Here is a 57,671-nt window from a genome sequence, read left to right as displayed (position 1 = left end):
AAACACCAGACAATCAAAAAATTATTGTACCAAATGGAGCTATTACAAGTGAAAAGATTAAAAATGTAAATGCTCATGATACAAGAAGGGTTGATTTAGTAGTTGGCATTGGATATGAAGATGATATCAAGAAAGCTAAAGAGGTTTTAAACTCAATTGTTGAAGCAGATGTAAGAGTTTTAAAAGAAAAAGGTATTACTGTTGCAGTTTCTGAACTAGCAGATTCTTCTGTAAATTTTGTAGTTAGAGCTTGGGTTAATACACCTGATTATTGGAATGTAAAATTTGATTTAACAGAACAAGTTAAATTAACTTTTGATAAAGAAGGTATTTCAATTCCTTTCCCTCAAAGAGATGTTCATATCTACAACGAAAAAAATTAATATTCCTAATATATTAGAAAAAATTCTAATTAGCCTTAATAAAGCCAAGATAAAACCTATCTTGGTAGGAGGCTGTGTTAGGGACTCCTTATTAAATATACCTAATAAAGATTTTGATATTGAACTATTTAATTGTAATAATTTAGATACTGTTCAAAAAATTTTAGAAAAATTTGGTAGTGTAAAACAAGTTGGTAAATCTTTTGGTGTACTAATCTTAGATACTGGAACTTATCATTTTGATTTTGCTCTTGCAAGAGTAGAAAAGAAAACAGGCAATGGACATAAAGATTTTGAAGTTACAGTTGATTCTAATCTTACTTTTGAAGAGGCCAGTTTAAGAAGAGATTTTACAATTAATTCTATTGGATATGACTATTTTGAAGATAACTATTTAGATCCTAATGAGGGCTTAAAAGATTTAGAAAATAGAACTTTAAGACATATAAAAGATGAAACTTTTATTGAAGACCCTTTAAGAGTTTACCGAGCTGTTCAATTTATTTCAAGATTTAATTTAACTATAGATAAAAAAACTTTCTCTTTATGTAAACAATTAGTAGAAGATGATGAATTAAAATATTTGCCTAAAGAAAGAGTTTATGAAGAGTTTAAAAAATTATTTTTAAAATCAAAAAAACCTTCTATGGGATTTAATCTTTTAAAAGATTTAGGAGTTTTAGAGTATTTCCCTGAATTAAAAGTATTAGTTGGATGTATACAAGATAAAGAGTATCATCCAGAAGGAGACGTTTGGGTTCATACTTTGATGACACTTGATGAAATGGCAAAGTATAAGACAGGCAATGAATATAGAGATCTATATTTATTTTACGCTCTTCTTTGTCATGATTTAGGAAAACCCTTTTGTACAGAAGTTACTAATGAAGGTAGAGTTACTTCTCATAAACATGAAGCTCTAGGCGTTGAGCCTACAATTAATTTTTTAAGTAGATTAACTGATGAAAAAAAGTTTATCGAAAAAGTTGTTCCACTTGTAAAAAACCATCTTACACCTTTTCAACTTTACAAAGCTGAATCAAGTTTAAAAGCAGTAAAAAGACTCTCTTTAAAATGTTCTATTGAAGACCTTTGTATAGTTTGTCTTGCTGATTGCAAAGGAAGAACAATTCCTGATAAAGATAAATGCGATAAAGCCATCTCTTGGGTTTTAGAAAAAGCAAGAGAACTAAATATCTCAGATGAAGGCTTAAAACCATTAGTACAAGGAAGAGATTTAATATCCCTTGGAATGAAACCATCAAAAGAGTTTAAAGATATTTTAGATTATGCTCTAAACCTTCAAATAGATGAAAGCTTAGAGAAAGAAGAGATTTTAAAAAGAATTAAATTAAAATTCCTTTAGGATAACCTTTACATTTATTTAATTATATTATCAAAAAAAATGAGGGCAAATGTATGTTTAAAATAATTATATTTTTAGGTATTAGCATGAATCTTCTTTTTGCTTCAATAGAAAGTGAAGTTGAACAAGAAAGATTTATAAGAAAAAATAGTATTTTAGTTGATACTTTTACAAATCTAGTTTGGGAAGATTATAAGAATTGGCAAGATTATAAAAAAAGTAAGAAAAATACTGTATATGACCCTGGTGAAGATTGGTATAATTCAAAAAGGTATTGTAATGATTTAAAATTACATGGAAAAAATAATTGGCGCTTACCTTCTACACAAGAGGCTTTATATCTTGATAAGTATGTAAAAAATAAATTTAGTTATATTACTTTTGGTTACCCAGGTTATTGGAGTTCTGAACAAGTAGATAAAAGTACAGCAAAAGTATATTACTTGTTCTCAAAACCATTAAAAAAGTTAGAAATTAATATTAGAGATAAAGAGATTGTAAGAAGAATACGATGTGTAAGTGGTCCTAGTTATACTTCATATGATGAAATTAAAAAAGTAATTGATAAAAATAGAGAAGAAGCAATAAATAAAAAACTTAATGATTATTATACTAAGCTTCAAAAAGAAGATTCAATAAAAGAGTATGAAAGCTTTTTAAAGAAGTATCCAAAAACAAGTATAAATGAAAAAATAGAAAAGAGACTTAAAGAACTATATTCAAATGAAATAAAAAAACTTAAAAAAGAAAATACGATAATAGTTTATGAAGATTTTTTAAAAAATAATCCTAATTCATTTATAAAAGATGATATTACAAAAGAGATTTATAAGCTTGTAAAAGAAGAAGATAATATTGCAGGATATGAATGGTATGTAAATAAATATTCAAAATCATCAAATGCAAAACAAGCCATAGAACAAATACATAAACTAGCTTTTGAAGAAGCTAAAGATATTGATACAATATCTTCTTATAATACTTTTATATTTAGTTACCCTCTATCAAAAGAAGTTAAACAAGCAAATAAAAAAGCAAATGAATTAGAAAGAGAAGAGTATACAAGTCTAGGACTTTTGAGTTTTATAGGAACTAATGAAAAACTAGATAGAAAAGCAAGAGCTTTATTAATCAAAGCAAAACAGATAGAAAGATATCCCCTTGATAATAATATTAACCATTCTTCTTCAATGGGTTATAAAATAGTCGCAAATAGAATGTATGAACTTTTACAAGAAGAGTTTACAGAAAGTGAAGCTACTTTAAGACACCTTGAATCACAGGAGTTTAAAGATTTTGTAAAAGACTTTAGATATGTTATGAAAAATATACAAAGAACACTTAACCAAACAAATAACTATATTAAAAAAGTAGTTAGTATTTCTAAAAGAGGTTTTGAAGATGCGAAGGCTGATAGAAAAATGGCAGCTTATTATACAAAACAACATAGAGACTGGGAAAAGTTTATGCACTTTAGAGATAAAGGGTATAACTAATTTTCAAAAAGAATAAAGATTTATTCTTTATTCTTAAGGTCTAATCACATAGTTTGAACTTCCATTAACTGAATGGAAAATAGTTATATCATATTTCTTTGCATAATATTTTAATAATAACTTTTGTAAAGTAGGTTCAATTGAAGGTGTAAACCAAGCATTATTAGAAGTTACTATCATATATTTTATATCATTTAAGTTTTCAAATATTTTATCTGTTGTTGCTTCATAACAAATTGCATTTCTAAATTTAGTATTATTTATTATAAAATCAGTGGGCTCTTTAGCTGTAACATAATCTTGTGCTCCATTATAAAATTTTTCATTAATGAAATCTACTAAAAATTTAGGTAAAGGTATTTTTTCTCCAAAAGGAACCAAGACAACTTTTTTTGCTACTTTTATATTTCCATTTTTAAAGTGATAAGTTGCATTGTAATAGTTCCCTTCCTCATAATAAAGTGCTCCTAGAATAATGTTGATTTTGTGTGATTTTTTTAAAAGCTTATCTAAAAGAAAATTTTCTTTATTTAAAACTACTGGAAAAATAGTTTCTGGTAATATAATTAAATCGTTTTCTTCTAAAATAGCTTTATCTATCAAATTAAAATTATTATCAATAATCAAAGCAAGATTTTCTTCATGCCATTTTTGATTTTGAGAAACATTCATTTGTGGCATAGAAATAGTCAAATTTGTATTATCTATATAAATTCCTTTATTTGAAAAAATAAATAATAAAGGTATAAAAGCTAAAAGCTTTTGAAATCTTTGAAGTTTTATAAACATATAGATTAAAGCTAAAATTAGTGCAAAATAAGGTTTTGAAAAAGGTAAATAACTATTTACGAAACTTAACTCAGGAATAAACCAGTTAAAACCTAATGGATGAATAAAAGAGACAATAAAAATTGTAAAGACTCTAAATATAGTTTTGTCAATAATTGTCATAAAATAAAATATTAAAGAGTATCCTAATGCAATTAGTAAGATCATTGGATATTTTAAATAAGCTAAATTATAATATTGAAAACTATTTCCTATCCAATAAAACCAAAGAATTCCTACGAAAAAACCTGTATATACAAAGCTTTTTTTATCAATTGTAAGTAATAGATAAAAAGAAAAAAGAGCTAAAAAAGTATTTAAAAGCTTTTGTTCAATTGCATAATGTTCTAAGTAGATAAAAGAGCTTAAAAAAATGGCTGTTAACAAGCCTTTTATTATATTAGTTTTGTTAAAATGTTCACGTTTTACTAAAAACATAGAAAAATACTTTTTAAAAGGAAATTTGATGGAAGGTCAAGGTGCAGATTTAATAAGCTCATTGTTACCCTTAGTTGCATTATTTGCGATTTTTTACTTTTTAATTATTAGACCACAACAAAAACAAGCTAAACAGCATAAAGAAATGATTGCGGAATTAAAAAAAGGCGATAAAATTGTAACAAATGGTGGCTTAATGGTAGAAATTATTAAAGTTGAAGAAACTTTTTTAATTGTTAAAAACCACGATAATAGTGAAATGAAATTAGCAAAAGAGTTTGTTGCAAAACTTTCAGAATAATTATTTTAAAACATGTAAATTTTACATGTTTTAAATTCTATGTTTACTTCTTATTTTAAGGGATTAACTTGAAAATCTTTAATTACCGATTAGTTATATTTATATTAAGTATAATCTTTGGAGTTGTTTTCTCAATACCATCTTTTTTACAAACTGAAACAGGTAAAAAAATATCTCTAGGTCTTGACTTACAAGGTGGACTTCATATGCTTTTAGGTGTAAAAACTGACGAAGCAGTAACTTCAAAAATTAAATCAATAGCTACAGCAGTAAAATATTTTTCAGACGATGAAGATATTTTAATTGATGGCTTAAGTATTAAAAGCAATGATAGTGTTGTTTTTTCAGTATTAGATAAAGACGAATTTCCAAAAGTAGATAAAATGCTTGAAGAAATAAAAGGTCTAGATATCTCTAAACAAGAACTTGAATATACTCTTACTTTAAGTGCAGAAGAAGAAATTCAAACAAAAGATCAAGCAGTATCACAAGTAGTAGAAACTATAAGAAATAGACTTGATCAATTTGGGCTTGCAGAACCAACTGTTGTGAGACAGGGAGAAACAGATATAGTTGTTCAACTTCCAGGTATAAAAACAGCAGAAGATGAAAGAGCAGCTAGAGAACTTATTTCAAAACCTGCAAACTTAGAGTTAATGGCAGTAGATGAAGAAAGAGCTGACCAAGTATATAATATGAGTAAAGCTCAAGCAGCACAATATGGAGATATTATATTAGAAGCAACTGATAATCCAAATGTAAAATATCTAGTAAAAGAAATACCAATTTTAAATGGTTCTCAAGTAGTAGATGCACAAGTTGCTTTTGACCAATCAAATCAACCAATAATTAATTTTACATTAAATTCAGCAGGTGCAAGAATCTTTGGAGATTTTACAGGTAAGAATGTAGGGAAAAGACTTGCAGTAGTACTTGATGGAAAAGTATATTCTGCACCAAATATTAGAGAAAGAATTGGTGGAGGAAGTGGTCAAATTTCTGGCGGTTTTACAGTTATTGAGGCTGGAAATGTTGCAATTGCATTAAGATCAGGAGCTTTACCTGCTTCAGTTGAATTATTAGAGAAAAGAAGTGTTGGACCATCACTTGGTGCTGACTCAATTAAAGCTTCTACTATTGCACTTGTATCTGGATTTTTAATAGTATTTATCTTTATGATAATTTATTATAGAAGAGCAGGAATTATTGCAAATGTTGCCTTGATTACAAATATTTTTATTATTATTGCGATAATGGCAATGTTTGGAGCTACTTTAACTTTACCAGGAATGGCAGGTATTGTATTAACAGTTGGTATGGCAGTAGATGCAAATGTTATTATTGGAGAAAGAATTAGAGAACTTCTAAGACAAGGAGTTTCTATACCAAAGGCAATTGAAGATGGTTATTCTAATGCCATGAGAGCTATTTTAGATGCAAATATAACAACACTTTTAGTAGCAGTTATTTTATATGCATATGGTACAGGACCAATAAAAGGTTTTGCAATAACTATTTCTATTGGTATTTTAGCATCAATGCTAACAGCTATTTTAGGTACACATGGTATTTATGAGGCTTTATTACCAAAAATATCAAAAGATAAAAACTTAAATAAATGGTTTGGGATTAAATAATGGAAATATTCAAAGGCAATAGAATTTATAATTTTATGGGAAAAAGAATCCCATTTTTAGGTTTTTCAGCTATTTTAGTTATAGCTTCAATAGTATTACTTTTTACAAAAGGTCTTAATCTTGGTATTGACTTTGCGGGTGGTACGTTAGTTCAAGTACAATATGAACAAAAAGCACCTATTGATAAGATTAGAGAAGTTTTAAGTAATACAAAATATAAAGGTTCTTCTATCACAGAATTTGGTAGCCCTACTGAAGTAGTTATTAGGGTTACTGGAGTATCATCGAATTTAACAAATGATATTGGTGATGAGATGCATAAACTACTTGATTCAACAGGTAAATTTGAAATTAGAAGAGTTGATATGGTTGGTGCAAAAGTTGGTGGAGAACTTAGAGAAAAAGGTATTATGGCTTTATCTTTATCTCTTATTATAATTTTGATTTATGTATCGTATAGATTTGAATGGAGATTTGCCATTGCTTCAATCTTAGCCCTTGCACATGATATTATTATTGCATTAGGAGCGATTTCTCTTTTTCAAGTGGAAGTAAATCTTGATATCTTAGCAGCAATTCTTACTATTTTAGGATACTCTTTAAATGATACGATTATTGTATTTGATAGGATTAGAGAGGGAATTCAAACTTCTAAAGAATCTGAATTAAATGAAGTTGTAAATGAATCTGTTTCTAGAACACTTTCTAGAACTACTCTTACTTCATTAACTACTTTTTTTGTTGTTGCTACTTTATATCTATTTGGTGGAGAGATTATTAACGGATTTGCCTTTACATTGCTTGTAGGTGTTGTTGTTGGTACTTATTCATCTATTTTTATTGCTGCTTCTTTCTTAGTTCAATTAAAGTTTTCTATTGAAAGTTTTAGAGCTAAAGAGGCTGAAAAAGTTAAAAGACAGAAAGAAAAAGAAAAAATCAGAGCTATGTATGAAAAAGGAACTGTATAAACAGTTTCTTTTTTTCAAATTTTTATTTATTTTTATACTTATTAAATATCTTCAAAATGAATTATTTAAAAAACTATTATTATTAATCTAATCTACCAATTTATAGTGTCTATAAGACAAAATACAAGAAGAAAATAGGTAGGGACTCGACGGTATCTACACAAAAAATTTATGTAAATAATAGTAAAATAATTTGAAAAATCAATTATGTTTACAAATAGTAATAGTTTTTTAATAATATTTAAAAATAGATATTACTATTTGGAAAATGGAGAAAAAATGAATAATAATACGTCAGTTGTTGAATCTAAAGGTTTTTTATATTACTTTGATAGAGTTACTTCTAATAATGGGAAAGATTGGTTCTTAGCACTTACTTGGATTTTTGTTTTTGAGATTATATCTTCTATTATAGAGTATGAATATTTAAGTGTTGCAAGAACATATATAGTAGATATTCCAGAAGGAGTATTAAAAGAGTTTATAATTGCAATTTTTGTAAGTTTTTTTGTATGGCACTTTGTATTTAGTATTGTCAATATGCGAAGAAATCAGTTTTACTTTTTAATTCTTTATGGATTATTGGGTTTATACTTTTATATAACAAAAGATGTAACTTTTAATCTATTGTTTCATAATATAATAAACCCTTTTGAATTGCAATTTAATGGTTTTGGTCCTTATACATTAGTTCAACTTTTCATTAAACTTATTATCCTTTATCTAATTTTCAAAATGTTACAAGGTATAAAGAATAGAAAAGAAAGAGTATAGATAAAAAGCCTTTTTTTATCCTTTTTTAGATAATATATTTACTTAAAAATTTAAAGTAAAATCTATAAAAGGATAATAATCATGGATTGGGGTAAGGTTACTTATATATTCTTTTCACTTATGTCTCTAACAACTACAGCAGGTTTCCTATATGAACCAAATGCAGTTGCTCTTTTTTTAGCTGCAGGTGTTAATGTTATTTCTACAATTTTAAAAATAGGTGTAAAAAATCTTTTAGCAGCAGAGTTACTAGCAAGTTCACTAGTGGCAGATTTACACCTTATTCCTGCATTTATGGTATTAACTTTTATTGGAGATGTAACAATGGCAATATCTTTAGCAATTGGAGCTGTTGTTGCAAATATCTTCTCAATAGCATTAGCATTAATTGAGAGTGCAAAAAGTCAAGATAAGGAAGAGTATTAATGGAATATAGTCCAAAAAGCATTGAGTCAAAGTGGCAAAATTACTGGGTTGAAAATAAAAGTTTTGAACCAGAAGATGATTATAAAAAAGATAAAAAATATATTTTAAGTATGTTTCCATATCCAAGTGGAAGAATCCATATGGGACATGTAAGAAACTATTGTTTAGGTGATGCTTTTGCTAGATATTTTAGAAAAGCAGATTTTAATGTATTACATCCAATTGGGTGGGATAGTTTTGGTATGCCAGCAGAAAATGCAGCTATAAAACACAAACTTCATCCTAAAAAATGGACTTATGAAAATATTGATTATATGAGAGATGAGCTAAAAGCTTTAGGTTTATCTTTTTCTTCAGAAAGGGAATTTGCTACTTCTGATGAATTATATACAAGATGGGAACAAGAGTTTATTATAAAAATGTATGAAGAGGGGCTATTATATAGAAAATCTACAACAGTAAATTGGTGTCCACATGATTTAACAGTATTGGCAAATGAACAACTTGAAGAAGGATGCTGTTGGAGATGTGGAACTGCTGTAGAGCAAAAAGAAATGCCTGGATACTATATCGCAATTACTAAATATGCTCAAGAGTTATTAGATGATTTAAAAACTTTAGAAGGACAATGGCCATCACAAGTTTTAACTATGCAAGAAAACTGGATAGGAAGAAGTGAAGGTTTAGAGTTTGATTTATTCTTATCAAAAGAATCAAAGTTTAAGCTTGATAAACAGTTTGAATTCTATACAGTATTTACTACAAGACCAGATACAATTTATGGGATTTCTTATTCAGCACTTGCTCCTGAACATCCTATTGTAAAATATATAGTTGATAATAATTTATTACCAGAAAATAAAATCAATTCAATTAAAGCAATGCAAAAAATAAGTGAAAGAGATAGAGCAACTATGCCTAAAGAAGGTGTTTCTTTAGAAATAGAAGTAATTCATCCTTTAACTGGTGAATCAATTCCTGTATGGGTTGCGAATTTTGTTCTTGCTTCTTATGGTGGTGGTGCAGTAATGGCTGTTCCAGCCCATGACCAAAGAGATTTTGAGTTTGCAAAACAATATGATTTACCAATAAAACAAGTAATTATTGGAAAAGATGGTATTTTAGAAAATCAAAGTGAAGCATATACTGATGAGGGTGAATTAATTAACTCTGAAAGTTTTACAGGTCTTAAAAATAATAAAGCCAAAAAAGCTATTATTTATCATTTTGAACAAAATTCAATAGGAAAAAAACAAATCAATTTTAAATTAAGAGATTGGGGAGTTTCTAGACAAAGATATTGGGGAGCACCTGTTCCTTTTATTCATTGTGATGATTGTGGTTTAGTTCCTGAAAAACTAGAAAATCTTCCTATTGCTCTTCCTGATGATGTAGAAATTACAGGAGAAGGTAATCCTTTAGATACTCATCCTACCTGGAAAAAAACAACTTGTCCTAAATGTGGGAAAGAAGCAACAAGAGAAACTGATACTCTAGATACCTTTGTTCAATCTTCTTGGTATTTTTTAAGATATGCAACTGATAATAAAGTATGGGAAAAAGAAGGTGTTTCTAAAAAAGACTCTGATTATTGGATGGATGTTGATCAATATATTGGTGGAATTGAACATGCAATTTTACACTTACTTTATGCAAGGTTTTTTACAAAAGTATTAAATGATTTAGGATATACAGATTCAAGGGAACCATTCAAAAAATTACTTACACAGGGTATGGTTCTTAAAGATGGTGCAAAAATGTCTAAATCAAAAGGAAATGTAGTTGACCCTGACTCTATTGTTGAAAAGTATGGTGCTGATACAGCAAGAATGTTTATTTTATTTGCTGCTCCTCCAACTAAAGAGTTAGAATGGAATGACTCAGCTGTTGAAGGTTCATTTAAATTTATTAAAAAGTTTTATGAAAGATCTGACAATGTTACAAGTAAAGGGATTGAAAACTTTAGAAATATAGAACATTCAACTTTAACAAAAGAAGAAAAAGAAGCAAGAAAAAAAGTATATGAAGCATTACAAAAAGCAGATGATGTATTTAATAAAACATATGCTTTTAATACATTAATTGCTGCTTCAATGGAAGCTATGAATGCTTTACAAGCTCAAAAGAATGAATTAGTATGGGCAGAAGGTTATTATATTTTAACAAATATTTTAGAGCCGGTTATTCCTCATACTTGTTGGGATTTGGCAGATAAATTATTTGAAAGAAAAAATTTCTCTTCAAAAATTGAAGTAAAAGAAGAAGTATTTGCTTTAGATTCTATTATTTTAGCAATTACAATTAATGGTAAAAAAAGAACTGAAGTAGAAGTAAGCCCTAGTGCTACAAAAGATGAAATCTTAGCTCAAGCAAAAGAAGTTGCTTCTAAATGGATTGATGGTAAAGAATTAATTAAAGAAATTGTTGTACCTAATAAATTAGTTAATTTGGTTGTTAAGGGATAAGATGAAAAAGAGTTTAGTATTATTATTGATTGTTCCTTTTCTTTTTGTTGCTTGTGGATATAAACCTTCAAGTTATTATGCAAAACAACAATTAAAGGGTTCTATTTTTGTGAATTTAATTATAAATTTACAAGATCCAAGAAATGCAGTTATCATAAAAGATAAAATGCATGAAATAATAGTACATAGACTTGATTCTAATATTGTATTTGATAGAAAACTTGCAGATACAGTTTTAGATTTAAAATTAGCTTCAGTAAGAATGCAAGAGTTACAATATGATGAAAGTGGTTATAATAAATTATATAGAGCAATTGTAAAAATAGAAGTAAAATATAAAAAAGATAATCAAACTAAATCTTTTGATGTAAGTGGAGATTATGAATTTTCTATTGGAGATGGTTCAACAATTACAGATACAAAAAGATTTGAAGCTATTAAAAGTGCGGCAAGTAAGGCTTTAGAAGAGGTTATTTCTAAGTTAGCAGTTCAGTCTTTTAATAAAAAAGAAGTAAATGAAAATTAATTTTTCACTTGCTTCTTTACAAGAAGTATTAAGATACAAAACTATGTATTATGAAAAAATTGATTTTTCTATTGTAGAAAAATCTTGGGAAATTTTGTCTTCTAAAATAAAAGTTCCTTATGTAATTCATATTGTTGGTACAAATGGTAAAGGAAGTACAGGAAGGTTTTTATCTTATTATTTATATAAAAAAGGTTTCAAAACTTTACATTACTCCTCTCCTCATATTTTAAAATTTAATGAAAGAATATGGATAAATGGAAAAGATTCTAGTGATGAAGAACTAGAGTTTGCAAATAAAAAAATACAAGAATTCATACCTTTAAATCTTCTAGAAAAACTTACTTATTTTGAATATACAACTCTTTTAGCTTTAGTTTTAAGTTCTGATTTTGATTATTTAGTTTTAGAAGCTGGACTTGGAGGGGAATTTGATGCAACAAATGTTGTAGAAAATAATTTATCTCTTATTACAACAATAGGATTAGACCATCAAAACTTTTTAGGTAATACCATTGAAGAAATAGCTAGAACTAAAATGCGTTCTGCTGACAATAAAATGTTAATTGGTTATCAACAGTCAGAAGAAGTTTACAAAACAGCATTAAAAGTAAAAAATGAAATTAAAGAAGAATTTCATAAAGATATTTCTATAAAAAAACTTGATGATTTTTTAAAATATAATTTAAGTGATAAGTTTGCTTCATATTTAAAATATAATTTGCATCTTGTAATTGCTTGTTTAGAAGAATTAAAAATACATATTGATGAAAAGATTTTTGAAGAAGTTAAACTTTTTGGAAGGTGTCAAAAAATTGCTTCAAATATTACAATAGATGTGGGACATAATCCTTTAGCTGCATCTTTTTTAGTAAAAGAGTTTGAAAATAAAAAAATCCATTTGATTTATAATTCTTATAAAGATAAAGATTATAAAAAAGTTTTAGAAATTTTGAAGCCCATTATTAAAAAGATAACATTACTAGAGCTTGAAGATGAAAGAATAGTAAATAAAAATAATTTATTAGAAATTTGCCAAAATTTAAATATAATAGTCGATTCTATAAAAAAAATTAATCCAGATGAATATTATTTAGTATTTGGATCTTTTTTAGTGGTTGAAAAATTTTTAAAGAATATGGGGTTCGATGAAAAATAGGTTAATAATTACTGTTTCTGATGTACATGGTACAAAAGCTTATAATGTTCATCAAATTATAAAAAAACTTCTTGTTTTTATTATTCTTTTTGTTGTAATAGTTATAGGTGGTGGGTCTTGGTTTATAAATAATTTAAGTGATAGATTAGAAACTTTAAAAACCCAAAAAGAAATAGAAATAAATAGTAGAGAAAAACAGATAAATGTTCTTACACAGAAAGAAGAAAAATTACAAGCTCAAAATCAGTTCTATTCATTACAGATAAAAAGTAAAGTTGAAGATATTGATGCTCTTAGTTCTAAATTAGATGATATAGAAGCAATGATTGGATTAAAAGATGAAAAAATAGAGCAACTTACTAGAGAAACTTTAGATTCTATAAGTGATAATACAAAATATTTCACTTTATTAACTATTCCAAATGGAAGTCCTTTAAAAAATACTAGAGTAACTTCTCCTTATGGATATAGAATACATCCAATTACAAAAAAGAAAAAATTTCATAGGGGAATTGACTTAAGAGCTAAAATGAGAACACCTGTAAAAGCTACTGCAAACGGAGTTGTTGTTTATGTTCGTTCAAGAGATATTGGAGGTTTTGGTAGAGTTATAAAAGTTCAACACAGTTTTGGCTTTATGACAATATATGCTCACTTAAATAAAACAGAAGTAAAACTTGGTGATGTAATTAGAAAAGGTCAAGTAATAGGTTTGAGTGGAAATAGTGGAACAAGTAGTGGGGCACATCTACACTATGAAGTAAGATATGGTGGGAAAATATTAGACCCAAAAGATTTTATAAAGTGGAATTTTAAAAATTATGATAAAATCTTTAGTAAACAAAGGAGAGTTAAGTGGGAATCTTTGGTAAAGCTAATAAGCGAGCAACACAAAATGGTGCTACAGTAATTGCTCAAGGCACTTGTATTATTGGTGGAATTTCTACAGAAGGCACAGTTCATATTGATGGTAAGTTTGAAGGTGTTATTTTAGAAGCAGATGTTATTTCAATTGGAAAAACAGGTGAAGTAATAGGTGATATAAAAGCGAATAATCTAATTGTTAGTGGACTATTAGATGGTAAAATTGATTGCAATGAAGTACAGATTCTTGCTACTGGTAAAGTAATAGGAAATATGAAATACAATGAACTTAGTATTGAAGAAGATGGAAAATTTGAAGGTCAAGGAGTAAGAAAAGGCTCTAAACTAAAAAGTAGATACGATGAAATTGAAAATAAACTTAACAATATTATAATAACACCTTCTCATCAAATTGAGCATGAAGCATAAAAATATAGAAGAAAGATTACAAGAACTTTATGCTCAAAAAAAATCTATAGAAGAAGAAATAAAACAATTAGAATCTATAGTAAAACAAAATAAAAATAAACCTTTATCAAAAAATGAAAAGATTGAACTTTTTAAATCTTTATTTTTTGTAAGAACTGATGTTTTTGCAAAAAAATGGACTAGTAAAGATGGTTCTAAACAAGCTTTTTATCCCTTAACTCAAACATTCAAAGGAAATGATTATTTACCCCTTACAAATAAAGATGTAGAATTGCATTTAAGAGGGAAAGTTCAACTTGCTTCATATTTAATCACTTCTTTAAATCAGAGTAAATATATTGTTTTAGAAGTTTTAGATAAAGATATTTCAATTTTATTAAAAACTTTTTCCCAATTAAATATTGAAGCTTTATTTGAATATAGTTCTTATAATTCAATTTTAGTTTGGATATTTTTTGAAGAATATATTGAAACTAAGTCTTCAAAAATTTTTGCTCAATATATTTTAAAAAAATCAAATATCTCTGCGAAAATATTTCCTACAAAAGATTTTGTAACAAGTGGAAATTTTGATGAAGCTTTAGAATTGCCTTTACATTTGGAGTTTAGAAATTCTAATAAAACTGTTTTTTTTGAACCTAACACAAAAGAACCCTTTAAAGATCAATGGAAACTTTTACAAAATATAAAAAAAGTTTCTAAAAGCATAGTTTTAAAATATAATGATTTTGAAAAATTTAATAAAACAGATTTGATGTTTGAAGATGTAGACTTTCCTTTATTTACTTTAGAAATTAAACTTTATGATTATTTATATATCCCTACAAAAGATTTATCAAGAAGTTTAATTAACAAGTTAAAAGCTTTTGCCTCTTTTGATAATCCTCAAATAAAAGTTCTTTTAAGCCTTAGAAAACCACTTTATAATACTCCAAAAGTAATTAAAAATTTTGAAGAAGATGAAAGCTACTTAAAACTTCCACGAGGTTTAATATATAGACTATCTAAATATTTAGATGAAAATAAAGTAGACTTTAAAATTGATGATAAAACTTTTTATGAAAAAATACAAACAAAAAAAGTTTTATTTGAATTAAGAGATGAACAAAAAGAAGCAATCAATAAAATAGTTAAAAAAAGATTTTCTATTTGTGTTGCTCCTCCTGGTTTTGGAAAAACATTAATTGGTGCAAAAATGTTTGAAGAAAGAGAATGTAGCACATTAATAATTGTAAATAAAAATATGTTGCTTGATCAATGGAGAGATAGATTTGTAGATTATTTTAAATATAATAAAAAGGATATAGGATTTTTAGGAAAAGGAAAAAATACTTTAAATGGACAAATAGATGTTGCTACAATGCAAAGTTTAAAAAATTATCCTGAAATTATTAATAACTACTCTTTTGTAGTAGTTGATGAATGTCATCATATTCCAGCAGTTACCTTTGAGCAGATTGTAAAACAGTTCTTTGGAAAATATATTTTAGGTCTTAGTGCAACACCAAAAAGAAAAGATGGCTTAGATCCTATTTTATTTCAACAACTAGGTGATATTTCCTATGAGTATAAAAAGAAGAAAACTTTTAATAATAAATTAGAGATAATTAGAACTAATTTTACAAGTGAAGCAGATAATTATGCAACACTAATAAATGAACTTTGTGTAGATGAAGAAAGAAATAATTTACTTATAGAACAAATTCTTTTACATAAAGAAAGAAAAATATTAGTTTTAACTGACAGAATAGAGCATATAAATACTTTAGAAAAACTTTTCGAAAAAGAAGAACTTGATTATGTATCTATTCATGGAAGTATGAGTAAAAAAGAACAAAGTGAAAAAATTAAATTAGTAGAACATAAAAGTTTAATTTTAGCCACAACATCATATTTTGGAGAAGGAATAGACTTTCCTCATTTAAATACAATTATTTTTGCTACGCCTATTTCTTACTATGGAAGATTAATTCAGTATTTAGGAAGAATTGGACGAGGAAATCAAGAGTGTTTAGCAATAGATTTTTTAGATAATAAAAATGCTATGCTAAATTCAGCCTACAAAAAAAGACTTGAAGGCTATAAACAAATGCACTATTTATAAAAGAAGGATAAGATGCTAGGAATTATTGTTTGGACACTACTTATAGCAATAGTAGTTAATTTATTATTAAAAAAATTTCATTTACCTACAATAATTGGGTATATTTTAACAGGTACTATAATTGCTTATGTTTTTGATTTACATAATGCTGTAAATAATCATGATTTAAAAGAAATTGCAGAGTTTGGTGTTGTCTTTTTAATGTTTACAATTGGTTTGGAATTTTCTCTTGAACATCTAAAAAGAATGAGAAAAGAAGTTTTTTTTACAGGAAGTTTACAAATTATAGTAACTACCATTTTTGTAATTACTATTTGTATGTTAGTTTTTAATTTTGATTTTAGAACATCTTTGATTATCGGTGCTGCATTATCTTTATCTTCTACAGCCATTGTTTTAAAGACTTATAATGAAACTAATGAGATAAAAAAAAGACATGGACAAAGAATTCTTGGAATCTTAATTATGCAAGATATTGCTGTAATTCCAATTCTTTTAATGATATCACTTTTTGCTGCAGATGGTGACCAAAGTGTAAGCTTCTTAATCTTTAAAACAACTATTTCAGCATTGATTTTATTAAGTTTATTATATGTTGTAGGAAAGTTTTTATTGGAACCATTTTTTGAACATGTTTCAAAATCTAAATCCGATGAACTTTTTGTAGCTTCTGTTTTACTGATTGCAATTGGGGCTTCATATTTAGCCCATTATTTTGGTTTTACTTATTCTCTTGGTGCTTTCGTTGCAGGAATGATGATTAGTGAAACTAAATTTAAGCATCAAGTTGAAGCAGACCTTACACCCTTTAGAAATCTTTTATTAGGTGTATTTTTTATAACAGTTGGAATGCAAATTAACTTTCAAGTAATAGCAAATAATATTCTAATAATTTTGATTTTACTTCCAGTATTAGTATCTTTAAAATATTTAATTATTTATTTCTTAGTAAGAATTGATGATACTAAAAGAATTGCTTTTAAAACAGCACTTTCTTTAGTTCAAATAGGAGAATTTTCCCTTGCAATTTTAGAACTTGCAAGAAGCAGAAATCTTGTAGACCCAACTCATGCTCAAATTTTAATTGTAACAATTGTAATTTCAATGATATTAACACCAATTATTTTAAAAAATCTATCTTCAATTGCTTCAAAACTTTTAGCAGAGGATACCTTGGTTTTACCAGATACTTATAATATTGATAAAGATACAAAGGGACATATAGTATTACTTGGCTATGGACACTTAGGTCAAGAAATTGCAAGTAATTTAAGAATTGATGGACATAACTATGTAATTATAGAAAGTAATTTTAAGTATTTTCAAATGGGATATGATGATAATGAACCAATAATTTATGGAAATGCCGCTCATAAACATCTTTTAGAATCTGTTAATATAAAAGATGCTTGTGCTGTAATTGTTGCTATTAATAATCCAGAAAAACTTCATTTAGTATGTGAAGTTATTAATGATTTAACTCACAATACAAAAACAATAGTCAAAGTAACAAGATTTAGTGAAAAATTAGAATTAGAATCATTGCATTTAGAACATATTATTGTTGAAGATGATGTTGTTGCTCGTGCTTTAGTAGAAGAGACTAAAGTTTGTAAAGTAGATTTTATCAAAGAACAAAATGATTAAAAAAAGTCTCATAAAAAGAGACTTTTTTTATAGCCTATTTATAGTAGTAATTATTAATATTACTCTTGTTAAGAAATCATTAAACTAATATTTATAAATGGTTTAAAAGATATTTTTATAATTTCTTTTATAAAAGGAGAAAAGTTTGAAAAAAATATTGCTTGTTGGGGTTTTATATACTTCCCTTTTTGCAGATAACTTAGATATTTTAAACAAAGACAAAAAAGAGTTAAGAGAACTTGAAAAGAAAATTTTAAAAGAGGAACATGAAAGTTCAAAAAATGAATGGATATCTCCTATAAATATAAATTCAAGTTTAAATAGAAATCATTCTTTTAGTGAAGAAACAAATAGTCTAAGTAAAGGTGTATCTTTGGGATTTTCTCAAAGTATATATGAATCAGGTGGAATAGAATTTACTATAAAGTATGCTAATGAAAAATATAAATCAGATTTTCTAGCTTGGGAAAATCAAAATAAACAGATTCTTCAAACAGTTTATGAAACTTTATTGGAAATAAATAAGATAAATATAGAATTAAAGCAAAGTGAGTATGAATTAAAAAATAAAGAAATAGAACTTACTTTAAAAAGAATTCAATATGAAAATGGTGATACTGATATTACAGAATTAAATAATGCAATTATGGCAAAAAATAGCCAATTTCAGCAAAATGTAAATCTAAAGAATTCTTTAAAGCAACAAGAATTAATCTTAGCTAAATATACAAATCTTAAATATGATGAAATATCATTAATAAATTTTGATAATATTGAAAAAGAAAAATATTTAAAGAAAAATATTGATTTATTATATGAAAACTCTTTAGTTAATTTAGCAGATACTTCTTATAAAAAGCAAAAAACAAATTATTTACCAAAAGTTAGTGTTTCCACTTCTATTTCTTATTCCCATAATGAAAACTTAGTAAGTGATGAAAAAAGTGATAATACTTCTGGGGCAATAGGGCTTAGTTTATCTATGCCTTTATATGATATCAATAAAAAACCAACTTTGGAAAAAGCAAAGCTAGAAGTTATTAAACAAAAACTTAGTCTAATAGATTTGAAAAATGAAATTTCAAAAGACTTTGATGAAACTTTAACAAAGATTGATACTTATAGAGAATATAACAAAATTATAGAAGATAATATAAAACTTTATAATGATTTAATAGAAGTAAATCAGGCATCAAATGCTGTAGGAATGTCATCTGATTATGATTTAGAGATATTAAAAAATACAAAAAAAATAAATGAGTATGATTTAGTAATAAATGATATAAATATGCAATTGGAATATGCAAAATTGTACTTTAAAATAAAGGTAAATAATTAATGGATTCAACTTTACAAGAGCAATTATATGCACATAATAAAAAAAGCTCGAAGAAAAAATATATATGGATATTAGCTGTTTTAATTTTAACTTTCTTTTTTATTTATTTATTTCTTATAAAACAAGATAATACTAATGAAGAAATCTCTTATAATACTCAAAAGTTAAAAAAAGGTGATTTACAAGTAACAGTTATGGCTACAGGAAACTTAAATCCTACAAATAGTGTTGATATTGGTATTGAAGTTTCTGGAACAATAAATGAAATTTATGTTGACTTTAATGATAATGTTGAAGTAGGGCAAGTTTTAGCAAAACTAGATACTACTAAACTTAAATCACAAGTTGATAGTTCTAAAGCTTCTTTATCTATTTCAAAGGCAAATTTAAAAGAAAGTGAAGTTAATGTAAAAAATAAAAAGTTAATTTATACAAGAACTTCTAATATGTTTAAACAGTCAAAAGGAAAATATCCTTCAATAAATGATGTTGATGATGCAAGATTTTCTTATGAAAGCGCTCAAGCTTCTTATGAAGCAGCAAAAGCCAGAGTTTTACAAGCTGAATATAATCTAAAAACAGATGAAGAAAATTTAGGAAAAGCAGTTGTAAAGTCTTCGATTAAAGGAATTGTTTTAAATAGGGCAGTAGAAGTTGGGCAAACAGTTGCAGCTTCAATGTCAACACCAACTTTATTTACTTTAGCAAAAGACTTATCTAAAATGGATTTAATAGTAAGTATTGATGAAGCAGATGTTGCAGATATTAAAGAAGGACTTAATGTTACTTTTACAGTTGATGCTTACCCTAAAGAGACTTTTAAAGGTAAAATAAAACAAGTAAGATTTAATCCTGTAGAAGAAGGTGGAGTAGTTACTTATGAAACTATAGTTTTGGTTGAAAATGAAAAGTTACTTCTAAGACCTGGAATGACTGCTAGTGCTAAAATTATTACTAAAGAGTTAAAAAATAAATTATTGGTACCAAATAGTGCTTTGAGATTTAAACCTACGGCAAAATTAGAAAAAAAAGAAAGAGGTGTGAGTCTTGTAGGTCCTCCAAGAAGAAAAAGAGCTGAAAGAAAACCAAAAGAATTAGGTAAAGCTACTTTTAAAGCTGTTTATATTTTAGAAAATAATCAAATAAAAAGAGTAATGGTTAAAGTTTTAGAAACAGATGGAAAATTTACAAGTATTGAATCAAAAAAACTTAAGGTAGATGATGAAATTATTGTTTCACAAAAGAGTAATTGATGAGTGAAAAAAAGACGATAATTGAATTTAAAGACTTAGTAAAAACCTATGGAAAAGGTGAAGCTAAAACTTATGCTTTAAATAAGGTTAGTTTTTCAATCAAAAAAGGCGAATTTGTAGCTATTATGGGGGCAAGTGGTAGTGGTAAATCTACTTCTATGAATATGATAGGTTGTTTAGATTCTCCTACTAGTGGTCAATATCTATTTGATGGAATAAATGTAGAAAAATTGAATAGAAATCAAATGGCACTAATAAGAAGAAATTATTTAGGGTTTGTTTTTCAAGGTTTTAATTTGCTTGGAAGAACAAGTGCTTTAGAAAATGTTGAGTTACCTTTAATTTATAGAAAAGTTCCTGTAAAACAAAGAAAAATGATGGCCTTTGAAGCTTTAAAAAAAGTAGGTTTAGAAAGTGTAGTTCATCATACTCCAGCAGAGCTTTCAGGAGGACAACAACAACGGGTGGCAATTGCAAGAGCAATAGTTACAAATCCTTTAGTTCTCTTAGCAGATGAACCAACAGGAAATCTTGATAGTATTAAGAGTATAGAAACAATGGATTTATTAAGAAAGTTAAATGAAGAATCAGGGATTACAATTATTATGGTAACCCATGAAGATGAAATGGCAAAATATGCAAGTAGAATAATATATTTTAGAGATGGTCATATTGAAGATAGTTTGAAAAAAGGATATAAATAATGTTAATAAATGCCTTTTTAATAGCTTTAAAAGAGATAAAAAGAAATATTTTAAGATCAATACTTACAATATTAGGGATTGTAATAGGGGTAGCTTCTGTTATTGCAATGGTTATGATAGGAGATGGTACTACTGCAAAAGTTCAAGAAGATATTTCTAAACTTGGAACAAATATGCTTACTTTAAGAGTAGGGCAGGAAAGAAGAGGGCGTGTAAGAAGTGATAATAGTGCTAGACCTTTTAAACAAGAAGATATAAATGCTATAAAAAGTGAAATCCAAAATGTAAAAGCAGTAGCCGCAGAAAATAGTAGTAGTGTAAATACTATATATTTAAATAAAAGTTATACTACTAGCATTGTAGGAACAAGTAATGATTATTTTGTAATAAAAGATTGGCCTTTAAAAAGTGGAAGAGAGTTTGATGAAAGTGAATTAAGTTTTGGACAAACTTCTTGTATTTTAGGTACAACAATAGTAAAACAACTTTTTGAAGAAGAAGATCCTTTAGGAAGTAAAATTAGACTTAAAAATTTTGGTTGCACAGTTATTGGAGTTTTAGAATCAAAAGGAGCTGCTGCTTTTGGTAGAGATCAAGATGAAATAATAGTTGTACCTCTTAAAATGTTTCAAAGAAAAATACAAGGAAACAAAGATATTAAGTCAATTCTGATTTCAATAAATGAGAGTAAAAATATACAAAGAGCTAAGAACAATATTAATTCACTTATGCAAGAAAGAAGAGCTATTAAAGTTGGTGAAGATAATAATTTTTATATAAGAGATATGGAAGATTTACTTTCAACAATGACTTCTACAACAAAAATGCTAACTTATCTTTTAGGTTCAATTGCTGCCATTTCTTTACTTGTAGGGGGAATAGGAATAATGAATATTATGCTTGTTTCAGTTACTGAAAGAACAAGAGAAATTGGTACAAGACTTGCTATTGGTGCAATGGAAAGTGAGGTCTTATTACAGTTTTTAGTTGAATCAGTTGTTTTATCAACTCTTGGTGGTATTATTGGTATTGTTTTTGGACTTTCAATAGGGTTTTCTGTTGTTCATTTTATGAGTTTACCTTTTATAATAAATACACAAATAATTTTAATAGCTTTTGTTTTTTCAACATTAATTGGTGTAGTATTTGGCTATTTCCCAGCTAGAAAGGCTGCGAGATTAAATCCAATTGATGCATTAAGGTATGAATAAAAATCACGATTAAATTCGTGATTTTTATTTAAATAGTTATTGAATATTAATAGTTGCAGATGCCGTATCTGAAATAGTAACTTCATCTTGATCTTTTTTATTATTCACTGTAAACATCCATTGTCCAAAGTTTGTTAAAACAAATTTTGCTTTACCTTTTCTAACATTAGAAAATAGAGCATTATCTCCTTTATTTAATGCACTTTTTGCAGTTACATAACCACTCTCAAGAGGTTTACCTTTATAAAGTACGTTAAAAGTAATTGTATCTCCAATATATAACTTTGAAATATCATTTGTAGGGATTAATTCCAGCTCGTGACCTACAGCTTTAGGTTGAGTCCAAGATTTATTTACAAAATAAGTTTTTGCATATACTGTATTTTTAATAGTAGATAATATCTTTTTTAAATTTCTAATTTCATCTTTACTTTTTGTTGTAAATCTTGTTTTATCATTTTTATCAAGATATTTTATAAAAGTACCTGTTTGTGTTGCTAAACTTGCAGTATATGTTCCTTTTTCTGATTCTTTACCAAAAGATATTTTTTGCATTGCAAGATTACTATCTACGATTTTTAAACTATCTTTATCATAAATATCTTTAAGACCTTTTAGGGGTTTTTTTAGAGCAATTGCTTTACCCTCAGGAGTAATTAAATCAAATGATTTAAGTTTAACTCTATCTGAAACAGAGTCCTCTATTGTCGGATTGTGACCTGTTCCTATACCTACTGTTACAAGTTTACTTCCATGTGAAGTTGCCTCAAAAGAGTTTAACCAAAAACCATGAGCTAATAATGTACTTGTTGTTATAGCTCCTGCTAGTATTAATTTTGAAATTTTCATTTTTTTCCTTTTTTATAAGATTGAAATTAATAGTGAGATTATAAATAACACTATCGTTAACTTGATAATAATTTTAGGTTTATAGGTATAAATAAAAGCAATTAATAAAGTTAAAACTGCCAATATACCTACTAAATATGTTAAGCCTAAAGAAATACCTAAATCATTTATCAAAATGATTAGTGAACAAATTAAAAATATATATCCTAAGATTTTTGCAATATTTTTAAAAACTTTGTTTACATCTTTTTTTATTACCTCCTTAAAGTGTTTTTCTAATGAAAAAGAGAATAATATTAAACTAAGATATGCTAAATATGTACCTATTATCATTTTTGTTCTCCTTTTCTTTTATCTTTTCTTATTAGAATAAATCGTACAAGTAAAAATACTAATGCAATAAAGATAGAAAAAATATCAAAATATATAAAAATATTATCTCTATTGATAATTTGAGTGAAACTATCAAATACAACTATTGCATTTAAAATAGGTATTATAAAAAATAATACAGTTGCAAAAAGTAGTTGTTCCTTCCATGCTTTTGAAGTATTTCTAAGGAAAGCATGAATGTATGAAAGTAACCAAGCAATAAAGAATATAGATATTTCTAAAGACCTTCTTTCATTTTCTTCAATTACAATAACTCTATTGGCAATAAAGAAAATAGCAATAGCAATAAATAATCCCATAATAGTACCAAGGTTTAATTTTTCAACAAGCCAAAAACCAAAACTTTTATCCTTAAGATTCTTTTTCTTTCTTTTTTCTATCCATAATACAAGTCCTGTTCCTGCTATAACAGTACCCATAATCCCTGCAAGGAAGAAAACAAATCTTAAAGTAGAATCAGCAAATTTTGCTTCATGTAAAGACCTAAATGCTGTATTGGTATTTAAAACCACACTATCTATTACAGGTGGATTTACTTCTTTTATCAACTCTGTTGTTCTGGCATTATATGTAATAGATTCTCTAGCCATGCGGTTACTAAACAGAGTACTTGGGTCTTTTGGAGTAATCTCGACAAAAGTATTATTTCCTTTTTTTACAATAGAAAAACCACCTATATTTTCAGGCCAAATCTTTTCTGCTTTATTTAAGATTGTCAATAGTTTTTCTTTTGAAATATTATTAGAAAAGGTATTCTTTTTTGAAAGAGCAATTTGTCTACTTGCATTTGTACTTATTAATCTTTGTGCATTTTTATTATTTTGATATCTATTTATATCTCTTAACGCATAAGCATTTACAATTCTGTTAATATTTTTATTTTCTTGTTCCTCGAATGTTTTTACTACTTTTACTCTATTCTCTTTTTGAGATTTAGCCTTCTCTTTATTTATATCTTTATTAGAATCTGTACTATATGCACGCATAATATCTTGCCTATAGGCCATAAAGTCATTTCCATAATAAGCTTTCATCCCATAAGGAAACATTAGATTTCCAAAGAGTAAAAGTCCAGAATAAGTAATCATTATTAAAAAAGGTAAAGCAGCAACGGCAGGAAGAATATGAGCATCCATCCAACCTCTTGTATTGTTTTTTGGTCTAAATGTAAAAATATCCTTGAAAATTCTTTTGTGAATAAGTATTCCTGTGATGATTGCAACAAGCATAGCCATTGTAGCAATTCCTACAATCCATCTACCTATAAGTTTAGGAATACCATAAAGTTCAAAGTGAAATCTATATAAAAAGTTACCACCTGCTGTTTTTGTTGTATCTTCTATCAACTCTCCAGTAGTTGCATCATAATATATAGATGGAGTTCTTCTTTTTTTTACTCTTTTTTTATTTTCATTACTATTTTTAGCTTGACTATTTGTTTTTTCTGATTTTTGTGTTCTTTGTTTTTTTTGTGTTTCTGTATTAGATTTTTTTTCAGCTCTAATGGCTATTAAGTTATTTCTACTATCTGGTAAAGTAACACTTACATTATCTGATTTATTAGTATTTTCAATAGCTTTATCTACAGCTATTTGTATAGTTTTTTCAGAAACTTGTGATTTATGAAATTCAGGTTTCATCCAAAGATTTATTTCTTCTCTGTAATAAGCACTTGTTCCTGTTACAAAAATAGCAAATAAAAGCCAACCTACAATTAAACCACTCCAGGTGTGTAACCACCTCATTGATTCTCTAAAACCTTTTTCCATTGTTAACCTTTTATTCCGACTAAACAAGTATTAATTAAAAAAAGATTTATACATATAAATGTAAGTTGAATCAGTAAACTTTTTAATTGTACACTACTAAAAGAGTATAGGATAAAACCTAACCACACTAAAAATGACATCATTGTCGCAAATGAAATTGCTTCTACTTTATTCGAAAAGGGCAGGGCAAAGGTCAAAGTCACTGTTACCAGAGAAGCTAATAAATAGCCCCCAAATCCTGCTGTTAAAATTCTGAGTATTCCCATTTTATTTCCCATGTTTATTTTATTACAATATTAACAATTGTTATCAAATTGAAATAATACTAATAAAATATTAATTCAAAATTAACAAATATTAACGGAATATTAATAACTTTTTCTATATTAAAATATTTAATTTTATAGAGTTAATAAATTATTTTAGTATGAAAAAATGATTAAAAAATGATAGTTCATATGCCCAAGTCAAAAATTCGCAAAAGACTTGGGCAAAGATATTTATCTAGATATTAAAATTTAATATTTTAGAATGTATAATTTAGACTAATCCAAAAGTTTCTACCAGCCGAAATATTACTATATTGCTCATAATAGTAAGGTGTTCTACCTGAACCTTTTGCAATGGCATTGTATTCCATAAAGTTTTTATCAAATAGATTATTAACTCTACCATTAAAAGTTAGATTTTTATTGACTTTATACGAAGCACCTAGATTCCAAATAGAGTAATCTTTATAATATAAATCTTTGTATTCTGTACCAGATTTATATCTTGAATTAAACCTGTCTTTTTCTCCTCTATATTGTAAATAAGTATTTAAATCAGGTATTATTTGATAGTCTAAAGTAGCACTATACATATGTTTAGGACTACTTGTAAGAGGTCGTCCATTTGTAGAAGGATCATCTGATTGAATTTCTGAATCCATATATGTCCAGTTCATTTTAATAGATAAATTATCTAAAATAAAGTATTTTCCAGCAATTTCAAGTCCTAAGATTTCTGCTTCCCCAACATTTTGTTTCATTTTTGGATCATAACCTAAATCAAGCCATTCTTGTGCTATACCACCAATAGCATCATCACTTTCAATTTTATCTTCAAAATCATTTTGAAATACAGTTATATTAAAATTGTGTTTATCTGGATGTTCATAATAAACTGCAATTTCTTTACTTAAACTTTCTTCTGGTTGTAAGTCAGGGTTTCCTATCCAAGGAGAAGTTCCTTGTCCTCCAAATCCTGTAACTCCTTCTTGTAAGTCAGAAGTTTTTGGAGTTTTATACCCTGTAGCAACACCACCTTTAATTGTCCAGCTATCATTTAATACATATGTTAAGTATGCTCTAGGACTAACATGACTTCCAAAGTCTTCATGTTTATCATACCTTGCCCCAATTGTAAAAGTTAGAGGATCTGTAATATTCCAGCTATCTTCTATAAAAGCAGAGTATTGATAATACTCTTTTTCTCCATCTGTTTTCCCTTCATTCATACCAAAAACACCATCTTTCATTGAAGCTTCCAAATATTCTGCACCCATTACAATATAATGGTTTTCTAATGGAAGTTCATATTTTGCACTAAATGTTGTATTTTTTGATTCTAAAGCTCTTATTGGTCTAGGCATAAGTCCTGCAAAAACTGGGTCTTGTAAAGCTTCATCTACATCTGCCCAGTTAGATTTATTTTCTTCAATATATTGTCTTTGTTCTGCAGTTAAAGGTAGACTTCTTCCTAAATTCTTTGATTCTATGTGATGAATACCTACTGTACTTCTACCTAAGCTCCAATCTGCTTCCCAAGATAAAGAGTATTGTTCTCTTTCCATTCTTTGATATTCTGCATATCCAACTCTTTGAGTATCATAGATTGTATCATAGCTATCTATTGTTCCTACACTACCTGTTGTGTTATCATATTTTTGTTTTGCAATATCAAAATCAGCTCTAATAGTATGATTATCATTTGGAGTAAATGTTAAACCTGTACCAAATGTCCAATTCTGGTTATCCATTGTTTTCCCATTACCACCAAAACGACTATTTGATTTACTAGAATCTTCAATTACACCATTATTGTTAAATGAGTCTTTATCCCATTGGGGTTTTGATTCTTCTTTATCATAATAGCTTCCTCTAATGCTAATTCCAAGTTTATCTTTAATAATTGGCCCTATAATAGCAACATCTGTAGTTGCTTGATTTCCCCAATAACTTTCTGTTTGGAAAGTTTGACCTTTTGTTATTGAACCAGACCATTCATTTGCAATTTTTTTAGTAATTATATTAATTACACCACCCATTGCATCTGCACCATAAAGTGTACTCATAGGTCCTCTTACAACTTCTATTCTTTCAATCATTGATAAAGGTGGAATATTTGCAAATTGTAATCCACCAAAGCTATTAGGATAGATATCGCCGTTATTATTTTGTTTTCGTCCGTCAATTAATACAAGTGTATAATCAGAACCCATACCTCTTACGCTAATAGTACCTTGTCCAGATTTATCTGTAGTTTCTCCAATATCTACACCTTCAATATCTTTTACTGCATCTAAAAGATTTGTATAGGCTTTTTTATTAAGATCTTCTTGTGTGATTACTGAAATACTTGCAGGTGCATATACGAGTTTTTGTTCATATCCTGCTGCACTAGTTACTGTTATGTCACCTAGGTTTGAAGTTGATTCATTTGCATTTAATATACTTAATGAAGCAATTGCTGCTAATGAAAGTAGACTTTTTCTATTATTCATTGTGTCATCCCTTGTTTAAAATTGTAATTAATTTTACTAATTAAAAATGACAGAATAATGATTTTTTTGATAATTATTATTATAATCATAGAAGAGCAAGCTAAAATTCGTTAAAGGCTTGCTCTTTTATGAAAAGATATAGTTTAATTAAACTATATCTTTATCTTAGAGATATGCTAGAATTTGATATTCATAGCAAAACTATATCTTCTTCCATCCAAAATATAGTCATAGCCATCTTCTGTTGTTACTTCTTTATTGGTTAGGTTATAAATACCTGCTTTTAAAGAGATATTTTTTGCAATTTCATAAACTAACCCTACATCAGCAAAAGTATAAGATGGTTGTCTATTTAACTCTCCGCTACGTGAAACACTTCCTGCTGTCTTACTTCTATAATTCACTTGTGTCCATAAGTTAAGTTTTCCTGTTGCATCCCAATCTAAACCTGCATTAAACATATGTTCAGAAACATTATTTAAAGGTTTACCTTCATTTGAACCTGATTTTTGTTCAGAATCAGTATATGTATATGAATGTCTGTATAATAATTTGTCTGTAATATTATAGTCAGTTGTTAATTCAATACCTTGAATTTCTGCTTCATCTACATTTTCATAAGCAGTATAACCATATTGATGAGGTTCGTAAACTGTACCTTTGTATGAGCAAGCTTCATCTGGATCACATATTCTTCCTGTTCTTTGAATTTTATCTTCAAAATCTGTATGGAAGGCAACTATACTTCCTTTTAATCCTAAATCATAGTCATTATATGCTAAGCCTACTTCATAGTTTAAACTTTTTTCAGGAGTTAAATCAGGGTTACCAATCATTACTCCTCCTCTTGAAACACCTGCAAAATCTGGAGCTGCTTGTCTTAAAGAAGGTGCTTTGTATCCTGAAGTAACTCCACCTTTTACAGTTAATTTATCAGTTGCATGATAAACAGCATATGCTTTTGGAGAAAAGTTACTACCAAAATCTTCATTGTCATCATATCTTCCACTAAGTGTTAAAGCTAAATCATCAGTGATAGACCACTCATTTTCTGCAAATAGTGACCATTGGTATCTTTCCATTGTAACGATACTATCATTTAATGAACTAGTTGCTCCATCTTCTAGGTTTTCATCTTTATAATTTAAACCTACAGAAGTAGTATTTTTATCAAAGAAGTAAGTTCCTTGAGTATTTACTGTAAGAGTATCAAATTCTATACCATTCCCTGTGCTAGAGTTTGTTCTTGAAGGATTTTTGGCTTTATCATAATTAATATATGAGTTTATAAGAAATTTATCATAATTTGCTTCGTGTGTTAATGAATAATTGTACTTAATTGATTTATAATAAGTATCTTCAGTACCTTCTTCTAAACTTTTTCCTTCATTAAATGCTCGTTCTTGTACAGTATAAGTATAACCTGCTGTGATTGTATTATTATCATCTGGTGTAAGAGTAAATTTTGTTCCAATATTTTTTCTTTTGAATTCTGGATCACTACTTGCTGTTTCAGCAGTAGTTGTTTGAAAATTACTTTCATCTTGGTTTAAAAAAGAACCATTGAGAGAAACTGATAATAAATCTTTTACGATAGGTGCATTAATGTATACATTTGTTTGTAGTGAGTCATTATTTACTTTATTTGAGGAATCAGCTTTTACATATTCTGTTGAAATACTTGCACTAACTTTATCCATATTTCTTTTTGTAATTATATTAATAACTCCACCCATAGCATCTGAACCATACAATGATGAAGCTGGACCTCTAATAATCTCGATTCTTTCTATACTATCAATTGATGGTAAGAAATTCATTTGAGCTCCAGCAAGGTTTCCATTTAGTTCAAAGGCTCCTGTTCCTTGCATAGGTTTTCCATCAATTAAAAATAGGGTATAGTCAGTTGCCATACCTCTAATCATAATACTTTGTTGAGAACCTCCACCATTGATATAAACTCCTGGTACATTTTTAAGTGCATCTGTTACATCTGTATATGATTTTTTTTGTAATTCTTCAGCTGTAATAACTGAGATAGTAGCAGCAGCATCAGCAATATTTTGTTCAATACCTGCTGCACTAACAACTGTTACATCAGCAACTTTTGCTGGTTCATTAGCATTTAATATACTTAGTGAAGTAATAGCTGCTAATGAAAGTAAATTTTTTCTTATTTTCATAAATAACTCTCCTTAAAGTTTTGATAAGAGTATTGTAATAATAAAAAATGACTAAAAAATGATATTCTTGATAATTAGTATTAAAATTAATATAAAGAATCAAAAGTTTTTTATCTTTATTCTTTATATTAATAAATTGGTTAAAAGTTATAATTTAGAGCAAAATTATATCTTCTTCCATCAAGTGTTACTCCATAGTCTGCATTTGTAATTTGTTTATTTGCAACATTGTATACTCCTGCTTTAAGAGTTAAGGCGTCTGTTGCTTTATATACAATTCCTAAATCAGCCGTACTATAAGCTGGAGTTTCAGGTTTTACTTGTGTACCATGGTCAAAGGTTAAATATTCTGAAGATTTTCCTCTATAGTTAAATTGTCCCCATAAATTCCACTTTGAAGTTGGTTGGTAATCTAAAGTAAAATTAAACATATGTTTTGGAGTTTTATTTAAAGGTTGACCTGAAAGGTCGATTTCTCTATCTGTACCTTTATCAAATACTGCTTCTTTTATCTCAGATTTTGTGTAAGTATAACTAATCCCTGTTTGTAAGTTATCTAAGATATCATAGTTACCTGCAAGCTCTATACCTTTCATTTGGGCATCAGCAATATTTCTATACTCATTTACAAATGGATTTGTTGGTGAAGCTCCCCACTGTTCACAACCTGAATAATTATCACCAAGGCTGTCAGGTGTACAAACTCTATTTGCTACAATTTTATTCTCATAATCTGTTTGAAAGAAAACAATACTTCCAACTAATCCTAACTCTCTATTCTCATAGTGAAGTCCTGCCTCATAATTTATACTTTCTTCTGGATTTAAATCTGGATTTCCTAACCATAATCCTCCTCCATAAGGTTGTGTCCATCCTTCTGTTGCAGATGAAATTGTTGGTTGAGAATATCCTGTTGTAACTCCACCTTTTAAAGTCCAATTATCTGTTAAATGATAAACCCCATAAACTCTTGGAGATAAATGACCACTAAATAACTCATCATCATTGTATCTTAGTCCTGTTGTAAGTAGTAAATCATCAAATAAACTCCATTCCGCTTCAGTAAAAACTGCTGCTAACCATCTATCTATATTTACTAGTTTCTGTCCGGGGTCTTCAAATTCTTCAGTTTTATATTGCCCTCCAAAAGTTAATACATGTTCACCCAGAACATAATTAGACTGGTTATTAAAAATATTGTTTTTAGCAAAAACTATTTTTGTTGAGCCATCTCTATTTGTTTGGTTTCTTTCTAATTCTTCACTTTGAAAGTATGTATTTGTTGTAAGATTACCATATCTTCCATCATGAGTGATAGTATAGATATCTTTTGTATATGGATTTGTATTACTTGTTGAACCTGCTGCTAGTACGGCTTCTTGTTCTACATGATTATATCCAAGACTTATTTCATTGTTTTCATTCGGTGTAAGTATAAACTTTCCAGTAACTGATCTAACTTCTTTACCATTTACAATTCTTTCTTCTTCTTCGCCAGTTCTACTATTTGTCTGTACTTGAACTCCACCACCATCTGTTTTAGTATTTGATACATTTAATTGTAAGCCTAAAAGGTCATCTATTAATGGACCTTGAATAAATGCATTTGATGCAACTTTTTTATCACTAATATCATTATTTGACGCAGGCAATAGATATTCTATATTAAAACTTCCTGTCCATTCTTTTGTACCTTTTTTAGTAATGATATTTATTACTCCACCTAATGCATTTGAACCATATAAAGATGAAGCTGGACCTCTAACTATTTCTATTCTTTCAATCATTGAAATTGGAGGTAACATACTATTTAGTCCTGTAGCTTGCCCTGCAGTTCCTGCTGCTCTACCAAAATCTCTTCCATTTGTAACTGGTCTTCCATTGATTAAGTATAGTGTTTCCATTTCTGACATTCCTCTAATAGAAATACCTTCAGAACTTCCACTACTACCATACTCATGTGTTATATATAATCCGGGAACATTTTTAATAGCATCAGTTATACTTGTATATGACTTTTCATTTAATTTATCAGCAGTTAATACAGTGATTGAAGCTGAAGCATCTTTTACCAATTGCTGGTGACCTGCAGCAGTTGTAACAGTTACTTCACTTAATTCTTTCACATTATCAGTTGCAAATAAGTTTGCACTTAAAGTAATAACAGCTAATGAAAGTAGACTTCTTCTTATTCTCATAAATAACTCTCCTTAAAAGTTTTAGTAAGAGTATTGTAATAATAAAAAATGACTAAAAAATGATATTTATGATAATTAGTATTAAAATCATTTAAAAGAATAAAGATAAATAATATTTTATTCTTTTAAAGATTTAATTAAATTATGTACTAATAAGTAGTGCACTGGTACTAAAATTAGTGTAGTAAAAGTAGCAAATAAAATACCAAAACCTAATGAAATAGCCATAGGCACAAGAAATTGTGCACTTGTTGATTCATCAAATAGTAAAGGCATTAATCCTATAAATGTTGTTAAACTTGTAAGCATTACAGGTCTAAATCTTGCAACCCCTGCTGTTAATACTGCTTCTAGTATATCTTTTGTTTCTTCATATTTTTTATTTATATAATCAACTAAAACTAAAGAATCATTTACTAAAACTCCCATTAAAGCTAACATCCCCATGAAACTTAAAACAGTTAAATCCATACCTAAAATCCAATGCCCAACAACAGCTCCAATGATTCCAAAAGGAATAACACTCATTACAATAATAGGTTGTACATAAGATTTAAAAGGAATAGCAAGTAAAACATATATAGCAAAAACTGCAAATATAAGTGAATAAAGTAAAGAATCAAAGGTTTCTGCTTGTTCCTTTTGTTCTCCTTCAAAACTGTATTTTACTCCTGGATATTTTGTTAGTAAAGTATCTATATAAGCTGATAAATCACTTTGTAGTGCAAACATATTTGTATTTACTTTATCTATATCGGCTGTAACATTTATAGTTCTAAATCTATCTGTTCTATTTATAGCTGATGGACCTTTGTTTGGTACTAATGTAGCAATATTACTTAAAGGAATTTTATCATCATTTTTTGTTGTAATAATAAGTTCATTAAGGTTTGCAATAGATTTTCTATCTTCTTTTGGAAATCTTATCATTACTTTTACATCATCCCTACCTCTTTGAATACTTTGTACTTCAATCCCATAAATTGCAGCTCGTACTTGTTGAGAGATTTCTTGTTTTGTTATACCTAAAAGTTTTCCTTGTTTAGTAAGTTCAATTTTTAATTCTTCTTTTCCATCTGATAAGGAATCACTTATATCAAAGACTGTTTCAAAATTTTGTAAGTATTTTTTTATTTCATTTGCAACAGTACTTAGAGTTTGCATAGAAGAACCTACTAGTTGGATATCTATTGGATCTCCTCCTCTTCCTCTTTCTGATCTGAATTCTACATTCTCAGCTCCAATAATTGCTCCTGATAGTTGTCTCCATTCTCTAGCTAATTGGGCAGAAGTTACTTTTATCTCTCTTTTTTCAGGGGGAGTTATTTCAAATTGAACCCGTCCTTCATTACTAACTCCTCCTCTTCCTCCTGTTTGAGTCATAATATTTTTTATAACACTTTCATTTGTATTAGTATTTTTATATTTTTCTTTTAGTTTTTCAGCTGTATTTGTTAAATGAATTATATGTTTATTTGTAACTTCAAAAGGTGTTCCTGTAGGCATTGTTAAATTCACTCCAATTGTTTCACTAGGAACTCTAGGGAAGAAAATAAATTTTGTCCAACCACCTAATATAAGAGCTATGATTAATGTTAAAATAGATGTAAAGATACTTATAGTTATAAATTTATTATTTATTGCTAAGTTTAAAATTGGCTTATAGTATTTTAAAATTACTCTTTCAAAGCCATCTGCAAATTTATGTTGGAGTTCTTCAAGTTTTGAAGTTTTACTTTTCTCTTCTCTTAGTTTTATATGTTTTAAATGGGCTGGCAAAATAAATTTTGATTCAATAAGAGAAAAAATTAATACGGGGATTACTACATAAGGAATTTGGGTAAATAAAGTACTTCTATCTCCTTCTACAAAAGCAAGAGGTGCAAATGCTGCAATAGTTGTTAAAATACCAAAAGTTACTGGTCTTGCAATTTCTTTAGTTCCTTGAATTGCAGCCATTTCTCCTGATTCAGAATTTTTTAAATGGGTATAGATATTTTCTCCTGTAACAATTGCATCATCAACAACTATACCTAGAACTAAAATAAAGCCAAAAAGGCTTAAAGTATTTAAAGTTACATCAAATACAGGCATTATAAAAAAAGCTCCAGCAAAAGATACTGGAATTCCTAAGAAGACCCAAAATGCAATGGCAGGTCTTAAAAATAGGGTTAATAAAACTATAATTAAAATACTTCCTTGTACAGCATTACTTAATAAAATTGATAATCTATTTTTTACAATCAAGGAATCATCATCCCAATAGCTAAGTTCAAAGCCATAAGGTAGAGATAGTTGTTTTTCTTCTATAAATCTTTTTACTGTATCTGCTACTTCAATAGCACTTTCATTTCCTACACGATAAACATCAATAAAAACAGAGTTTTTACCATTTAGTCTACTTCTAAGAGGAGTTTCTTCAAAGCCATCAATGATAGTGGCAATATCTTTTAATCTAATTATTGAACCATCACTATTTGTTTTCACAATAATTGATTCAAATTCATCTTTTGTATAAGCTTGACCTTTTAGTCTTACTAAAATATCTCCACCAGTAGTTTTTAAGTTTCCTGCTGATAAATCAATACTTGAATTTGAAATAGCTTCAGAAATATCATTTATAGTTAAATCATATTGTAATAAAGTATCTTGAGAAACTTCTACACTAATTTCATAGTCTCTTACTCCACTTAATTCAGCTTGTGTAACTCCAGGTAGTTGTACAATGTTATCTCTAATATCTTGAGCATATTCTCTTATTTCTTTTTCTTCATAATCACTTGAAAGTGTTACAACTATAACTTCTCTTTTTCTAAGGGTTTTTTCAATAATAGCTTTTTCTGCATCTTCAGGAAAGGTATTTATTGCATCAACTCTATTTTTAATTTCTGCTAATAAATCTTTAGGGTCATAACCTTTTGCAATTTCTGCATTTACTGTGGCTTTTCCTTCAGATGAAGTACTTTTTATTTGTTTAATTCCTTCCAAATCAGCAATAGACTCCTCTATCCTAATTGTAAGACCTTGTTCAACATCCTCGGGTGTAGCACCTTTTAATGTCATATTTATAGTTACTTCATCTTTTTCAAAAGAAGGGAATATTTCTAAAGGAATTAATTTAAATAAAGAGAATAGTCCAAATACAACAATTGTAACCATAAGTAGGTTTGCTGCGACACTATTTTTTGCAAACCAAGCAATCATTATTTTTCGCCTTTTTGATTTAGTACTTTTACTTTTGTTCCTGAACTAACTTGTCCTAAGGTGGTTAAAACTAGATGATCTCCTTGTTTTAAACCTTTTTGAATCAAACTATTTTTATCATCTTGCCAAAGTATTTCAATATCTTTTCTAAGTAACATACCATTTTTTTCTAAATATACATAAGAACTTTGATAAATAGAATCATTAGGAATAATAATTACATTTTTTAGTTCTTTTGCTTCAATTTTTGCTGATAGATATTCTCCAATTTTTATTTTTTCATTATTATCTTTTATTTTAGCTATTAAATATAATTGTTTAGTATTTGAATCTATTGTACTTTCACTTCTTACAATTTTTCCATTGTATTGTTCTTTCGAAGTTTCAGATATAAAAACTACTTTATTATTTTTATTAATATCTATCAATTTTAAATCTTTATTTTTTATTGGTAGTCTAATTTCTATGGCAGAATTTGAAAAGATAGTTCCTATTTGTTCATTATTTGCTATTACTTGAGCGATTGAAATATTTTTTTCAATAACTCTTCCTTTATAAGGAGCAAGAATTTTAGTTCTTTGTAAATTTAGTTTTGCTTTTTCTAAATTAGCTTGTGCTGCAATTACATTTGCTTTTGCTGATTCAAGTTGAGGAATTCTTAATACTAAACTATTTGGTTCTTCATTTATATTAAATTTTTCCCAATCTTCTTTTGCTTGTTTAGCTTTTGCTTCTTCTTCCAATAAAGCTTGTTTAGCTAATAAAAGTTCAGCCTGTGCTATTTTTACATCTGCTTTATAATCAGTATCTTCAATTTGAACTAAAAGTTCTTTATTTTTAAAGAAACCTCCATTTTTAAAATTTTCATTTACATAAATAATTTTACCTGAAACTTGCGAACTTAAAGTACTTTGTGTTTCAGCTTGTGCTGTTCCAAAACTATCAAGTTTAACTAGAAAGTTTTTGTACTTAAGTTTTTGTATTTCAACTTCTACTTTTGAATTTTTAGGAGTTTGGGTTCTTGCTTTTGGTGGATTTGTAAATATTATATATACTATAAGAATTGTTAATATAATTATAATAAAGGGTATTAATAGTTTTAAAGATTTTTTCATAATTTTTTACTCCTTAGATTCTTCTTTAGACAAAAAATCTCCACCTAATGCTTTGTGAAGATTTATTTTATTTTCAATAAGTGATTTTTTTATTTGTATTAATGATGCTTGTGTTTCATAAAGGCTTTCTTGTAAGTTCAAAACAGTTGTATACTCCACTAATCCTTTTAAGTATTGATTAAAAGATAAAGAAAGAGCTTTTTGAGCATTTATATTTGAATTTTTTAGAATCTCAAATTCATCTTTTAGATTTTTTTCTTCTTCAATGAAATTTTCAATTTCAACAAAAGAACTATAAATAGTATTTAAATACTCAAATTCAGCTTTTTTTAGTTCAAAGTATGCAATTTTTTCTTTTGCTTTTAACTCTCCTGCATTGAAAATAGGAGCAGTTAATCCTGAAATTAAAGACCAAGTAGAAGGTAAACCATCATTTTTAATATTCTCAATAGAAGCAGATATATTTAAGCTAGGTAGCCTTTGTTTATGGGTATATGCAAGTGTGAAATCTTTTGATAATAAAGCATTCCAGGAAGCGACTATAGAAGACTTTCTTTCAATTATTTCAGAAGGTATACCAAGTTTAATATTTTCATTAAGTATTGGTAAGTTTTTATTGATATCAAGCTTGCCTTTTGGATATTCGCCTAAGAGTTGTTCTAATTTATAAATTGCTTGGGCTTTTACATTTTTAATATCTGTGATTTTTGATTGTTGAGAATAAATACTATTTTTAGCTAATAAAGTATCTAATGCTTCACTTATTCCCTGTTTATATCTAGAAAGGGTTAGCTCATAATAGTTTTCTGCTGTTTTTAAATTCTTCTTATATAAATCAAGTAATCTATTTGATTCTATAATTTCATAATATAATAATGTTACATCTGTAATAAGTTGTTGCTTAGCTTCTTTATATAATGCTTTTGTTTCAAGGAGATTCATATTACTTGCTTTACTTGAATCTGAAAGTTTATTCCATAAATCAACTTCATACTGAAAATCTAAAGAAACTTTTGAAGAACTTGGATTATTGTCTCCTTTAAAGTCTCCATCTTTTGAACTACTTGCATTTAAGTCAATACTTGGAAATAATAGACTATTTGAAGAGATTAGTTCTTGCTCTTTTATTTTTATATCATAGGATAATTGTTTTAATTCATAATTATTATTTAAAGCTTTATTTATTATTTCTAAAAGTTGTTTATCTTTAAGTGTTTTTATCCATTTCTCTTCAATTAATATATCTTTTTGATTGAAATTCTTTGGAAGTTTTGGATATTTTATATTAGTATCAAGTCTTTTCGTACTACAAGCAATAAATAATATAGAAATAAAAAAAATAAAAATTGATTTAAAGACAATACTCATTATAACTCCTACTTAATGGACAAAATTCTAATATATTAATATTAATGCTATATTAATATAATTTAAAATATTACTTTAAAAGAAAATTTTATGAGAGTATTATAAATAAAATAAATGATGGAATAATGATTTTTAAAGAAAACTTTAACACAATATTGAGTACTATTATCAAAAAAATATACAAGGTAACAATTTGTCAAATAATTTAATTGCTAATAAAACATTTGATGTACTTATTGTAGAAGATGAACCTATTTTAGCTATGGCTATGGAAGTTAAACTAAAAAAAATGGGTTTAGGTGTAAGTGGTATTGCTTCAACACCAGATAATGCTATACTTCATGTTCAAAACAATTATCCAGATATTGCAATTGTTGATATAAATTTAAATGCTTCAAAAACAGGAATTGACGTAGCAAATTACATTTGGAAAAATTTTCAAATACCAATTATATTTTTAACTTCATATTATAATGATAAAATTCTAAATGAAGCTATGGATGCTGAACCTTATGCATATTTAATCAAACCTTGCAGAGAAGAAGAACTAAAAGTAGCAATAAATACAGCTATGCACAAACATCAGTTCTTTTTTAAAAATAAGAAACTTTTTCATAAGAAAAAAGATAAGTTTTTGTATCTTTCTGAAAGTATAGTGTATAACAAAACAACTTGTGAACTTTTTGTTAATGAAAAAATGATTAAATTAACAAAAAATGAAAAAAAACTATTTGAAATTTTAACAAATGAACCTGGAAAAGTCATGAGTTTTACTTCTATTTTTAATTTTATTTGGAGAGAAGATGTTTATGATTTAGCAAAATTAAGGTCTCTTATTTATAGACTTAAAAATAAAATTGGAATAAATCCCTTTGAAAACTTATATGAAGAAGGATATAGGATAGTAATTTTTGAAAAGAATTCTTAAACTTTTTAGTATAAATCAGTATTCATTTTCGACAAAAGTAATTTTATCTTTTTTGATATTTTTATTAGTATTTATGTTGATTAGAACCTTTCTATCAGTTCCTAAAATTGAGAAAAGAGCTTTAGATAATGAGATAGAATACATCACAAAATCATTAATGCTTTTACAAGAAAAAATCAAGATAATTGGTAAATCTTTAAAAATGCAAAGAGAACTTGAAATAGAGTTATCTAAAACAAAAATTGAAAATGAAATAAAAGAGTTAGCTTTACAAAAAAATATTTCAAGTGATAAAGTTATTAACTTTTTTAAAAATTCTGAATTTTTAAAACGGTGTTCATATAAACTATCTTCAAATGACTTGAATATAAAAGAAATAAAAAAAGATGATTTTTTTTCTTTTAATAACAATAAGCTTTTAAACAAATGGCAAAAAAAAGAAGTTTATATAAATAGTTTAAAAGATTATAGAGTTAAGCCCTATTATTTTTTTAATTATAAAATAAAAAATATATTATTAAGTATAGCCTGTAGTACAAGGGATTTAAATCCAGGGCATATGCCTTTTGAAATAAGTTTAAAAGAACATATTCATGTAGATTTAATTATTGATTCAGAACTTTCTAATACAAAAACTACTTTTGTTTGGATAAATCCCAATTTAGATAAAAATGATAATTCAATTTTTTACGAAGAAGACAAAGAAAAAAGAAAAGAAAAATATAATGTTAGTATGCTATCAAATATAAGAAATATTTCTACAGGAAACTTGACTACAAAAGAAGTATTTGAGGTTTCAAAAAGTAATAAACCTATATCTCACAAATTGAATTTAAAAGATGTTTTAACTTGGATAATTAATTTAAGTGGAAATCCTAAAAGACCTTTTTTTATAATATATACTATTGATAAGCAAGAGATTGAAAAGAAGAATAAAGCAAAATTATTGTTTTTACTTCCTGAATCTTTAATAGCTATTGGGATTAGTTTTATTCTTTTAATACTACTTTTTAGAAGAATTTTAAAGAATATCGATACTTTAACAAAAACAGCACTTTTAGTGAATCAAGGAAAAAAGAATATAAGAAGTAGTGTTCGAGGAGATGATGATATTGGAGTATTAGGAAAATCTTTTGACTCCATGCTTGACTTTTTTGAAAATAGTATCGAGACCTTAGATAAAAAAGTTGAAGAAAAAACGAAAGAAATTTCAAAATCTTTAGAAGAAAAAGAGATTTTATTAAAAGAGATACACCATAGAGTAAAGAATAATTTAGCACTAACAATCAGCTTAATTGAACTTCAAGAAGAAGATGTAGATGATAAAAGAGTAAAAAAGGTTTTAGTAGATATTAAAGAAAGAATATATACTATGGAACTTCTTCATAGAAAATTGTATGAATCTACAAATTTAAATGACATACCATTTAGAAAATATGTAATAGATTTAGTTAAAACTATTTCAAGAAGTTATGATATTGAAAATAGAGTTTTAATAGATATTAAAGTTGATGATATTGATTTAAATATTGAGACAGCTATGCCTTATGGAATAATTTTAAATGAACTTGTTACAAATGCTTTTAAATATGGATTTAAAGGTCAAGAAAATGAAAAATTGAAAATTAGGTTAACAAAAGAAGAAAATATTTTAAATCTTGTCGTTAAAGATAATGGAAAAGGTTTGGACAAAGAGTTTTCACAAGTATCTGAAACAACTTTAGGATTAAAACTTATTAATACTATTGTAAGTCACCAATTATTTGGAACAGTATCTTATCAATATAAAAATGGTGCAGAATTTATAATAACAGGAAAAATAAAAAAATATAATTAAAGATATATAGAAGTTAATCTTTATCTATATATCTTTTTCTAGCACTATTTTTTATTTTATTTACATCTACAAGAATAAACCCATCAACACAATTTGAAAAGTTTGGGTCCACATTAAAGCTTAAAAACTTTACTCCACCTTCTTCACATATATCAGCATATTGTTTAAATAGTGTTGGTACTGCTGTGTTTATATTATTTAGAGTTGATTTTAAGGTTTTAAAGTCTTCTTTTTTGTCATTTGAGTTAAATATCTCTTTTAAGTCTTGAATATGAGAAGAGTATTGATATGGGATTTTTGCTTCAATCATTTGTTCTTTAGAAGAAAAATAGTGAGAATAGTAGAAAATTATCAAATCTTTTGCCGCACTAGGGAAACTCCCTGAAATAGATACAGGTCCGAACATATATTTAATCTCAGGATGATTTTTTAAATAAGCACCAATTCCATACCAAAGATAGTCTAAAGCTCTAGTCCCCCAGTATTTTGGTTGAACAAAGCTTCTTCCTAATTCAATAGAATCATTTAAATATGGTGTAAAACTATTTTTGTATTTAAATAAAGAATTAGAGTAAAAGCCTTTTACTCCTAAATGCTCATTTATAAACTTACCATTTCCAATTCTATAAGAACCTACAATTTCTAAATCATTTTCATCCCATAAAATAATATGCTGATAATAGATATCGTATTTATCTGTATCTCTTTTTTTATTTATTCCTTCTCCAACTTTTCTAAAAGATAACTCTCTTAATCTTCCTAACTCTTTTAATACAATTGAGTCTTCTTCATAATCATAAAGAAAGATTTTTTTACCATCTTTTGTTTCTCCAATAAGTTTAGATTTTTTTAACTCTTTTATTAAATCATCTCTTTTTTGAGGATGTGCAATTGCTTTTTGAGTTTCAAAGAAAGATTTTTTACCTTTTTTTAATGCATATAAATGTTTTTTGTATAAATTCACTAAATACTTTTTTTCTAAACCTTTTGGTTTAATATTTTCATTTGGAATTATTTCCCCAATTTTAATATTTATATTTGTTGCTTTTTTCTTAAACATTTCATGGGATAATAAAAGTGTTGAGAAAGTTTTATTGATTACAGACATAGTATAAAATGTTTTTGAATTTTTACCACCAATAAATATTGGTAAAATAGGAGCATTTGTATTAAGTGCAAAATTTAAAAATCCTTTATTCCATACTGGATCTTTAATTCCTTTTGCACTCGCTCGGCTTACTTCTCCTGCTGGGAAAATAATAATTGCTTCTTCATTGTTTAAGGCTTCATAAACTGCTTGAATATCTTTCTTTGATTGTCTCATTTTATAATTATCTATAGGGATAAATAAAGATTTTAAGGCTTCAATACCAACTAGAAAATCATTTGCAACAATTTTTACATCAGTTCTTACTGTTGATACTAACTTTAATAAAGAAAGTGCATCTAATCCACCTAAAGGATGATTTGCAATAATCACTACTTTTCCTGAACTAGGAATATTCTGAATATCATTACTTGATACTGTATAGTCAAAATTAAAATAATCTAATACTGCATCAACAAATTCAAAACCTTTTAAGTGAGAATGTTTTGTTAAAAACTCATTTATTGAGTTTTCATGTACTACTTTTTTAGCAATGTTAATTAAAGATTTTCTTAAGAAATTTGGGTTTTTATTTATATTTGGAAACTTCTTTGCTATCTCTTTTTGAACATCTATCATTTATACTCCTTGAATCTAAAATTTTAAGAAATATTTATTACAAAATAGTTACAGAGTTTTTGTTATCAACTTGTAATTATTTCAAAGTAAAATCTCAAATTAATCTAGCTAAAAAAGAGAAAAAATGAATAAAACAAAATTATATATTTTTTTTAATATTCTTGCCTGTAGTAGCTTGTTTTCTATGGATATAAAAAGTAAGAAACTTTATAATGAAACAGCATATATCCCTAGTCAGTGCTATACAAAAACAGTAAGTGATATAGATGAAAATATCTTACATAATCCCTGTTATACTTGCCATACTCAAAATAAAGAACCAAATTTTACTTTACGAGATGCAGATTTACAAGAAGCTTATGATTTCCCTGCCGCAGCTTTTAAAAATCCTTGGACTAATTTATTTAAAGATAGAACAAGACAAATTGAAAAAATTAGTGATGAAGAAATTCTAAATTATATTAGAAAAGATAATTATCTTGACAAAGAAGGGAACATTATTTTAAAAAATAAGTTAGTAAAACTTTCAAAAGATTGGGACTTTAATGAAAATGGTAAATGGGATGGTTACATTCCTGATTTATATTTTAATTTTGATAAAGAAGGCTTTGATAAGGATAAAAATGGAGAATATACAGGTTGGAGAGCTTTTGCATATTATCCTTTCTTAGGTACATTTTGGCCTACAAATGGAAGTACAGACGATGTTTTAATTAGACTTCCTAAAATATTTCAAGAAGATGAACAAGGAAATTTTGACTTAGAAGTTTATAAATTAAATTTATCAATTGTTGAAAGTTTAATTAAACAAAAAACAATAGAAATATCTCAAATAGATGAAAGAAAATATTCTGTAGATTTAAATCAAAATGGTAAATTGGATAAAGCTTCAAAAATTGTATTTAAATGGCAAAAACCAAGTTTTGATATAAAAACAAAAAAGATATCAAATTTTACTATGAGTTATGTGGGATTTGCAAGAAAACAATTAATAAATAATGATATTTTAATTGCACCTGGACTTTATCCAAAAGGAACAGAGTTTATACATTCTGTAAGATATATTGATATTGATAAAAACAATAAAATAATTATGTCTAAAAGATTAAAAGAGTTAAGATATGCAGTTAAAAAGTCATGGAACAATTATTCTCAGTTAAGTAACTTAGGCTTAGAAGAAATAAAAGCAAAACATGATTATCCAGATAGAGTGGACATTTTTAATGGAAATATGGAAATAGGAGTAAATAATAAAAGAGGTTGGTTTTATCAAGGCTTTATAGAGGATAAAAGTGGTGATTTAAGACCTCAAAGTTATGAAGAAACTTTATTTTGTATAGGTTGCCATAGTAATATTGGTGCAGTAGCAGATTCCACTTTTGTATTCCAAAGAAAGTTTGAAAAAAATACCCATGCACAAGGTTGGTACCATTGGAGTCAAAAAGGCTTTGAAAATATAGTTGATAAACTTTTACCAAATGGGCAAAGTGAATATGTAAGATATTTAAAAGAAAATAGTGCAGGGGATGAGTTTCGATCAAATGATGAAATTGAAAAGAAATTTTTTAAAGTAAATTGGCAAAAAGATGAAGAAAATATCAGAAAGGATTTAATTTCAAAATTAGAAAATCCTAAGATTGATTTAAAGCAAGAGTGGAAATTTAAACTTGAAGAATTAGAAAAGATAAAAAATGATATTTCATATTTGATTTTACCTTCTAAACAAAGAGCACTTAAACTTAATAAAGCATATAAAGTGATTGTAGATGAACAAAGTTATATTTATGGACGAGACCCAATTATTAAAAAAGCTAAGAATGTTCATAAGGAATTAAAAAGAGGCACAATGACAAATTTAGAAAAGGTATTAAAATGACAGAATTATCAAATACTTTTCTAAATTTTGTAATAGGAACACAGCAAAAAATAAATCTAATAATCACAGATTCTTTTGATAAATTAGATAGTGGTGATTCTTCAATGTTTTTATATATTTTATTGGTTTCTTTTCTTTATGGTTTAATTCATGCTTTAGGTCCAGGACATGGGAAAATGGTTATTGCAAGTTATTTCCTTGTAAAAGGAGCAAAGTCAAAAGAAGCTTTTAAAGCAGGATTTTTAACTTCTGTAATTCATACAATTTCAGCTTTAGTGATTACAGCTATTTTGTATTTATTTTTTGAATCAACAATTACAAGTTATTTTGAGCAAATAAATATGAATATGTATAAAGTCTCTGCAATTTTTATTATTAGTATTGCTTTATATTTATTATATGATACCTTTAAAGATAGAAATGTAAAAGAAAAAGAAGAAAGAGTAGGTAATAAAAGTCTTCTAGCTGTTTCAATGTCAATAGGAATAGTTCCTTGTCCTGGAGTTATGTCGATTGTATTATTTTCTATAATTTTAGGATATATAAATTTAGGTGTTTTAAGTGCAATAGCTATGAGTATAGGAATGGGGATAACTATTTCATTAGCAGCAATTTTATCTACACAAGTAAAAAAAACAAAATATAAAAACATAAGTTCTTTAATGTATAAAGCTTCTTATGTAGGAATATTTTTATTATTGATTTTAGGAATTTTATTATTAGTATGAAAAATATATTCTTAAGTATATTAGTGATGAACTCTTTGGCTTTTTGTCATCCTCACTATTTCTTAGATTCCAAACTTGAGATAAAAGAAGATAGTATAAGAAATATCTGGAAGTTTGATAGATTAAACTCCAGAATACTAATGTTTGAATTTGATAGAAATAGAAATAATAAATTTGAAGAAAATGAAAAGAAAGAGTTTATAAAAACTCATTTTAAAAAATTAAAAAGCAATAATTATAATATTTTTTTAGCTGATGAAGAAGGTGAATATCTTATTAAACCAGAAAACTCAAATATAGTTTTTGAAAATAAAAAAGTTCAAATAATCTTTGATATTAATCATAAGTTATTAAAAGAAACAACAATTTGTCTTATTGATGAAAAAATTTATATGGCTTACAGATTAGAAGAACTTAAATCAAGTTTTAATACAGAAATACAAAAGAGTGAATATGATTATTGTGTAGGAGTTTATAAATGAAAAAAATATTAATAGGTACAGTTTTGTCTTTATGTGCAATAGCACATCCAGTTAGTTATACAATTGATTTAGAAGTATCTTATGATAAAAATACAAAGATAGCTGAAATTAAATGTTCTAGTAATAGTAGAAATAAATGTGGACTTTATAATATTAAATTATTAGATAAAGATGAAAAAGAGATTCTTGTCAAAAGGTTCCCTTTTCTTAAAAAATCTATCAAAGTAAAAGTAAAAGAAGAACCAAAAAAATTAGAATTCTTTTTAAGAAAAATTCCTGAACATATTTATGTGAAAATATTTGAATAAAATAGATACCACTCACATAACTACTAAAAGTTATAAAATAGAGGTAATAGCCTTAAAATGTAACTTTCATTTAAATAGTAAGTAACCATATTTTATAATGTTATTAGTTTGTAACTCTTTATTTTTATAATTCGTTTTTGTTGGTTGGTCAACAATAAAATGGATATATTAATTTAAGAGGAACAAATAAATGAAAAAAACATATTTGAGTATAAGTTTATGTGCTTTATTAGCGACATTTACCTTTAGTGGCTGTGGAAGTAGTTCTTCATCATCTGATGATAATACTACTACAACTAGTACAGGAACATTACAGTTAAATCCTTATCTTGCCAATGTAGAATATATGTGTGGTAATAATACAGGAATAACAAATAATAATGGAGAGTTTACTTATAAAGATGGTAATACCTGTACCTTTGAAATTGGAGGAGTAAGTTTATCATCAAGTGCTAGCTCAAATATTACAATAGATGAAATTGCTAATCAAAATGAAAATATTTCTAGTGAGGCATTAGCAACATATTTAATTGCAAAAATGTCTTTAAAAACGGGACAATCATATGATGTTAATAGCTTACCAGAAGTATTTGAATTACCAGATGACATAAAAGGTAGTGCTTCTAATGCTTTATCTTTTAAGTCAATTGATTCCTTAAGAACTTCATTAAATGATGAAGCTTTATTAGAAAAAATTGATTCAATAAGATATAGTGTTGCTTCAAAATTTGCAAAAAAAGTTTCAGTTAGTTTTGAAGAAATAGCTACTCCCATAACTGATGAAGAAAAACTAACACAGCAAGCATCAAAAAAAGTATATGTAAATGGACAAGAACAATCAATAGCATATACTACAATTATGAGAACAGGTTATTCTGATAATGGTGAGATTTTAGGACAATCAAAAGATTATCAAGATAATTTAATTACTTTTGATGATGGAAGTCCATATATTTGTAATGGAACAAATGATGGTCAAGGTTCAGGAATGGACTTTACTTCTTTACATAATGTAGATGGAAAACTTTATGTTATTTCTCAATATGAGTGTGCTTTAGGTTCATATTATATGCTAGAGTTAGAACAAGATTCTTCAACAGGAAAATTAACACCAAAAGCAAATACTTTACAATATGTATCTCAAAAAGATGAATTTGGAGGATGGGTTCATTGTGCTGGACAAAAAACTCCTTGGAATTCTCATTTAAGTTCAGAAGAGTATGAACCAGATACTAAGCAAGTAGAAGCAGGGGCAAACCCTGAAACTGGATTAGTAGGAGATGGTTATTATGATGATGTTCTTACAAAGTTTTGGAAAGGTGATGCAAGCAAAATTTCATCATATTACTATGGATGGACACCAGAAGTTAAAATAGAAAATGGTAAACCAGTTTATAGTAAACACTATTCTATGGGAAGATTTTCCCATGAATTATCTTATGTAATGCCTGATAAAAGAACTGTTTATATGAGTGATGATGGTACAAATGTTGGTTTATTTATGTTTGTTGCTGATAAAGAAGAGGATTTAACAGCAGGAACACTTTATGCAGCAAAATGGAATCAAACATCGGAAAATGGAGTGGGAACAGGAACAGCAGATCTTGAATGGGTAAATTTAGGTCATGCCACAAATGATGAGATTAGAAATATAATAGACCCTGATGGAAATATTGCAACAAATGATGCACCGAAGTTTACAGATATCTTTGATGAAGTTGCTCCAACAAATGGTGAGTGTGCTACAGGCTATACTTCAATATCTGCAAATGGAATAGGGCAAGAGTGTTTAAAAATAAAAGAAGGTATGGAAAAAGCTGCCTCAAGACTAGAAGTAAGAAGATATGCTGCAATGAAAGGTGCAACAACAGAATTTAGAAAAGAAGAAGGAATTACTTTTGATAAAAACTCAGGAACATTATATGTTGCAATGAGTGAAGTAAGAAAAGGTATGGAAGATAACAGTTCAAATGATGAAGGTGGACCTAATCATATTCGAGTTGAAGCAAATAAATGTGGAGCTGTTTATGGACTTGATATAAGTACTGATACTTCTGATTCTTCGGGTAAAGATATCAACTCTGATTATGTAGTAAAAAATATGTATTCTATTTTACAAGGTACAGAAATGACTTATTCTGATGACTCTATTTATGCAGGTAATACTTGTGATGTAAATGGAATCTCTAATCCTGATAATGTTTCATTTTTAGAAAACTCAAATACTTTGATTATAGGAGAAGATACTGGAAGTCACAAAAACAATGTTGTATGGGCATATAATATTAAAACAAAAGAATTAACTAGAACATTTACAACTCCATTAGGAGCAGAGACTACATCTCCATTTTGGTACGCAGATTTAAAAGATGGATATGGATATCTAGGAGTAGTAACTCAACATCCAAGTCTTGAATCAACTGATGGTGGAGAATCAGCTTTTGGTTATGTGGGACCTTTTAAAAATTTAACGCAAGTAAGTGATTCAACATCAATTAGTTCTATTACAAAAATAGCTACATATAAAACTCAAAAAGAAGGTGGAACTGAAATAGTAGCCTTTGATAAAGATTCTAAAAAAATGTTTACTACAAATGGTGCTGATAATACTTTAGATATTACACCAATAACATATAATAATGATGAAATGAGTTTAGGAACTGTAAATTCAATTGATTTGTCTCCTTATGGAGCTGGCGTACAAAGTGTTGCAGTAAAAAAATCAAAAGTTGCAGTTGCTATTGGTTCTTCAAATAAAGTAGAAGAAAAAGGAAAAGTAGTTGTATTTGATACAAATGGTTCTTTGATTTCTCAAACACAAGTGGGATATTTACCTGATATGGTTACTTTTAATGAAGAAGGAACAAAAGTAATTGTTGCAAATGAAGGTGAACCAAGTGCAAAGACTGGTATTTATATTGATGTTGTAGGTTCTGTTGGTGTTATCACTTTAGAAAATGCAGATTCTGAAAATAATACAAATGGATATGCAGAAGTTGATTTTGGTAGTGCAAGCTTAACTAATGCAAATGATGGTACTCCTGTTAGATTAGGCGGTACACCAAGTAATGACAAAGCTTTAGATATAGAACCTGAATATATTACAGTTTCAGGAGAATATGCTTATGTAACTTTACAAGAAAATAATGCAATTGCAAAAGTTGATATTTCATCAGAAACTCCAACTATAGAATTAGTAAAATCACTTGGAGCAAAAGATTATTCAAGTGAAAATACAATAGACATAGAAGAAGAGGGTGAAACTTTACTTAAAAATTATAAAGGTTTATACGGTCTTTATATGCCAGATTCAATTGCTTCATATGAAGTAAATGGAAAAACATATTTAGTTACAGCTAATGAAGGTGATGGTAGAGAATATTGTTCAGATGAAGACCCTGATTGTGATAATCCAGTATTCATTGATGAGGCAAAGATTAAGAAACTTGATTTATCTTCAGATATTGCTTCAGCTTATGAAAATGAAAATGATCTAAAAGTTATTACAGATATGGGTGATACAAATTCTGATGGTACTTATGAAAAGTTATATGCTTTTGGTGCAAGAAGTTTCACAATTTGGGATGAAAATGCAAACTTAATTTGGGATAGTAAAGATGAATTATCGAAATACACTACAAAATTTATGCCAACTTTATTTAATCAAGATGAAGGTGAAAAAGATGGTAGAAGTGGAAACAAAGGTGTTGAGCCAGAAGCTTTAACTATAGGAAAAGTTGGTTCAAATATCTATGCTTTTGTAGGCTTAGAAAGACAAAATGCAATTGTTATATATGATATTACAAATCCTGCTGAAGCTAAATTTGTTAAATACATAGTAACTGAAAATGAAGGAGATATTTCTCCTGAAGGTATGAGCTTTGTTGAAGCAGAAAATTCACCTACAAATAAGCCATTATTAATGGTTGCTTTTGAAGTTAGTGGTTCAACAGCAGTATATGAAATTAAATAAGTCATTAAGGAGTAATTTATGAAAAAAACATATTTAAGTATAATCTCTTTATTTATAGTAATGGGATTATTTGTTGGATGCGGAAGTTCATCAAGTAGTGATGATAATTATAAGTTATCAATTTTTCATGTTAATGATACACATTCACATATAGAAGGTGAGTCTATGACATTAGAGTTTGATGGAGTTGAAACATCTGTTTCTGTTGGAGGTTATGCAAGATATGTAACGAAATTAAATGAGTTAAAAGAAAATAAACCCAACTCTTTAATCTTAAATGCAGGAGACGTTTTTCAAGGAACACTTTATTATTCATTATTTAAAGGAGAAGCAGATGCTGCTGTTATGAATCTTATTTCATGGGATGCATATGCTTTAGGAAACCATGAATTTGATGATTCAGATGAAGGTTTAAAATCATTTTTAGATATGTTAGATGAAGATATCTCAGTAATTTCTGCAAATGTAGTTCCTCAAGCAGGAAATATCTTAGAAGGATATTGGCAACCATATGTGATAAAAGAAGTAAATGGAGAAAAAGTTGGTATTATTGGAATTGATATTGTAGGAAAAACAAAAAATTCTTCTAATCCAAGTGATGAAATCACTTTTCTTAATGAGACTGTAACAGCACAAAAATATATTGATGAATTAACTTCTTTAGGTGTTGATAAAATTGTATTACTAACACACCAAGGTTTTTCAAATGATATTACAATGGCTCAAAACCTAACAGGAGTTGATGTTATTGTTGGTGGAGATTCTCATACTTTAGTAGGTGATTTTTCGGCTTTTGGTTTAGAAAGTACAGTTAAAGAATATCCTACAGTAAAACAATCTAAAGAAGGTAAGAAAGTTTGTGTTGTTCAAGCTTGGGAATATGGTCATATTTTAGGTGATTTAGATGTTACTTTTAATGATAAGGGAGAAGTGCTTTCTTGTAGTGGAAATCCATTACTTTTAGTTGGAAATGAATTTACACAAGAAGATGGAGAAGGCAATGACCAAACTGTAAATGATACAGTAAAAGCTTCAATTACAAAAACTATAGAAGAAACTTCAAATATAGAAATCGTGAATGAAGATGAATATACTTTAACTGTAGTAAATACATATGCTGATTTAGTAGATGAAAAAAAATCTGTAGTAATTGGAACAGCAAGTGAAAGATTAGGACACAACAGAATCCCAGGAGATATTAAAGATGGTGTTGCAGCACTACCTTTAGGAAGTGATATCGCTCCAATCGTTGCAAAATCATTTTATGATTTAAGTAATTTAGCAGATGCTTGTATTCAAAATGCAGGTGGAGTTAGAGTTGCCATAGAAACAGGTGATGTTACTATGGGAGATGCTTACACTTTACTTCCTTTCGCAAATACATTATTTGAACTTCAAATGTATGGAAGTGAAATTAAACAAGTATTAGAAGATGCTTTAACAAATACAATAGCTGAAGATGGTTCAACTGGTTCTTTCCCTTATTCTTATGGATTAAGATATGATGTTGACTTAAGTGCAGCAGCAAATAATAGAATCTCTAACTTAGAAATCAAAAATAGAGAAACAGGAACATGGTCTACAATTAGTAATGATACTATGTATACAATAGTAACTAACTCATATACAGCAGGTGGAAAAGATGGTTATCTTACATTTAAAACTGTTCAAGATGAGAGAGGAAAAGGTGTTGATACTTATTTAGATTATGCAATGAGTTTTGTTAAATATATGGAAACATTAACTGCAAATGGAGAAACTCTTCAAAAACTTCCAAGTGAAGACCACCCAATAAAAAGTTTTGTTGGAATAGAATAATACTTATTAAACTTCCTTTTATGGAAGTTTAATTATGGATAAAAAGAATTATACAATTAAAAAAATCTTTTAAAAACTTATGGTAAAATCCTTTTTTATTAATTAAAGAAGGGTTTTATTAAATGACTAAAACTGATATTACAAATATAGTTACTTTACTTATTATGGCTTTTGGTTATTCAAATGATAATCATACAATTTTTATGATAGGTTTATTTGCTTTAAGTGGAGCCATTACAAATACTTTAGCTATTCATATGCTTTTTGAAAAAGTGCCATTTTTGTATGGAAGTGGTGTTATAGAAAAAAAGTTTGAAGCCTTTAAGCAAGCAATTCATAACTTACTTATGAATGAATTTTTTACAAAAGAAAATCTTACAAAATTTTTTAAAGAAGAAGTTTCAAGTGCAAAAAGTACAGTTGATTTTGAAAAATTATTAAATAAAACTGACTTTACTCCTGCTTATGACTCTTTAAAAGAATCCGTAGTAGAATCACCTTTTGGAGGAATGCTAGGAATGTTTGGTGGAGAAGCTGCATTAGAACCATTAAAAGAACCTTTTGTAAAGAAACTAAAAGCTTCAATTATAAAAATTTCTCAAACAGACTCTTTTCAAGCAGTTTTAAATGAAGCATTAAGCTCTAAAGATTTAAGTGATGATGTTCATGAAAAATTAAGTAAAATTGTAAATGCAAGATTAGAAGAATTAACACCAAAAATGGTTAAAGAATTAGTTCAAAATATGATAAAAGAACATTTAACTTGGCTTGTAATTTGGGGTGCAGTTTTTGGTGGACTAATTGGATTTGTTAGTACAATTATTATATAGATTAGGATAAAAATGGAAACAATAGATGTATTAGTTTTATTAGATGTTGGTGGCTTACAAGATGAAAGTGAATTGCAAAGTTTTTTGAAGAAAAAAAGTTTTAAAACTGTTGAGGATGAAAAGTTTGTTTATACTTCAACTTCAACAACTTCATTAGTTTTTACAAGAACTTATATTTTAGAAATTTTTAAAGAAGCTTTAGAAAAAGCTGGTTTTGAAGAAGCAAATTTAGTGTTTCTACTAAATGAACAACCTTCAAATCCATATACTTATGATAAAAAAGAGAAAGCTTTTATTGAAGTAAAAGAAGAAGTAGTTAATTCGTGAAAAACATATATGAATATTTAAAAAAACTAAAGGATGAAAAAAAATTAAAAGAGTGTCAACTTTTAATTGTAAATGATGATAAACAAGCTCAAGAAGCAAGTGATATTGTCTCTTTTTTAGGTTTTAAACCCTTTTGTTTAGCAGATTTTAGAGCAAACTATGGAGATGATTTATTATCTTTTTCTACAGAACTTCAAGATATTACAAAAGTTTTAAATGAGTATTACTCATATAAAAAACAAGACAAAATATTAATTGCTCCAATTAGAACAGCTTCATTTCCCTTACCAAAAGATAAGTGCTTTGACTCATTTGAGATAAGTTTTGCAGATACTTTAAATTTAGAAGAGTTAAAAACAAAACTTTATAACTGGGGATACTATTTTGTAGATATTGTTACAAGTGAAGCAGAAGTTTCTATAAGAGGAGATATTTTAGATATCTGTCCTTTAGGAAGTGAAATTGGATATAGAATATCACTTTTTGATGATGAAGTAGAAAGTATTAGAGAGTTTGATATTGAAGATCAAAAATCATCAAAAGATGAGATTGAAAGTTTTAAAATCACTCCTGCTTTTTTAGCTTTAGATGAAGATTCATTAGATGAAATAAATGAGCAAATAGAAAGTGTAGAAAGTGATGCTTTTATTAAAGATATTCACTCTTTAGGTTTTTGGTATTTAGGTGAACTAGGTGAATATTTACCTCAGAGATTAAACTCATATGTAACACTTGAAGCTTTAGATGAGTTAGAAGAAGTTTATGTATTTGAAGAAAAAAGAATAAATAAAGATAAGTTTTTAACTCTACCTCAGATATTTAACTCAAAATCATATCAAGAAATATCACCAGCAAATATAAAAGATTTTTTAACTTTCCATGAAGATAAGAAAGTAACTATTATCTCTTCTTCTGAAGCGAAGGTAAAATCTTTTGATTTAGAGCTTTCTAATTCAAATATAAACTTTTGTTTTGAAAACTATATTATTAATCTTATTGGAAATGATGAGATAATCATTTCACTTAATAAAGAGATTAAAAAAAGAAGAAAAAAGAAAGTAAAACTTGTACTTGATGAACTTCAAGTAGGAGATTTTGTAGTTCATGAAACCCATGGAATAGGTCAATATAGAGGAATAGACCCAGTTGTAGTTATGGGAGCAAAAAGAGATTTTGTTGTTGTAACTTATGCAGGGGATGATAAGTTACTAATTCCTGTAGAAAATATTGATTTAATTGATAGATATGTTAGTGATGGAAGTTCTTATGCTGTAGTTGATAAACTAGGTAAGGGAAGCTTTGCAAAACTAAAAGAGAAAGTAAAAGATAAACTATTTGCTATTGCAAATGATATTATCAAAATTGCAGCTGCAAGAGAACTAATTAATGGAATAAAAATAAATACTGACAAACAAGTATTAAAAGATTTCCAAAATAGTGCAGGCTTTGAATACACGAAAGATCAAGCAAGAAGTGTAAGAGAAATCTTTGAGGACTTAAGTTCTGGAAGAGTTATGGATAGACTTCTTTCAGGTGATGTTGGTTTCGGTAAAACAGAAGTAGCAATGAATGCAATTTTAGCAACTGTTTTAGATGGACACCAAGCTATCTTTGTATGTCCAACTACTTTACTTGCAACACAACACTTCCATGGTATGCAAAAAAGATTTGAAGAGTTTGGTATAAGAATGGCTAAACTTGATGGAAAATCAACTACAAAAGAAAAAAATCAAGTTAAAAAAGCTCTTGAAGATGGAAGTTTAGACTTAGTAGTTGGAACTCACTCTTTATTAAGTGTAAAAACAAATGATTTAGCTCTTGTAATTATTGATGAAGAGCATAAATTTGGGGTAAAACAAAAAGAGAAGTTAAAAGAGCTTAGAGATGATGTTCATATTTTCTCAATGTCTGCAACACCAATTCCAAGAACTCTTAATTTAGCCCTTAGTAAACTAAAAGGTATGAGTTCACTTCTTACTCCTCCAAGTGAGAGACTAGGAGTAAGAACTTACGTAAAAGAGTATAGTGACAAGCTTATAAAAGAGATTGTTTTAAGGGAAAAAAGACGTGGTGGTCAACTTTTCTATGTACATAATAATATTGCTTCAATTGAAGCTAAAAAAGCTGATATAGAAGAGATTGTTCCTAATATAAGAATAGAGATTATTCACTCTAAAATCAAACCAAAAGAAGCAGAAGAAATAATCGAGAAATTTGATAATAAAGAGTTTGATATCTTACTTGCAACTTCAATTGTAGAATCAGGACTTCACTTACCAAATGCAAACTCAATTATTATTGATGGAGCAGATAGATTTGGTATTGCTGATTTACACCAGTTAAGAGGTAGAGTTGGAAGAAGTGATAAAGAAGGTTTCTGTTACTACGTTGTTGAAGATAAAAAACAAATTACTAATGATGCTATAAAAAGATTAGTTGCTTTAGAATCTAACTCTTACTTAGGAAGTGGAACTGCTTTAGCTCACCAAGATTTAGAAATTAGAGGTGGTGGAAATATCATCGGTGAAGCACAAAGTGGACATATCAAACAAATTGGTTATGGACTATATTTAAAGATGTTAGAAGATGCTCTTGCTAGTTTAAGTGGAGAGACAAAAGAAGAAGCTAAAACTGTTGATATCAAATTAGCTATTTCTGCATTTATCTCAAGTGATTATATTGTTGAAGATAGAGTAAGACTTGAACTATATAGAAGACTTTCTAAATGTCACAGTAAACAAGAGGTTTATGAAATAGAAGAAGAGATGGAAGATAGATTTGGGAAACCAGATATTCCAACAAAGCAATTCTTAGAATTAATCATTATAAAAATACTTGCATTAGAGCAGCAAATTAAAACTATCTCATCTTATGAGATGAATATAACATTTACAAAAAATGATGATACAAAAGAGACAATAAAAAGTTCAAGCAAAGATGATGATGATATTATCGATGCTACATTAAAGTTTTTAAATAAGAAAAAGTAAGGCTAACCTTAGCTTTTTCTATTTGGAAGATAGCTAAATAATAAGTAAATTACAAATACCATTACAAATACAATTGCAATAGAATTGAAACTTAACTCAACTTCTGGACCCATACCTCTTTGGTAATTTTTAGGCATAAATAAAAACATTGTAGAAAGTAACATAAATGAACCCGTAACAATTGCTATTAAGTGGGCAAAAATCATATGAAAACGTTGTTTATAGAAATCTTTTATGATTTTCCAAGTTAAAAAAGATGCAGTGAATACTATTATTAGTACAATAATCTTATCGTAATTAGGTTCCATTTAAATCCTTAAAAAAATATAACATTATTGTATGTATATATTACTTAAATACTTATAATATAACTAAAAAGTTTCACCTAAAGTGTAACCTTTATTTGAATGGTTAATAATAAGCCCATAATAAGTTAAATCTCTAATTCTTTTTACAATATTTCGCATAGTGAAAATTGACATACCTTTGTTTTTCCAAACTTCTTTATGAATTGTATCGAAGTCAACAATTTCACCTTTTTTTTGTAATAATAAATGAAAAAGTCCATTTTGAAGTTTAGTAAATTCTACTACCTTATTATCTTTATCAAATAAAGCATTTTTTTGTTTATCATAATAGAATCCTTCCTCAAAGATAATTTTATTATTAACTTGTTCATTTATTAAATCTTCTACAATTTTTTCCATACTACATGAAGTTTCTATTTCTTTCTTTTTTAAGTATGCTTCCATTTCTTTTGATAATTTTATTGTTAAATCTTTACTCATTTTAAGCCTTGTTATAATTTTAAATGTTATAATAATTCTTTAGTATAAATATTGTAATAATATTTATTTGTAATAATATTATTTCCAAACTTAAATTTTGTCACAAATGTCACAAAATTACATTGAATAAGAATTATACAAAAAAACAATTTATTTTTGAATAAATATTGCTATAATAAAATATGAAAAAAATTATATTTACTGATTTAGATGGTACTTTTTTAAATCATGATGACTATAAGTATGAAGAATCTAAAGAAGCTTTAGAAATTATAAGAAAAAGTAGTATTACAATTGTATTTACAACAAGTAAAACTAAAGCAGAAGTAGAACTTTTACAAAAAGAGCTTAATATTATTGAACCATTTATTGTAGAAAATGGTGCTGCACTTTTTATCCCTAAAAAATATAAAAACTTTGATTTCTCTTTTTTACCTAGTTTTGATGAAAAATATTATTATGTAAAATTTGGTTTATCTTATGATGAGATATTAAAGTTTTTTAATTTGATAAAAAAAGAGTTTTCTCTTCAAGGTTTTTCTTCTTTAAATGTTGATATTTTATGTTCTTTAACAAATCTTAAAAAAGAACAAATTTTATTGTCTAAACAAAGAGATTTTACTGAACCATTTATTTTAGAAAATGAAAAAGATTTACAAAAAATAGAGAAAGAAGCAAGTAAATATAGTATAAAAATTACAAAAGGCGGAAGATTTTTCCATATGATAGGAAAAAATCAAGATAAAGGTCTAGCTGTAAAAAAATGTATAGAAATTTTTGAAAAGTTAGAAGAAAAAAAGTTATATTCCATTGCTTTAGGTGATGGGAAAAATGATATTCCAATGTTTGAAAATGTTGCTTTAGCAATTATTATAAAAAATCATTTAGGCTTGTATGTC

At 27.3% G+C, this 57,671-nt stretch carries 44 protein-coding genes (2 of these 44 cut by a window edge); 31 read left to right on the top strand and 13 right to left on the bottom strand.

Translation table 11 applies throughout. The features are described 5' to 3' along the window. The 3 genes in view from CP965_RS05025 to CP965_RS05015 are tightly spaced (at most 53 nt apart) and all read left to right on the top strand, a layout consistent with a single transcriptional unit that may run on beyond the window. A protein-coding gene (locus CP965_RS05025; protein WP_129060984.1) for a mechanosensitive ion channel family protein crosses the window boundary here: on the top strand, positions 1–383 show its final stretch. Its footprint begins 433 nt before the window's first position; only the last 383 of its 816 coding nucleotides appear in the window; its start codon lies beyond the left edge, outside the window; its stop codon occupies positions 381–383. Further along, positions 355–1,749 carry a CCA tRNA nucleotidyltransferase gene (locus CP965_RS05020; RefSeq protein ID WP_129060983.1) on the top strand — a complete coding sequence of 465 codons (1,395 nt, stop codon included), beginning with the start codon at positions 355–357 and terminating at the stop codon, positions 1,747–1,749. Before CP965_RS05025 ends, CP965_RS05020 begins: the two co-directional genes overlap by 29 nt. A gap of 53 nt (positions 1,750–1,802) precedes the next feature. After that, positions 1,803–3,245: an Lcl domain-containing protein gene (locus CP965_RS05015; protein ID WP_129060982.1), complete on the top strand. Its 1,443-nt coding sequence runs from the start codon at positions 1,803–1,805 to the stop codon at positions 3,243–3,245. A 33-nt stretch (positions 3,246–3,278) separates the two neighbouring features. On the opposite strand, the gene CP965_RS05010 is transcribed toward CP965_RS05015, so the two are convergent. Further along, the gene (locus tag CP965_RS05010; protein ID WP_129060981.1) at positions 3,279–4,511 is read right to left on the bottom strand and encodes an apolipoprotein N-acyltransferase; all 1,233 of its coding nucleotides are present in this window, start codon (positions 4,509–4,511) and stop codon (positions 3,279–3,281) included. A 28-nt stretch (positions 4,512–4,539) separates the two neighbouring features. Between CP965_RS05010 and yajC the strand changes: the two genes are divergently transcribed. The 16 genes from yajC (at position 4,540) to CP965_RS04930 (ending at position 22,318) form a co-directional block, all read left to right on the top strand. Then, positions 4,540–4,812 (top strand): preprotein translocase subunit YajC, encoded by a 273-nt coding sequence (gene yajC / locus CP965_RS05005; RefSeq protein ID WP_129060980.1) that lies wholly within the window; start codon positions 4,540–4,542, stop codon positions 4,810–4,812. Positions 4,813–4,880: 68 nt separating this feature from the next. Beyond that, positions 4,881–6,449, top strand: coding sequence for a protein translocase subunit SecD (gene secD, locus CP965_RS05000; protein WP_129060979.1), 1,569 nt, complete (start codon positions 4,881–4,883; stop codon positions 6,447–6,449). After that, positions 6,449–7,417, top strand: coding sequence for a protein translocase subunit SecF (gene secF / locus CP965_RS04995; RefSeq protein ID WP_129060978.1), 969 nt, complete (start codon positions 6,449–6,451; stop codon positions 7,415–7,417). The genes secD and secF overlap by 1 nt, the downstream gene beginning before the upstream one ends. A 279-nt stretch (positions 7,418–7,696) precedes the next feature. After that, positions 7,697–8,191: a hypothetical protein gene (locus tag CP965_RS04990; protein ID WP_129060977.1), complete on the top strand. Its 495-nt coding sequence runs from the start codon at positions 7,697–7,699 to the stop codon at positions 8,189–8,191. 81 nt (positions 8,192–8,272) lie between these two features. After that, positions 8,273–8,617 (top strand): DUF6394 family protein, encoded by a 345-nt coding sequence (locus tag CP965_RS04985; RefSeq protein ID WP_129060976.1) that lies wholly within the window; start codon positions 8,273–8,275, stop codon positions 8,615–8,617. Then, on the top strand, positions 8,617–11,082 hold the full coding sequence (leuS, locus tag CP965_RS04980; protein WP_129060975.1) for a leucine--tRNA ligase: 2,466 nt from the start codon (positions 8,617–8,619) through the stop codon (positions 11,080–11,082). Before CP965_RS04985 ends, leuS begins: the two co-directional genes overlap by 1 nt. Before the next feature lies 1 nt (position 11,083). Continuing rightward, complete coding sequence (gene lptE / locus CP965_RS04975) at positions 11,084–11,608, top strand: LPS assembly lipoprotein LptE (protein WP_129060974.1); 525 nt, start codon at positions 11,084–11,086, stop codon at positions 11,606–11,608. Further along, positions 11,598–12,767 (top strand): bifunctional folylpolyglutamate synthase/dihydrofolate synthase, encoded by a 1,170-nt coding sequence (locus CP965_RS04970; protein ID WP_129060973.1) that lies wholly within the window; start codon positions 11,598–11,600, stop codon positions 12,765–12,767. The genes lptE and CP965_RS04970 overlap by 11 nt, the downstream gene beginning before the upstream one ends. Beyond that, positions 12,757–13,677, top strand: a complete 921-nt coding sequence (locus tag CP965_RS04965) for a M23 family metallopeptidase (RefSeq protein WP_129060972.1) — start codon at positions 12,757–12,759, stop codon at positions 13,675–13,677. The genes CP965_RS04970 and CP965_RS04965 overlap by 11 nt, the downstream gene beginning before the upstream one ends. Beyond that, the gene (locus CP965_RS04960; protein WP_129060971.1) at positions 13,623–14,060 is read left to right on the top strand and encodes a bactofilin family protein; all 438 of its coding nucleotides are present in this window, start codon (positions 13,623–13,625) and stop codon (positions 14,058–14,060) included. The genes CP965_RS04965 and CP965_RS04960 overlap by 55 nt, the downstream gene beginning before the upstream one ends. Beyond that, a complete protein-coding gene (locus tag CP965_RS04955; RefSeq protein WP_129060970.1) occupies positions 14,050–16,164 on the top strand; it encodes a DEAD/DEAH box helicase in 2,115 nt (704 codons plus the stop codon). Before CP965_RS04960 ends, CP965_RS04955 begins: the two co-directional genes overlap by 11 nt. A gap of 12 nt (positions 16,165–16,176) precedes the next feature. Next, positions 16,177–17,811: a cation:proton antiporter gene (locus CP965_RS04950; protein ID WP_129060969.1), complete on the top strand. Its 1,635-nt coding sequence runs from the start codon at positions 16,177–16,179 to the stop codon at positions 17,809–17,811. Between the two features lie 145 nt (positions 17,812–17,956). Continuing rightward, on the top strand, positions 17,957–19,150 hold the full coding sequence (locus CP965_RS04945; RefSeq protein ID WP_129060968.1) for a TolC family protein: 1,194 nt from the start codon (positions 17,957–17,959) through the stop codon (positions 19,148–19,150). Further along, entirely contained in the window at positions 19,150–20,403 is a 1,254-nt protein-coding gene (locus tag CP965_RS04940) for an efflux RND transporter periplasmic adaptor subunit (RefSeq protein WP_129060967.1), read from the top strand. The genes CP965_RS04945 and CP965_RS04940 overlap by 1 nt, the downstream gene beginning before the upstream one ends. Next, entirely contained in the window at positions 20,403–21,107 is a 705-nt protein-coding gene (locus CP965_RS04935; RefSeq protein ID WP_206732258.1) for an ABC transporter ATP-binding protein, read from the top strand. Before CP965_RS04940 ends, CP965_RS04935 begins: the two co-directional genes overlap by 1 nt. After that, positions 21,107–22,318 carry an ABC transporter permease gene (locus CP965_RS04930; protein WP_129060965.1) on the top strand — a complete coding sequence of 404 codons (1,212 nt, stop codon included), beginning with the start codon at positions 21,107–21,109 and terminating at the stop codon, positions 22,316–22,318. Before CP965_RS04935 ends, CP965_RS04930 begins: the two co-directional genes overlap by 1 nt. Before the next feature lie 36 nt (positions 22,319–22,354). On the opposite strand, the gene CP965_RS04925 is transcribed toward CP965_RS04930, so the two are convergent. The 9 genes from CP965_RS04925 to CP965_RS04880 all read right to left on the bottom strand — a co-directional run bounded on the left by CP965_RS04925 (position 22,355) and on the right by CP965_RS04880 (position 38,161). Further along, positions 22,355–23,167, bottom strand: coding sequence for a DUF4198 domain-containing protein (locus tag CP965_RS04925; RefSeq protein ID WP_129060964.1), 813 nt, complete (start codon positions 23,165–23,167; stop codon positions 22,355–22,357). Between the two features lie 12 nt (positions 23,168–23,179). Further along, a complete protein-coding gene (locus CP965_RS04920; protein WP_129060963.1) occupies positions 23,180–23,500 on the bottom strand; it encodes a DUF3325 domain-containing protein in 321 nt (106 codons plus the stop codon). Then, complete coding sequence (locus CP965_RS04915) at positions 23,497–25,329, bottom strand: PepSY-associated TM helix domain-containing protein (protein WP_129060962.1); 1,833 nt, start codon at positions 25,327–25,329, stop codon at positions 23,497–23,499. The genes CP965_RS04920 and CP965_RS04915 overlap by 4 nt, the downstream gene beginning before the upstream one ends. A gap of 526 nt (positions 25,330–25,855) precedes the next feature. Further along, entirely contained in the window at positions 25,856–28,093 is a 2,238-nt protein-coding gene (locus CP965_RS04905) for a TonB-dependent receptor domain-containing protein (protein ID WP_129060960.1), read from the bottom strand. A gap of 176 nt (positions 28,094–28,269) precedes the next feature. Continuing rightward, on the bottom strand, positions 28,270–30,276 hold the full coding sequence (locus tag CP965_RS04900) for a TonB-dependent receptor domain-containing protein (protein WP_129060959.1): 2,007 nt from the start codon (positions 30,274–30,276) through the stop codon (positions 28,270–28,272). Positions 30,277–30,416: 140 nt separating this feature from the next. After that, complete coding sequence (locus CP965_RS04895; RefSeq protein WP_129060958.1) at positions 30,417–32,474, bottom strand: TonB-dependent receptor domain-containing protein; 2,058 nt, start codon at positions 32,472–32,474, stop codon at positions 30,417–30,419. Between the two features lie 117 nt (positions 32,475–32,591). Next, positions 32,592–35,678 carry an efflux RND transporter permease subunit gene (locus tag CP965_RS04890; RefSeq protein WP_129060957.1) on the bottom strand — a complete coding sequence of 1,029 codons (3,087 nt, stop codon included), beginning with the start codon at positions 35,676–35,678 and terminating at the stop codon, positions 32,592–32,594. Further along, positions 35,678–36,793 carry an efflux RND transporter periplasmic adaptor subunit gene (locus CP965_RS04885; protein WP_129060956.1) on the bottom strand — a complete coding sequence of 372 codons (1,116 nt, stop codon included), beginning with the start codon at positions 36,791–36,793 and terminating at the stop codon, positions 35,678–35,680. Before CP965_RS04885 ends, CP965_RS04890 begins: the two co-directional genes overlap by 1 nt. A 6-nt stretch (positions 36,794–36,799) precedes the next feature. Continuing rightward, positions 36,800–38,161 carry a TolC family protein gene (locus CP965_RS04880; protein WP_129060955.1) on the bottom strand — a complete coding sequence of 454 codons (1,362 nt, stop codon included), beginning with the start codon at positions 38,159–38,161 and terminating at the stop codon, positions 36,800–36,802. 193 nt (positions 38,162–38,354) lie between these two features. On the opposite strand from CP965_RS04880, the gene CP965_RS04875 reads away from it, so the two are divergent. Further along, entirely contained in the window at positions 38,355–39,089 is a 735-nt protein-coding gene (locus CP965_RS04875; protein ID WP_129060954.1) for a response regulator, read from the top strand. Continuing rightward, a complete protein-coding gene (locus CP965_RS04870) occupies positions 39,073–40,926 on the top strand; it encodes a histidine kinase dimerization/phosphoacceptor domain -containing protein (RefSeq protein ID WP_129060953.1) in 1,854 nt (617 codons plus the stop codon). The genes CP965_RS04875 and CP965_RS04870 overlap by 17 nt, the downstream gene beginning before the upstream one ends. A gap of 13 nt (positions 40,927–40,939) precedes the next feature. Here CP965_RS04870 and CP965_RS04865 read toward each other — a convergent pair whose 3' ends face one another. Beyond that, entirely contained in the window at positions 40,940–42,652 is a 1,713-nt protein-coding gene (locus tag CP965_RS04865) for a GNAT family N-acyltransferase (RefSeq protein ID WP_129060952.1), read from the bottom strand. 124 nt (positions 42,653–42,776) lie between these two features. Here CP965_RS04865 and CP965_RS04860 point away from each other — a divergent pair, with 124 nt between their 5' ends. The 9 genes from CP965_RS04860 to mfd all read left to right on the top strand — a co-directional run bounded on the left by CP965_RS04860 (position 42,777) and on the right by mfd (position 55,984). Continuing rightward, positions 42,777–44,528: a hypothetical protein gene (locus tag CP965_RS04860; protein WP_129060951.1), complete on the top strand. Its 1,752-nt coding sequence runs from the start codon at positions 42,777–42,779 to the stop codon at positions 44,526–44,528. Next, complete coding sequence (locus CP965_RS04855) at positions 44,525–45,256, top strand: nickel/cobalt transporter (protein WP_129060950.1); 732 nt, start codon at positions 44,525–44,527, stop codon at positions 45,254–45,256. The genes CP965_RS04860 and CP965_RS04855 overlap by 4 nt, the downstream gene beginning before the upstream one ends. Further along, positions 45,253–45,738 (top strand): DUF1007 family protein, encoded by a 486-nt coding sequence (locus tag CP965_RS04850; protein WP_129060949.1) that lies wholly within the window; start codon positions 45,253–45,255, stop codon positions 45,736–45,738. Before CP965_RS04855 ends, CP965_RS04850 begins: the two co-directional genes overlap by 4 nt. After that, a complete protein-coding gene (locus CP965_RS04845) occupies positions 45,735–46,046 on the top strand; it encodes a hypothetical protein (RefSeq protein WP_129060948.1) in 312 nt (103 codons plus the stop codon). Before CP965_RS04850 ends, CP965_RS04845 begins: the two co-directional genes overlap by 4 nt. A gap of 190 nt (positions 46,047–46,236) precedes the next feature. Further along, positions 46,237–50,019, top strand: a complete 3,783-nt coding sequence (locus CP965_RS04840) for a choice-of-anchor I family protein (RefSeq protein ID WP_206732257.1) — start codon at positions 46,237–46,239, stop codon at positions 50,017–50,019. 18 nt (positions 50,020–50,037) lie between these two features. Continuing rightward, the gene (gene nadN, locus CP965_RS04835; RefSeq protein WP_129060947.1) at positions 50,038–51,837 is read left to right on the top strand and encodes an NAD nucleotidase; all 1,800 of its coding nucleotides are present in this window, start codon (positions 50,038–50,040) and stop codon (positions 51,835–51,837) included. A gap of 122 nt (positions 51,838–51,959) precedes the next feature. Then, positions 51,960–52,667, top strand: coding sequence for a DUF445 family protein (locus CP965_RS04830; protein WP_129060946.1), 708 nt, complete (start codon positions 51,960–51,962; stop codon positions 52,665–52,667). A 12-nt stretch (positions 52,668–52,679) separates the two neighbouring features. Further along, positions 52,680–52,994 carry a hypothetical protein gene (locus CP965_RS04825; protein WP_129060945.1) on the top strand — a complete coding sequence of 105 codons (315 nt, stop codon included), beginning with the start codon at positions 52,680–52,682 and terminating at the stop codon, positions 52,992–52,994. After that, the gene (gene mfd / locus CP965_RS04820; RefSeq protein WP_129060944.1) at positions 52,991–55,984 is read left to right on the top strand and encodes a transcription-repair coupling factor; all 2,994 of its coding nucleotides are present in this window, start codon (positions 52,991–52,993) and stop codon (positions 55,982–55,984) included. The genes CP965_RS04825 and mfd overlap by 4 nt, the downstream gene beginning before the upstream one ends. An 8-nt stretch (positions 55,985–55,992) precedes the next feature. Here mfd and CP965_RS04815 read toward each other — a convergent pair whose 3' ends face one another. Together CP965_RS04815 and CP965_RS04810 are read right to left on the bottom strand one after the other, a co-directional pair. Further along, a complete protein-coding gene (locus tag CP965_RS04815) occupies positions 55,993–56,292 on the bottom strand; it encodes a hypothetical protein (protein WP_129060943.1) in 300 nt (99 codons plus the stop codon). 63 nt (positions 56,293–56,355) lie between these two features. Next, on the bottom strand, positions 56,356–56,772 hold the full coding sequence (locus CP965_RS04810) for a hypothetical protein (RefSeq protein WP_129060942.1): 417 nt from the start codon (positions 56,770–56,772) through the stop codon (positions 56,356–56,358). Between the two features lie 182 nt (positions 56,773–56,954). Here CP965_RS04810 and CP965_RS04805 point away from each other — a divergent pair, with 182 nt between their 5' ends. After that, on the top strand, positions 56,955–57,671 hold the 5' portion of the coding sequence (locus CP965_RS04805) for an HAD-IIB family hydrolase (RefSeq protein ID WP_129060941.1). The gene runs 90 nt beyond the window's last position; only the first 717 of its 807 coding nucleotides appear in the window; the start codon lies at positions 56,955–56,957; the stop codon falls past the right edge of the window.

Source organism: Halarcobacter mediterraneus (assembly GCF_004116625.1).
GTDB lineage: Bacteria > Campylobacterota > Campylobacteria > Campylobacterales > Arcobacteraceae > Halarcobacter > Halarcobacter mediterraneus.
This window is presented reverse-complemented; position numbering and strand designations above follow the sequence as displayed.

What these genes read in the sequence shown, in the direction of transcription:
- CP965_RS04985 (WP_129060976.1), top strand. Translation starts at nt 8,273, where the DNA reads ATGGATTGGGGTAAGGTTACTTATATATTCTTTTCACTTATGTCTCTA.
- CP965_RS04830 (WP_129060946.1), top strand. Translation starts at nt 51,960, where the DNA reads ATGACTAAAACTGATATTACAAATATAGTTACTTTACTTATTATGGCT.
- CP965_RS04865 (WP_129060952.1), bottom strand. Translation starts at nt 42,652, where the DNA reads ATGATAGATGTTCAAAAAGAGATAGCAAAGAAGTTTCCAAATATAAAT.
- CP965_RS04905 (WP_129060960.1), bottom strand. Translation starts at nt 28,093, where the DNA reads ATGAATAATAGAAAAAGTCTACTTTCATTAGCAGCAATTGCTTCATTA.
- CP965_RS04955 (WP_129060970.1), top strand. Translation starts at nt 14,050, where the DNA reads ATGAAGCATAAAAATATAGAAGAAAGATTACAAGAACTTTATGCTCAA.
- CP965_RS04895 (WP_129060958.1), bottom strand. Translation starts at nt 32,474, where the DNA reads ATGAGAATAAGAAGAAGTCTACTTTCATTAGCTGTTATTACTTTAAGT.
- CP965_RS04845 (WP_129060948.1), top strand. Translation starts at nt 45,735, where the DNA reads ATGAAAAAAATATTAATAGGTACAGTTTTGTCTTTATGTGCAATAGCA.
- CP965_RS05010 (WP_129060981.1), bottom strand. Translation starts at nt 4,511, where the DNA reads ATGTTTTTAGTAAAACGTGAACATTTTAACAAAACTAATATAATAAAA.
- CP965_RS04840 (WP_206732257.1), top strand. Translation starts at nt 46,237, where the DNA reads ATGAAAAAAACATATTTGAGTATAAGTTTATGTGCTTTATTAGCGACA.
- CP965_RS04965 (WP_129060972.1), top strand. Translation starts at nt 12,757, where the DNA reads ATGAAAAATAGGTTAATAATTACTGTTTCTGATGTACATGGTACAAAA.
- CP965_RS04810 (WP_129060942.1), bottom strand. Translation starts at nt 56,772, where the DNA reads ATGAGTAAAGATTTAACAATAAAATTATCAAAAGAAATGGAAGCATAC.
- CP965_RS04880 (WP_129060955.1), bottom strand. Translation starts at nt 38,161, where the DNA reads ATGAGTATTGTCTTTAAATCAATTTTTATTTTTTTTATTTCTATATTA.
- CP965_RS04860 (WP_129060951.1), top strand. Translation starts at nt 42,777, where the DNA reads ATGAATAAAACAAAATTATATATTTTTTTTAATATTCTTGCCTGTAGT.
- CP965_RS04940 (WP_129060967.1), top strand. Translation starts at nt 19,150, where the DNA reads ATGGATTCAACTTTACAAGAGCAATTATATGCACATAATAAAAAAAGC.
- CP965_RS04925 (WP_129060964.1), bottom strand. Translation starts at nt 23,167, where the DNA reads ATGAAAATTTCAAAATTAATACTAGCAGGAGCTATAACAACAAGTACA.
- CP965_RS04855 (WP_129060950.1), top strand. Translation starts at nt 44,525, where the DNA reads ATGACAGAATTATCAAATACTTTTCTAAATTTTGTAATAGGAACACAG.
- yajC (WP_129060980.1), top strand. Translation starts at nt 4,540, where the DNA reads ATGGAAGGTCAAGGTGCAGATTTAATAAGCTCATTGTTACCCTTAGTT.
- CP965_RS04885 (WP_129060956.1), bottom strand. Translation starts at nt 36,793, where the DNA reads ATGAAAAAATCTTTAAAACTATTAATACCCTTTATTATAATTATATTA.
- CP965_RS04900 (WP_129060959.1), bottom strand. Translation starts at nt 30,276, where the DNA reads ATGAAAATAAGAAAAAATTTACTTTCATTAGCAGCTATTACTTCACTA.
- secF (WP_129060978.1), top strand. Translation starts at nt 6,449, where the DNA reads ATGGAAATATTCAAAGGCAATAGAATTTATAATTTTATGGGAAAAAGA.
- CP965_RS04815 (WP_129060943.1), bottom strand. Translation starts at nt 56,292, where the DNA reads ATGGAACCTAATTACGATAAGATTATTGTACTAATAATAGTATTCACT.
- CP965_RS04890 (WP_129060957.1), bottom strand. Translation starts at nt 35,678, where the DNA reads ATGATTGCTTGGTTTGCAAAAAATAGTGTCGCAGCAAACCTACTTATG.
- CP965_RS04920 (WP_129060963.1), bottom strand. Translation starts at nt 23,500, where the DNA reads ATGATAATAGGTACATATTTAGCATATCTTAGTTTAATATTATTCTCT.
- CP965_RS05020 (WP_129060983.1), top strand. Translation starts at nt 355, where the DNA reads ATGTTCATATCTACAACGAAAAAAATTAATATTCCTAATATATTAGAA.
- CP965_RS04970 (WP_129060973.1), top strand. Translation starts at nt 11,598, where the DNA reads ATGAAAATTAATTTTTCACTTGCTTCTTTACAAGAAGTATTAAGATAC.
- CP965_RS04825 (WP_129060945.1), top strand. Translation starts at nt 52,680, where the DNA reads ATGGAAACAATAGATGTATTAGTTTTATTAGATGTTGGTGGCTTACAA.
- nadN (WP_129060947.1), top strand. Translation starts at nt 50,038, where the DNA reads ATGAAAAAAACATATTTAAGTATAATCTCTTTATTTATAGTAATGGGA.
- lptE (WP_129060974.1), top strand. Translation starts at nt 11,084, where the DNA reads ATGAAAAAGAGTTTAGTATTATTATTGATTGTTCCTTTTCTTTTTGTT.
- CP965_RS04990 (WP_129060977.1), top strand. Translation starts at nt 7,697, where the DNA reads ATGAATAATAATACGTCAGTTGTTGAATCTAAAGGTTTTTTATATTAC.
- CP965_RS04950 (WP_129060969.1), top strand. Translation starts at nt 16,177, where the DNA reads ATGCTAGGAATTATTGTTTGGACACTACTTATAGCAATAGTAGTTAAT.
- CP965_RS04930 (WP_129060965.1), top strand. Translation starts at nt 21,107, where the DNA reads ATGTTAATAAATGCCTTTTTAATAGCTTTAAAAGAGATAAAAAGAAAT.
- CP965_RS04850 (WP_129060949.1), top strand. Translation starts at nt 45,253, where the DNA reads ATGAAAAATATATTCTTAAGTATATTAGTGATGAACTCTTTGGCTTTT.
- CP965_RS05015 (WP_129060982.1), top strand. Translation starts at nt 1,803, where the DNA reads ATGTTTAAAATAATTATATTTTTAGGTATTAGCATGAATCTTCTTTTT.
- CP965_RS04915 (WP_129060962.1), bottom strand. Translation starts at nt 25,329, where the DNA reads ATGGAAAAAGGTTTTAGAGAATCAATGAGGTGGTTACACACCTGGAGT.
- leuS (WP_129060975.1), top strand. Translation starts at nt 8,617, where the DNA reads ATGGAATATAGTCCAAAAAGCATTGAGTCAAAGTGGCAAAATTACTGG.
- CP965_RS04935 (WP_206732258.1), top strand. Translation starts at nt 20,403, where the DNA reads ATGAGTGAAAAAAAGACGATAATTGAATTTAAAGACTTAGTAAAAACC.